This is a genomic window from Vibrio sp. QJM3NY_39, from assembly GCF_057785895.1.
The window spans coordinates 173,015-230,685 of the sequence record NZ_CM173505.1 but is presented as its reverse complement, the minus strand read 5'-3'; the positions used below and the strand labels follow the sequence as shown (position 1 = coordinate 230,685).

Here is a 57,671-nt window from a genome sequence, read left to right as displayed (position 1 = left end):
GCTTCAGGACCCACGATAGTCAGTTCGATTTTCTTCTCTTGAGCAAACGCGACTAAACCTGCGATGTCTTCAACACCGATGTTTACGTTCTCAAGTTTAGGCTCTAGCGCAGTACCTGCGTTGCCTGGAGCAATGAATACTGTTTCAACGTTTGGGTTTTGTGCCGCTTTCCAACCAAGTGCATGCTCACGACCGCCGGCACCGATAATAAGTACATTCATGTTTTAAAATCCTTATAGCTGCTTCAGAGCCTTTATTTCTGTGTCAAACATGCTCACTTATGTTCATAAGCTCCGCGTGTTTTCCTTGAACTAAAGTCGCTGACTTGCTCTACGTATTTCAAATATCGGAATATTTAAAAAACAAAATTATAAGTTTTGCTCAAAGTAGTTGGTGATGTGGCTAGGCAGCAATTGAGCCCATCCCCGGGAGCATAGTCCGCTATGCTCCCGGGGTGGGCGAAAGCAGCTAACGACGCCACAGTGCCAAATACGAAGAGGAAATTAATGGCGGAAGTGACGCATGCCCGTAAAGATCATCGCCATGCCGTGTTCGTCTGCTGCAGCGATAACTTCGTCATCACGCATAGAGCCGCCCGGTTGGATAACACACTTGATGCCAGCTTCTGCTGCCGCGTCGATACCGTCACGGAATGGGAAGAATGCATCTGATGCCATCACACAACCTTCAACCTGTAGACCTTCGTCTGCCGCTTTGATGCCTGCGATTTTCGCAGAGTAAACGCGGCTCATTTGGCCAGCGCCAACACCAACCGTCATGTCACCTTTCGAGTAAACGATAGCGTTAGACTTAACGTACTTCGCTACTTTCCAGCAGAATAGAGCATCTTTTAGCTCTTCAGCCGTTGGTTGACGCTTAGAAACTACTTTTAGGTCATCCTCAGAAACCATGCCTTGGTCGCGGTCTTGAACTAGCAAGCCGCCGTTAACACGCTTCACGTCAAAGCCAGTCGTCTTCGTTGTCCACTCGCCACACTCAAGTAGGCGAAGGTTTTTCTTAGCTGCGACGATTTCTACTGCTTCAGCAGAAACAGATGGTGCAATGATAACTTCAACGAATTGACGCTCAGTGATAGCCGTCGCTGTTGCCGCGTCTAGTTCACGGTTGAAAGCGATGATGCCGCCAAATGCAGACGTTGGGTCTGTTTTGAATGCACGGTCGTAAGCTTCTAGGATGTCTTCACCTAGTGCAACACCACATGGGTTAGCGTGCTTAACAATCACACATGCTGGCTGATCGAACTCTTTCACACATTCAAGTGCTGCGTCAGTGTCAGCGATGTTGTTGTAAGAAAGGGCTTTACCTTGAATTTGGCGAGCAGTCGATACTGATGCTTCTTCAGGGTTCGCTTCAACGTAGAATGCTGCTGCTTGGTGGCTGTTCTCACCGTAGCGCATGTCTTGCTTCTTCTCGAACTGTTGGTTGAACGTGCGAGGGAATTTACTCTCTTCATCGCCTTCCTTGTTCGCGCCGTAGCTAGGAACCATAGTGCCGAAGTAGTTAGCGATCATGCCGTCGTAAGAAGCGGTGTGCTCAAATGCCGCGATAGCGAGGTCGAAGCGAGTCTCTAGGGTTAGAGATTGCTCGTTAGCGTCCATTTCAGTGACAACGCGCTCGTAGTCGTGTGCGTTTACAACGATCGTTACGTCTTTGTGGTTTTTCGCTGCAGAGCGAACCATTGTAGGGCCACCGATGTCGATGTTCTCAACAGCGTCAGCAAGGGTACAACCTTCTTTAGCAACGGTTTCTGCGAATGGGTATAGGTTTACAACAACCATATCGATAGGGTTGATACCGTGAGTTTCCATCACGTCATCATCTTGGCCACGACGGCCTAGAACACCACCATGAACTTTAGGGTGCAGAGTCTTAACACGGCCATCCATCATTTCTGGGAAACCAGTGTAGTCAGATACTTCTGTAACAGAGATGCCTTTTTCAGCAAGCAGGCGAGCAGTGCCACCGGTAGATAGGATATCTACACCACGGTTAGCAAGAGCTTGTGCAAATTCAACGATACCAGTTTTGTCTGATACGCTGATGAGAGCGCGGCGAATTGGACGAGCGTTATTCATGCTTCCATCTTCCTCAAATTCATGGGGTTAAAATAAAGATATTTGCCAAAAAAGAACTTGTTTCTATCTTCTTAGCGTGGATTATCTTAGATACCAGTAAGAGATAAAATATTGGCCAGTTTTGGTAAAGACCTTTTGGGTTAGTCTTATGATTAAGCTATAAGATAACCAACTCCAAATTTGATGGCGCAGATTCTAACTAATTTATTACAAAAAAGCTCGCGCAATCGTTTGGCATCTCAAAATTAATTATGAAAAGTGCCATTTCAGCCTGAAAAGTAACGATAAGGTTAATTGTGGAATGGACGGAACAGTAGGAAAAAACATGTTTCAGATAGGTGAATTAGCGAAACGATGTGGTGTGACAGCCGATACCTTACGATTTTATGAGAAGAATAACCTGATCGCGCCAGCCAGTCGCAGTGAGTCGGGTTATCGTCTATATGATGAAAATAACCAGAAACAGGTGACGTTTATTCTCAAATCTAAAGCGTTGGGACTGAGTCTGGACGAGATTAAAGAATTGCTTGAGATTCGTCTCGAAGCCACACAGCACAGTTGCGCCGAAGTGAAATCAATTACCTCAGCAAAACTAGAGATGATCGATGAGAAGATTTCCGAGTTAACCAAGATTCGCACGGCGCTTAAAAAGATTAATGATGCGTGTTGTGGCCACGTAGACGACGATGCAAGCCATTGTTCTATTCTGGCAGCCTTGGATTCAGCAAACGTTGATAAAGAGCGCTGCTGTCGCACTGGAGAGTAATCAGCCACCTATTACGGTTCGACAAGCCAAAAAAAAGCCAAACTCAAAAAATGAGCTTGGCTTTCCATTCAATAAATTACGAAAGAACGATTAGTTCATGCCGTATTTTTTAAGTTTCTTGCGAAGAGTACCGCGGTTAATACCCATCATGGTTGCTGCGCGAGTTTGGTTACCGCGAGTGTACTGCATGATAGTGTCTAGTAGTGGCTGTTCAACTTCAGCTAATACTAATTCGTATAACTCGCTGACTTCTTGACCGTTTAATTGAGCAAGGTAATTTTTCAATGATGCTTTAACTGAGTCACGTAGTGGTTTCTGCGTGATTTGGTCTTGTGATGTAACTGTAGTTACTGTCAATGCTTCTGAAGTCAGATTTTGTTCGAACATATTCGGTCTAGCTCTTCTCGTAATTATGGTGCAACGTTATCAAAAAAACCTTCTAGCGCTTCAAGCTGCAGATCACCTGCTTCGAATGCGTTGAAGGTACGGCGAAACTCACTCGCTTGTTCATGTTCTTTTAGGTACCAACCCACATGCTTACGAGCAATTCGGGGGCCTAAAAACTCGCCATAAAACTTATGTAGAGCGTTCACATGACCAAGCATGATGTCTTTCACTTCCGAAATCGGGAGCGGGTCCATCGTGGTGCCGTTTTCCAAATAGTGTAGGATTTCGTTAAAAATCCAAGGACGTCCTTGGGCAGGTCGACCTATCATTAAAGCATCAGCACCGGTGTACTCCAGCACAAACTTCGCTTTTTCCGGACTATCGATATCACCGTTAGCGATAACCGGAATAGATACTGCTTGTTTCGCTGCTTTAATGTGTTTGTATTCTGCCTCACCTTTGTACATACAAGCGCGAGTTCTCCCATGAAGGGCAAGAGCTTGTATGCCGCAGTCTTCGGCTATTTTCGCGATTTGGACACAGTTTCTGTTATCTGTATCCCAGCCTGTGCGCGTTTTCAACGTTACTGGAACGTCGACAGCATTTACCACCGCTTTCAGAATGTCTTCAATGAGTTCTGGATGCTGCAGTAGGGCTGAGCCCGCAAGCTTCTTATTCACTTTTTTGGCTGGACACCCCATGTTGATATCGATGATTTGCGCACCGTTATCGACATTAAATTGAGCAGCCTCGGCCATAAGCTGTGGATCTGCACCAGCGATTTGTACTGAACGAATGCCCGATTCGCCTTCATGTACCATACGCTGCTGAGACTTTGACGTTTTCCAAACTTTAGGATTGGAGGACATCATTTCACTGACTGCCATCCCCGCACCGTAACGAAGACACAACTCACGGAATGGTCTATCCGTTACGCCAGCCATAGGAGCGACGATTAGATTGTTCTTAAGTTGATAATTTCCGATTTTCAAAAATGTCATCACAGTTCTGTACCAGCAAGGGCGCGCATTTTACGCATTTTTTCGCTGCGTGAAAAGACTAATATTTGAGCATTTACAATTTGTTTTTGTAATTTGTTTAAATTTCAGTCAATTAGCGCTCAAAGTCTTACCTAGCCTTGCTTCTGACCTGAGATTCGACACCATTCTTGTTGTTCAATGATCGGATCAATGTGAAGCTCATCACGATAATAAGTCGCAACATCTTCCGCTTGTGTATCTAAAACACCCGACATCGCAAGTACACCATTTGGCTTAATTAGGCCTTTGATGATGCCTGAAAGGTCGCGTAATGGACCTGCAAGGATGTTGGCAACAACAACGTCAGCAAGCAAACCTTCCGGTTGATCTTGTGGTAGGAACACCTCTAGCTGCTCAGCAACACCATTGCGTTGTGCGTTGTCTTTTGAAGCAAGCAGAGCTTGAGGATCAATGTCGATCCCGATAACTTTTTCCGCGCCTAGTTTGATCGCAGCGATCGCTAAGATGCCTGAGCCACAACCGAAGTCGATCACGGTTTTGCCTGTCAGGTCTAAGCCTTCAAGCCACTCAAGACACAATGCTGTTGTTGGGTGAGTACCCGTACCAAATGCAAGACCGGGATCCAGCATTACGTTTACAGCGTCAGGTTCAGGGATATCGCGCCAGCTAGGGCAGATCCATAAACGCTCACCAAACTTCATTGGGTGGAAGTTGTCCATCCATTCACGTTCCCAATCCTTGTCTTCAATTTGCTCTACTTTATGAGCAAAGTCTGCAGGGAACATGTTGCTTGCTTTAATCTGCGCTAGAACGACACCAGTATCAGTCTCAGCGTCGTAAAGCGCGAGAATGTCAGTATCACCCCAAAGGCGAGTTTCACCCGGCAGAGGCTCAAATACAGGGGTATCTTGTGCATCCAGGAAAGTTACGGAAAGAGCACCAGTCTCTTCCATTAACATGTCGCCGATTTGTTCGGCATTTTCATTGGTCGCATTAAGCTTGATTTGAATCCAAGGCATGGCTGCATCTTCTATATGAGAAAAATTGGATGGGGAGTCTAGCAGAAAATATGAGCAAATTCATCAAAACCCCACGTATTATCATGGGGATTTTAGCTTGCTTTTTCCGGAGCACTAAAAACAAAAATGCTCACCGAAGTGAGCATTTATTAGTGTTCTATAGAGAACTCATTACGGAAGGCTAGCTTCTATTGTAGACCAAGCTTCTTCTCAAGATAGTGGATGTTTGCACCACCGTGTTGGAAGTTTTCGTCGTTCATAATAGCCAATTGAAGTTCAGTATTAACGTTAATACCTTCAACAATCATCTCACCCAATGCGTTCTTCATACGAGCGATAGCGACATCACGGTTCTCACCGTAAGTGATCAGCTTACCAATCATTGAATCGTAGTGTGGTGGTACTGTGTAGCCAGTATAGATGTGAGATTCCCAACGAACACCCATGCCACCTGGAGCATGGAAGCGCGTGATCTTACCTGGAGATGGTAGGAAACGCACTGGGTCTTCCGCGTTGATACGACATTCGATTGAGTGGCCGCGCAGCTTAATATCATCCTGTGTGAATGATAGAGGCTGACCAGCAGCAATGCGAAGTTGCTCTTTCACTAGGTCGATACCCGTTACCATTTCAGTAATCGTGTGCTCAACCTGGATACGAGTGTTCATTTCGATGAAGTAGAACTCACCGTTCTCGTATAGGAACTCAAATGTACCTGCGCCGCGGTAACCAATCTCAAGACATGCGCGAGTACAACGGTCACCGATGTACTTACGCATCTCTTCAGTGATACCTGGTGCTGGTGCTTCTTCCACAACTTTCTGGTGACGACGCTGCATTGAACAGTCACGCTCACCTAGGTGGATAGCATTGCCTTGGCCATCTGCAAGCACTTGTACTTCAATGTGACGTGGGTTTTCTAGGAATTTTTCCATGTAAACCATGTCGTTATTGAAACATGCTTTTGCTTCAGCACGCGTCATTGCGATAGCTTCTGTTAGTTCTTTTTCAGTACGAACAACACGCATACCACGACCGCCGCCGCCGCCAGATGCCTTGATGATTACAGGGAAACCAATGCGCTTAGCGTGCGCTTTGTTTTTCACTTCATCATCATCAAGAGGGCCGTCAGAACCCGGTACACAAGGTACGCCAGCTTTCTTCATTGACGTGATAGCTGACACTTTGTCACCCATCATGCGAATGGTTTCAGCTTTAGGGCCAACGAAGATAAAACCACTGCGCTCTACCTGTTCTGCAAAATCTGCATTTTCAGATAGGAAGCCGTAGCCAGGGTGGATAGCGACTGCACCCGTTACTTCAGCAGCGCTGATGATGCGAGGGATGTTCAGGTAGCTATCGATACCACGAGCTGGACCGATACAAATGGTTTCGTCAGCAAGCAGTACGTGCTTAAGATCGCGGTCAGCTGTTGAGTGAACCGCTACCGTTTTGATGCCAAGCTCTTTACATGCTCGCAGAATACGCAGTGCAATTTCACCACGGTTCGCGATTACTAATTTATCTAACATAATGAGTGCTCTCTATTATTCGATAATTACTAGAGCTTGGTCGAATTCTACTGGTTGACCGTCTTCAACTAGGATAGCCGTTACAACACCAGATTTATCAGCTTCGATTTGGTTCATCATTTTCATTGCTTCAACGATACATAGCGTTTCGCCAGCAGTTACAGATTGACCAACCTTAACGAATGGCTTTGCATCTGGGCTTGGAGCGCCGTAGAAAGTACCAACCATTGGAGAAAGAACTTGGTGACCAGCTGGAACTGCAGGAGCTGCTGCTTCTGCTGCTACAGGTGCCGCCGCAGGTGCTGCCGCTACAGGAGCTGGAGCCGCTGTATATTGAATAGGCGCTGCAGATACAGGGCTGTTACGACTGATTCGTACTGACTCTTCACCTTCAGAGATTTCTAGCTCAGAAATACCAGACTCTTCAACCAATTCGATTAGCTTTTTGATTTTGCGAATATCCATTGTTTCTTTCTCTTTATCTGTTGATTGAACTTACTCTTTGACTGAGTAGGTTAGTAATAGTTCGTTGTTTTTATTTACTTTGCGTTGAGCTTGTTGAGCGCAGCCGTCAAAGCAAATTGATAACCTTGGGCACCTAAGCCACAAATCACACCTTCTGCTTTATCAGATAGGTAAGAGTGGTGACGGAATGGTTCACGTGCGTGAACATTCGATAGGTGAACCTCAATAAATGGGATAGCAACACCAAGTAGTGCATCACGCAACGCCACACTGGTATGTGTGAAGGCCGCTGGGTTGATAATAATGAAATCAACATTTTGATAAGCACTATGGATAGCTTCAATCAGTTCATACTCACGATTTGATTGTAAGTGAGACAGCTCAACATCTTGTGTTTTCGCTTGCTCGGTCAGTGAGCTAATAATCTGGTCAAGTGTTTGAGAACCGTAGTGTGCAGGCTCTCTAAGGCCTAACAGGTTAAGGTTTGGGCCATTTAAAACTAGAATGCGAAACTTTGTAGACATTGTGGGGCTATCTTCCTTTATCGTGTTTACGAATGTGAATGTTGCCATTTTATTGAAAATTTGGGGTTAATTTCCAGTAAGAAAAACCCAAATTTAAAAATTAGAACCAGATTATAGCTAATTCAGCGCAAATCGCAGCAATTTACTGGTCTAATCTCCTATAAGTACAGCATGGAATTGTTATCAACTTAACAAAAAACCACGATTGCTTTAATTTTATCGAAGATATTTGAGATCAAGATCGGCCATAAAAAAACCGCCACATAGGTGACGGTTTCATTATGGTCTGTTTTAAACAGTGATTAGCTAATGTGATGGGTTGCTTATGCCAGTTCAGCTTTCTCTGCAATCAGTTTATCAACCACACTTGGGTCGGCCAGCGTCGAGGTATCACCTAGGTTTCCAGTATCGCCGGTGGCAATTTTACGCAGGATACGACGCATGATCTTACCCGAACGAGTTTTTGGCAGAGAGTCTGTCCAATGCAGGACATCTGGCGTTGCGATAGGACCAATCTCTTTACGTACCCAGTCTTTCACTTCTTTATGAAGCTCTGCAGTTGGGAACTCACCATCATTCAACGTGATGTAAGCGTAAATGGCTTGGCCTTTAATATCATGAGGAATACCGACAATCGCGGCCTCAGCAATCTTATCAAACGCCACTAGAGCCGATTCAATCTCAGCGGTACCCATACGGTGACCTGATACGTTAAGCACGTCATCCACACGACCCGTAATCCAGTAGTAACCGTCTTCATCACGACGAGCACCATCACTCGTAAAGTACATACCTTTAAAGGTTGAGAAGTAAGTCTGTTCAAAACGGTCATGATCGCCATGTACGGTACGCATTTGGCCTGGCCAAGAGTCAAGAATCACAAGGTTGCCGTCTGTTGCACCCTCAATGATGTTACCCATGTTATCAACCAGCGCGGGCTGTACACCGAAGAATGGGCGAGTCGCTGACCCCGGTTTTAGGTCTGTTGCGCCCGGCAGTGGTGAGATTAAGATACCGCCCGTTTCTGTTTGCCACCATGTATCGACAATCGGAGACTGCTCATTACCAATCGTTTTGTAGTACCACTCCCACGCTTCAGGGTTGATAGGTTCACCTACCGAGCCCATGACTCTTAGGCTGTCACGAGAAGTCCCTTCAACCGCTTCATTACCTTTTGCCATCAAAGCGCGAATCGCCGTTGGTGCAGTATAAAGAATATTAACTTGATGCTTATCGACCACTTCACTCATGCGGCTTGTGTTCGGGTAATTTGGCACGCCTTCGAATAGGATTGTTTTTGCGCCATTGGCAAGCGGTCCGTAAACAAGGTAAGTGTGACCAGTAATCCAGCCCACATCTGCTGTACACCAGAAGGTTTCGCCTTCTTGGTAGTCGAATACGTATTTGAAGGTCATGGCTGCATAAACAAGGTAGCCACCTGTGGTGTGCATAACACCTTTCGGTTTACCTGTAGAGCCTGACGTATAAAGGATGAATAGTGGGTCTTCTGCGTTCATCTCTTCTGGTGGGCAATCTGCAGATACATTTGCGATAGCATCATGCCACCACACATCGCGGTGTTCGTGCCAAGCAACATCACCGCCGGTGCGTTTGAATACGACAACTTTCTCGATGTTTTTCACTTCAGGGTTCGTTAGTGCTTCATCCACATTCTTCTTCAGTGGAACTGCACGGCCGCCACGCACGCCTTCATCGGCAGTGATCACGACTTTAGAATTTGAATCGATAATACGACCAGACAGTGCTTCTGGTGAGAAACCACCAAATACGACTGTGTGAACCGCACCGATACGGGTACATGCCAGCATCGCAACTGCAGCTTCTGGAACCATTGGCATGTATAAACAAACCACATCACCTTTGCGTACGCCTTGCTCTTTTAGAGCATTTGAAAACAGGCACACTTCTTTGTGTAGTTCATTAAAAGTTAGTGTTTTGTCATCAGCCGGGTCATCGCCTTCCCAGATGATAGCGACTTCGTCACCGCGCTCAGCAAGGTGGCGGTCGATACAGTTAGCCGAAACGTTAAGCGTGCCATCTTCAAACCAGCGAATATCAATGTGGCCAGGGTCGAAAGAGGTGTTTTTTACCTGTGTGAAAGGCTTAATCCAATCAACGATTTTTCCGTGTTCACCCCAAAAGCCTTCAGGGTCAGAAACAGATTGCTGGTACATGGCTAGGTAAGTGTCATTATCCGCGTGTGTGGTTGATTTAATATTTTCTTTTACCGGATAAACGTGGGCTTCACTCATTGCATCTCTCCTTGTGCCTACATTCCTAATGAACTGGCAACTTCCTTTGTGTTCAGTTTCTAGGTCTATTACAGAACCGTCGTTGTGCTATCACTCTCGGCTAGGACGGCGATTTCCACAATTAGACTTTAGGATGAGACGCCGCTTTTCACTTAAAAAATAGCGAGTTAAGTTCATTTTTGAGAGATTGCTCTCTATGTGGAAAGGCAGTAGTTGAATTAGGTATACGAAGAGTTGAAGCGCGGTAAGTCGCCGTGCTTTAGGCGAACAAAAATCAGCGCAGCGGAGATAGCATCTTGTAATGCATCATGTTTATTGACCGGGATAGGTAAATCAAGCTGACGACAGATGGCATCGATACTGAGGTCAAAATAGGCATTGGGTAGCTGCCTTTCGAGTTTGTCTTGGTAGAGCTGGCTCACTTCGACTAATCGGTTAGGCAGTGGAAATCCAAGCTGTTTTAAACAGGCACGGTCGAGAATCTTTTTATCATAGCGGATGTGATAGCCGACTAAAGGACGATTTCCGATGAAGTTCAGTAGCTCAATTAAGGCTTGTTTCTCTTCTATACCGTGCTTTAGATCTTGATGGCGAATGCGGTGGATTTTGATGGAATTGCAATCGAGTGACTGAGGTGCTCTGAGTCGAACTTCAAAAGGTTGGCTGGTAATGATTCGGTTACCGATGATCTTTGTCGCGGCAATAGTGACTAATTCCGCCTGATTAGGGTCGAGGCTGGTGGTTTCACAATCGAGCGATACATATTCATTATGCGTAGGCGTAGCAAACAGAGGCTGATAAGGAGAGCCTTTGAGCTTGTGATGCCAGTAATAACGAACCAATCTATTCATCGTTCAGCCGCCTAATCTCTTATCTGATAGTGGTAACCTAGCCATTGCTTGAATTTCTTCACCACATGTAGGCTATGACGAAGTAGATCTCTGTCTGCTCGCTCCATCAGTTTGACGTTGATCTTGTTGCTGCTGTGCTGCTGAGAAAGCCTTTGGGCTAAGCGCCACTTAAAGAATTGTTTGAGAGCTTCACTGAGATTGTCTGCGGTGCTTTGCTCTAATACCTTCTTGCTGACCAGCTGCTCAATGCGTTCGAAGGTATTGTTGACCGTGACACCATGCTCAAGACAAAGTGCTCTCACACCATGCACGATAGGGAAAATGCCGCCTTGTTTGATATCGAGCCCTGATTTGGATTTTTTTACATTGCCAAATAGGGTGAGGGGAACCGAGAAGTTCAGAGCAGGGCGGCAGAATTCAGTCAGAATCAATTCTTGTCCGAGCATCAAATCACTCAGGTGCTGCTTGACCGGTTTTAAGAGTTCTCTGTTACCCGCAACGGCGTGTGCATCCGCCATGATAGCAATATCCATCACAGTGTCTGGCGTGGCTTTTTTTACCCAACGGGTGAGCGTTTGTTTCCACTCTTTTTCTGAATGTACCCATTTCGGGTTGTTGACCATCACATTGCCCGGGCACAGTGGATAGCCCAATTGCTGCAGTGTGTGGGTGAGATCGTTCATGGCACTTTGGCATTGATGCCACTCCAAGCCATCTTGAATTATTAGCGCGTTGTCTTGATCGGTTTTGAGAATTTGTTCTCCACGGCCTTCGGAACCCAACACGATTAGGCAGCAATGATTATGCAGTGCAGGTGGGATCACCAACTCAAAAGCCTTCTCTATGATCTGTTCATTAACAGCAGAAATCAGCTCCATGATAAAGCGTGTGCGAATCCCGTTACTGAGCAAGCTCTCGACCAGTTGACGCTGTTTGTTAGAGGCCATTGACAACTCTTCAATGCTGGTGGCTCGCGCAATACGCAAAGTAAGAACGTGAGAGTGAGTGGAGAATGCACTGAGGATCTGTGTCATATCCACCATGCCAACCGCATTTAGACCATCACAAACCATCAACCTTTTTACCCGATTTCTGGTCATGGTAATCATGGCGTTAAATAAGAAGTCGCCTTGATTTACGTGCATCACCGGAAACGTCGCGATCTTGCCGACGGGCGCATCCAGTGGGAAATTATCGAGCATCACAGCATGCAATAAATTGGTTCGAGTGACGATTCCATACGGTAAGGAACATGATGATCCAAAAGCTTTTGGATCATCATGTTCCAAATGAACGAGAGCTGAGTCCAACCCTCGTTCTTTAAGGGTTTGAGTGACTTGGTTGATAGGTTGGTTCGGTTCAAGTATCAGTGGTGGGTGATAGATAGAGTCATCCACTTTGGTCAATATGAACTCGGCTAGATTCTGCTGTTGTTGGGCGGCTTCGATCAGTGCTTTACGTGTTGATAGGTTACTATCAAAGTAGGCGGCGAATTGGCCATTGGCGTGGTAAAGCTCGAGAAAAATATCAGTGGGCAGCAGATAACTTAATGTATCTTCGAGCGCGATATATTGGTGTTTGGCGTGAGGTTCAAATTGGCTTCGGACATCAAAAATATCGTCATTGGCATAGTGTGCGTAAATCTCGCCATCACTGCTCGCACGCTCTTCAACCGCGCCTTTGATCAAAATGTGCAGATGTCGGCTCGGCCTATCGGCTTCCAGTATTACTTCTTGAGAGCGGTAATACACCACGTCTAATGACGAGCGCAGCTTCAACTGTTCGGTGTCGGACAGGCTATCGAAGGGTGGGTGCTGCATATTAAATTTGTCAGGCATAAGCATCACAAGAAGAAATGGGAGTCTTTAATCAGTCTGACAAAATACCAGCGAAGCTCCAGACGACTTTAGTCTAAATGAGAGTATGGGTATCGATGAACCTGAGATATCTCGTTGAAATGCGATATCCAAGTAAATTGAATATAGGAATAGCATCCCAGTAATAATTCCCTTTTTCATCGTATGCGAGATAGGCATAATTGGTGCTGCCTTTTTCCGCACACTTTATAGGTTATTTATGTTTAGCCCTTCACCCTATGGCTGGATCTCTCAGTATTTTCTTGGTTTCTTTTTTGCGTATGGCGTGTACTTGCCATTTTGGGCGTTGTGGTTTGAAGACCAAGGCGTGTCTGCTGGTGATATTGGTGTATTGATTGGTATCGGCTTTGCGACGCGTTGTGTGGCCAACCTAGTGATTACGCCACGTATCCATAAAGTTGAACACTTGATGCCAGCTTTACGCTGTTTGAGTTTCGCCGCGCTGTTGTTTGTAGGCTTCCACTTTTTCACGGGTGGCAGTTTTATACTGATGTTGCTGGCAACGGTACTGTTTAACCTGTGTTGTGGGCCGATCATTCCTCTTTCTGACGCAATGGCTAACCATTACAGTCGTCTTAAGATGCTCGACTACGGCCGAACTCGCCTTTGGGGTTCGGTTGCTTTTATCGCGGGTTCAACCGTGGTTGGTTATCTAGTGGCTGAATTCGGCACTGACATGATTTTGTATACTGCGCTTGCCGGTGTGTTGTTGTCGTTGATTCTTGCGATGAGAAATCCCAATGTGATGCCAGTAACACAATCTGAGCAACAAGCGGTGCGACCAAAACTAGGTGAGTTACTGCGCGAGTCGTCAGTGGTGAAATTTTTAGCCTTGATGGCACTGTTGCAAGGTAGCCATGCGGCTTACTACAGCTTTAGTGCAATTTATTGGAAAGAAGCCGGTCACTCAGAAGCGATCATCGGTTATTTGTGGAGCCTTGGTGTTGTCGCTGAGGTGGCCGTATTTGCGTTAAGTAAGCGCTTATTCTCTGGTTGGTCACTGCGTACTCTGTTCGTGGTAGCGGCAATTGGGGTGATGGCTCGTTGGGGTATTACCGCGTCTACCACAGCGATTTTCGCACTGGTTACGGTGCAGCTGCTGCATGGTGTGACGTTTGCTATGGCACACATCGCAGCGATTCAATACATCCAATCTGAAGAACAGAACAAGATGGTTGCGCTACAAGCTCTCTATAATGCGATTCCATTGGGTGCCTTTATTGCACTAATGACCACCTTAAGTGGTTGGGGATATGAGCTTTGGGGTGCCAATATTTTCTGGGGTATGGCCGCAATGGGAGCACTTGCCTTGTTTATTAAGGTCGATGAAAGAAGCTCCGTGGTTGAGGTTAATCAAACAGCCTCAGCTCAATCTGATGCTCAGAATTAAAGCCTAAAGCACAGAATTTAAGCGATGCGATTGAGTTAAACGCACTTCCCTAGTTAAATGAAACCTCTCCCTTATGGAGAGGTTTTTTTATGGATGAAAAAGGGTTTTTAATGCAAGGATGGATAGTAATTCCAGTCTCTTTAGCCTATTTGGGCGTGTTGTTTTTGATCGCTTGGTATGGAGACAGGCAAGTTCGTTGGCTATCACGCTGGCGTCCATGGATATATAGCCTTTCTATTGCGGTGTATTGTACCTCTTGGACCTTCTATGGAACGGTCGGGCAGGCCAGTAACAATCCTTGGTCATTCTTACCCATCTACCTCGCCCCTATTTTAGTTTTCACGTTGGGGTGGCGGATCTTAGCTCGGCTGATCCTCATCGCGAAGCGTGAACACATCACCTCTATTGCCGACTTTATCGCGGCTCGTTATGGAAAATCTCAAGGCTTAGCGGTGGCGGTGACCATTATCGCTGTGGTTGGCATTCTTCCTTATATCGCGCTGCAATTACGCGGTATTACCATGGGCTTAGATATTGTTGCGCCAAACCTAGCCACTGATTTTGGTTATCAGGACTATCACGTCTCTTGGTTTGTTGTCGGTGCATTGGCCATTTTTACCATGCTGTTTGGCACGCGACACATCGATAACACTGAACACCACCGCGGCATGATGATGGCTGTAGCGTTTGAATCCATCGTTAAGCTTGCGGCATTTTTGATTGTTGGCTTGTTCATCATGTACCTGGCGGTGAGCAGTGACAAAATTGACTTGCTTGATGTGGCGGCTTCCACCTACGAATCGCCGAATATTCCGACCTTAATTATTCATACCGTTTTAACCATGTTGGCGATTGTCTGTCTGCCGCGCCAATTCCACACCATGGTGGTTGAGAACGAACGTCCTCAAGATTTGCATACTGCTCGCTGGCTGTTTCCGCTTTACCTGATTTTGATGGGACTGTTCGTGCTGCCAATTGCTTGGGCAGGACAAGGGTTGCTCACTGACATGCCAGCTGATACTTATGTTATCAGTGTGCCAATGGCGGAAGGTGCGAATCACATTGCTTTGTTAGCTTTCCTCGGAGGTACTTCGGCAGCGAGTGGCATGGTGATTGTATCGACCATCGCATTAGCGATCATGGTATCGAATGATTTAGTGATGCCATTGCTGCTGCGCCGTATGCGTCTAACCCAAAGAACACATCGACATTTTTCTGGCCTGTTACTGGTGATTCGACGCGGGTTAATTTTGCTGCTGTTACTTGGTGCTTGGTTGTTTTATCAGGCCCTCGATACTATCCATTCATTGTCGGCGATTGGTTTTCTTTCTTTTGCTGCGATTGCTCAGTTCGCTCCTGCATTAATTGGTGGATTGTACTGGCGTCCCGGAAACCGAAAGGGTGTCTATGTCGGGTTGCTTGTCGGTTCGGTGATCTGGCTGATTACCCTGATGAGTCAAACCAGCATGTTGGCAGGTGATAGCGAAAGCAACCTATTGTTATGGATAATCACGCCACCCGAATTGCTCAGTAGCTGGGATATCAGTAGCTCAAACTGGGGTATTGTATTGAGTATTACGCTCAATACTTTGTGTTATACCGTGGTCTCGATGACGACCAGACCAAGCCTAAGTGAGCGCTTACAATCGGCAGCATTTGTTGGTACACCACTGCCTGAAAATGAGAACATCAGCCTCTATCAGAGCCGTGTGACAGTCGCAGAATTAGAGATGTTGGCATCGCGTTTTGTGGGTCGCAAGCGAGCGAAAAGCGCCTTACACAGCTATTGGCAGCAACACGGCCAGCCGTTACTTCCTAATCAACAAGCGCCCGCAAGCCTGATTAGACACGCAGAGCGTGTGCTTGCTGGGGTGTTCGGTGCTTCGTCTGCTAAGTTAGTACTCACTTCTGCTTTACAAGGCAGAAACATGCAGCTTGAAGAGGTTGCGACTATCGTTGATGAAGCCTCTGAGCTGTACGACTTCAGTCGTGGTTTACTGCAAGGTGCGATTGAACATATTGGCCAAGGTATTGCAGTAATCGACAAGCAAATGAGGCTGGTGGCGTGGAATCAACGTTACTTAGAACTGTTTGAGTTCCCTGCTGGCTTGATTCAGGTTGGTCGACCCATTTCAGATGTGATTCGTCATAATGCTGAGCAAGGTTTGTGTGGTCCTGGCGACCCGGAAGATCACGTTCGCCGCCGTGTTTATCACCTTGAACAAGGCACCCGACATACTTCTTCTCGTATTCGTCCTGATGGTCGAGTGATTGAAGTGCAAGGTAACCCGATGCCAAGTGGTGGTTTTGTGATGAGCTTTACCGACATCACGGTATTCCGACAAGCAGAGCAAGCGCTAAAAGATGCCAATGAAAGCTTGGAATCGAGAGTGCATGAGCGTACTCAAGAGCTCGAAAAACTGAATCATCGCTTGGTAAAGGCGACGCAAATCTCTGACCAAGAATCACAATCCAAGAGTCGTTTTCTTGCGGCTGTGAGTCACGATTTGATGCAGCCATTGAATGCTGCCCGCTTGTTTGCTTCTTCGCTATCTGAGGTCGCCAAAGAACAAGAGGTCAAACAGCTTTCATCCCACATCGAGAGTGCCCTTGGTGCGGCTGAAGATCTGATTGGTGATTTGTTGGATATCTCGCGCTTGGAATCCGGTAAGTTAGAAACCAACATTCATGCGATTGCCGTGCATGATGTACTAACCAATTTGAATGCGGAATTTAGCGCTTTAGCGATACAACAAAAAATCCAGTTTCAAATGATCCCATCGTCATTGTTCATTCATTCTGACCCTAAATTATTAAGACGAGTGATTCAGAACTTTTTAACTAATGCGTTTCGCTATAACCCTGAAGGAAAAGTGGTCCTCGGTGCGAGACGAGTGAATGGTCAGGTGCGAATCGATGTGTGGGATAACGGAACCGGTATCGATGAAGACAAGCAACAAGAGATCTTTGAAGAATTTACTCGTGGTAGCCAAGTGCGTGCTGATCAGGGGTTAGGGCTAGGATTAGCCATCTCCAAAGGTATTGCCCATGTGCTTGGTCATCAAATATCGATGCGTTCATGGCCGGGTCAAGGCAGTGTCTTTTCCATCACCTTAGCGAGAGCTGAAAAGGTGGCTCCGGTTGTACAAGCTTCGACGCCAATGGCGACCAGTGATATCGAGCACTTGAAAATATTGTGTGTCGATAATGAACGAGAGATTTTAGTCGGTATGGAGAACTTGATTGGTCGTTGGGGCTGTGAGGTTAAGACAGCCGTTGATCTAGTTGAAAGTTTGAAGTGCCTAGATGATGGTTGGCAGCCGGATGTGATTTTCTCTGATTATCGTTTGGATAATGGTCGAACTGGACTCGAAGTCCTGCAGCAGTGTCGTTTACGTCTTGGGGACTCTTTTGAAGGGGTCATCATCAGTGCTGATCGAACCGATGACATGCTGGCAGCGATAAAAGCCAATAGCTTCAGCTTTATCGCTAAACCCGTCAAGCCGCTAAAACTCAGAGCGGTCTTAAATCGGGTGAGCTAATTAATGAACGGATGTAGAAAAGGCCTCGGATGAGGCCTTTTTTGTTTCAGTAAGGATTGTTAATGCCTATTCGCTTTTTAACTAACTAACTAGATAGATAACTAGCTAACCAGCAATACCACCCTGTGTCAGTGTGGTCGGATTGAGCAGTTTGCTGAGTTCGTCTCGGCTAAGATCGGTTTCTCTTTCTGCCACATCAAGAATCGGCAAGCCTTCTTTGTAGGCCTTCTTGGCAATATCTGCTGCTTTTAGGTAACCAATCACAGGGTTGAGCGCCGTCACCAGAATTGGGTTCTTTGAAAGCGCTAAGTCGAGATTGTCTTGGCGCACGGTGAAGGTGGCAATCGCTTTATCAGCCAGTGCGACTGAGCTGTTGGCTAATAGTTCTATGCTTTCTAATACGTTATGAGCAATCACAGGCAGCATTACATTCAATTGGAAGTTGCCCGATTGGCCTGCAATCGTAATGGTGGTGTCATTACCAATCACTTGCGCCGCCGCCATGGCTGCAGCCTCTGGAATCACAGGGTTGACCTTTCCTGGCATGATAGACGAGCCCGGTTGCAGTGCTTGTAACTCAATCTCCCCTAAGCCGGCCAGCGGTCCGGAGTTCATCCAACGAAGATCGTTTGAGATCTTCATGATCGCAACTGCTGCAGTTTTAAGCTGACCAGAAAACGCAACGATCGCGTCTTGACTGCTGAGGTTAAAAAAGAAGTTTTCACTCGAGGTAAAACTGATCTTTGTCGATTGAGACAGGTTACTCGCAAACTTATCGGCAAAGCGTGGGTCGGCATTGATGCCCGTACCTACCGCTGTGCCACCTTGAGCAAGCGCCTTGATTGCTGGCAAACTGCTTTCAATGGCTTGCTTGGCGTGTTCAATCTGGAACTTCCAACCACCAAGCTCTTGAGCAAAGGTAATCGGCATCGCATCCATTAGGTGAGTACGACCTGTTTTTACTACCTCAGCAAGCTCTTGCTGTTTAACGGTAAGTGCTGCAGAAAGGTGAGTTAATGCAGGCAACAATTTGTTTTCTGTCATCAAAGCAACGCTCACTTGGATCGCCGTTGGCACGACATCGTTACTGCTTTGACCCATGTTGACGTGATCATTGGGGTTCACGTCGCCTTGTAAGCTTCTTGAAGCGAGCGTGGCAATGACTTCGTTGGCATTCATGTTGGAGCTAGTACCTGAGCCCGTTTGGTAAACATCAATAGGGAATTGCTCGAGGTGTTTACCCTCAATGATCTCTTGGCTTGCTTCGGCAATTGCGTTGGCAATATCACCTTCTAATAAGCCTAATTGAGCGTTGGTATCGGCGGCGGCTTGCTTAATTAACGCCAGTGCTTGAATAAAGCGGGTTGGCATCTTGTGCGAACTAAACGCAAAGTTATCCGCGGCACGTTGAGTTTGTGCCTGGTATAGCGCATCGGCAGGAACTTTAACTTCGCCCATGCTGTCTTTCTCAATCCGAAATTCTTGGGTCATGTTCTATCCTTGTTAGCCAAGTGGGGCTTGGACTTGTTGTAGTGTCTGGCTGATATTCAAAAAACGCGCTTGGCCGTGCGGTTGCTGGCGGTAGTGGCGTTTTAAATAAAATAGTGGAGAGTGAATAGAGTCTAGGCAGATATGGCGAAAGGTGAAACTGTGGTTAGGAGACTCAATTGCTTCAATTAAATGAAAGAAAACTTGGCGTAGGTACAGTTCACACAACAGGATATTTTCTTGAGCGGCATGCTTTTCATAGTAAGCCGAAAGCGTCAGTGCGCATTCGATATAGTCTCGAATCACAAACGGTTCGTTACCTTGAACTTGCTCTAATGAAGTAAAGCGATCCTGTGCTTTGTAAAATCTCGAATAGAGAACCTGCTGCTCTTTCATCATCATTTGCATCTCTTTAATGGATGTTAATGATAATTATTATCAAATGAGGATTTAAAAACAACCCTTTCTTTAGTCTTTTTATAAAATGGCAGGAAAAAAGAAAAGCCGATACATAAAGTATCGGCTTTCTTGAGTCAGTACCTAATCCCTACAATGTAAGTACTGATTCATTTTCTAAGTACTTCTTATCCTAGTCACTAAGTCGCGAGCTTCTTAGTGGTCGTGAGCTTCACCAGCACCTTTAGGATAACGGATAGACTCAACCATCTCTTGTACATCTTCAGGAACTTCAGCGGTCACTTTGTTCACTGCAATTGATACTACAAAGTTTAGACACATACCTAGCGTACCGATGCCTTCTGGGCTGATACCAAACCACCAATTTTCCGGTGTGCTTGCTGCTGGGTTAATGAACTTGAAGTAGATGATGTAGCTTGCTGTGAAGGCAATACCTGACAACATACCTGCAATAGCGCCTTCCTTGTTCATCTTCTTGTAGAAGATACCTAGGATGATGGCAGGGAAGAAGGATGCTGCGGCTAAGCCGAAGGCAAACGCTACTACCTGAGCTACGAAACCTGGTGGATTAATACCTAAGTAACCAGCACCGACAATCGCGACCATGGCTGCCAAACGAGCGGCTAACAGCTCCTGCTTGTCGGTCATGTTTGGTCTAAATCCTTTCTTCAACAAGTCATGTGAAATCGACGTTGAGATTACCAATAGTAGACCTGCGGCTGTTGATAGTGCGGCTGCTAGGCCACCGGCTGCGAGTAGTGCTACAACCCAGTTAGGTAGTTTTGCTAGCTCTGGAGAAGCCAGTACGATGATGTCACGGTTAATCTTCATCTCGTTGCGTTCATCGCCCGAGTAGAACATTTTGCCATCGCCGTTCTTATCTTCCCAACCTACTAGGCCCGTGCTTTCCCAGTTTTTATACCAGCTTGGTGCGTCTGCTGCTGCGACACCTTGCATGTCAGGACCGTTAATCGTTTCAATCATGTTTACACGAGCGAACGCTGCAACGCCGGGTGCTGTTGTGTATAGCAATGAGATGAACAGTAGTGCCCAACCCGCTGAGATACGAGCATCACGTACTTTTGGTACTGTGAAGAAACGAATGATTACATGTGGAAGACCCGCAGTACCGACCATCAGAGCCGCACAGATGAAGAATACATCCACCATGCTCTTGTTACCTTCGGTATAGGCGGTAAATCCGAGCTCTTCGGTTAGGCCATCCAGTTTATCAAGAAGATAAACATCCGTGCCAGATAGCGTTGAACCCATACCAACTTGTGGAAGTGGGTTACCCGTCATCATGATTGAGGTAAAGATTGCTGGAACAAGAAAGGCGAAAATGAGGACACAGAATTGAGCTACCTGCGTATAAGTGATGCCTTTCATGCCACCCAGTACTGCGTAGAAGAACACAATACCCATACCAATGATGATGCCTAGGTTAATATCAACTTCTAGGAAACGAGAGAATACAACGCCAACACCACGCATCTGGCCTGCAACGTACGTAAATGATACGAAGATTGCACAGAATACCGCTACCATACGTGCTGTTTTCGAGTAGTAACGCTCACCGATGAAATCAGGAACCGTAAACTGACCGAACTTACGTAGGTAAGGTGCTAAACATAGCGCAAGTAGTACATAACCACCTGTCCAACCCATTAGGTAAACCGCACCGTCGTAACCAACGAATGAGATGATACCTGCCATTGAGATGAATGATGCTGCCGACATCCAGTCAGCGGCTGTTGCCATGCCGTTTGCTACTGGGTGTACGCCGCCGCCAGCAACGTAGAATTCACTAGTTGTTCCAGCGCGAGCCCAGATTGCGATGCCGATATATACTGCGAAAGTAATACCGACGAGAATAAACGTCCAAGTTTGAATATCCATGTTCTAGCCTCTAGTCTTCCTGTACGTTGTATTTTTTGTCCAGCTTATTCATGCGAACAACGTAAATAAATATCAACGCCACGAAGGTATAAATTGAACCTTGTTGAGCGAACCAAAAACCTAGCTTAAATCCGCCAAATTGAATGGTATTGAGGACATCCACAAATAAGATGCCAGCGCCGTAAGACACCACAAACCATATTGCGAGTAGTGTTCCCATTATTCCCAAGTTTTCCTTCCAGTAGGCTTGAGCATGTTCCGTAGATTCGAACGCCATTGCCTTCTCCTTTATTCCGTTTTCGTAGAAACCGTTTTTGTGAAACCGTTTTGTAAAATAGCGTGTTAACGTAATGTTACGATTTAGAATGTAGCAAGGATAAGTCAAGGGATCTGTGCAACTTTAGTCGGGATGGTATTAGCGCTAATGTACTGAAATATGGGAGCTAGGAGACATAACCATAGAAAAATGTGATGTTGCAGTATTGTTAAATTAGCCAAAGGTCTAACAAAAAGGGATGAATTAGACTGCGAGTCATAAAATTTAACAACTAAATGACCGAGAAACGGTATTTAGCTCTGCTTATGACACGAAGCGAAACATAAGTTTGTTATAGTAACTAAGGCACTTTCACCGACCGTGCCTTGCTAAACGGCAGAAGAACAACAGGCTTAAAGCTCGGATTTTATTCTTTGGGGGAACGAATTGGACGCAATAACCATTAACCACTTATTCTTGACTGGTGCCGTACTCATCGCCATCAGCGTGCTTTTCTCACAAGTGTCCTCTCGATTGGGCGTTCCTATTCTTTTGATCTTTTTGTTCGTTGGTATGTTAGCGGGTGAAGATGGACCCGGTAATATTCATTTCGATGATTACTCACTGACTTACTTGGTGAGTAACCTTGCGCTTGCTGTGATTCTGTTGGATGGCGGTATGCGAACCAAGGTGGCGAGCTTCAAGGTCGCTTTCTGGCCTTCGCTCTCGCTGGCGACGATAGGTGTCGCATGTACAGCAACCTTAACCGGATTAATGGCGGCTTGGCTGTTTGACTTGTCATTAATGCAGGGCATCTTGGTCGGGGCGATTGTTGGTTCAACCGATGCGGCAGCGGTATTCTCTTTGCTGAAAGGGCAAAGTCTCAATGAGCGTGTGGGTTCAACTCTAGAGATCGAATCAGGCACTAACGACCCAATGGCAGTCTTCCTGACGGTGACCTTAATTGCGCTGTTAGGTAACCCTGACGCTGAGATGGGAATGAACTTCCTACTGCAAAGTTTTGCGATGCAGTTTGGTATCGGTACTCTTGTTGGTATCGGCGGCGGCTGGGTTCTATGGAGCTTAATCAATCGAGTACAGCTGGCTGATGGCCTTTATTCCATTCTGGTACTCAGTGGGGGCGTGGCTCTGTTTGCGTTCTCTAACATGCTTGGTGGTAGTGGCATCTTATCGATTTACCTAGTCGGTCTGTTCATTGGTAATCGTCCAACTCGCTCTCGACACTCTATTCTTAATGTTCTTGATGGCATGACGTGGCTAAGCCAGATCGTGATGTTCTTGGTGCTGGGGCTATTGGTTACGCCATCGACATTGATGGACATTGCACTTCCTGCGTTAGCACTGGCTTTCGGTATGATTTTGTTTGCTCGTCCAGTGTCGGTTTGGTTGGGTTTGCTGCCGTTCAGAAGCTTTACCACCAAGGAGCGCTGGTTTGTCTCTTGGGTCGGTTTACGTGGTGCAGTGCCGATCATTTTGGCGGTTTTCCCGATGATGGCTGGCCTGCCAAATGCTCAGCTGTATTTCAATATCGCCTTCTTCGTGGTTATGGTTTCGCTGATTGTTCAGGGCGGCAGTTTAATGAAAGTCGCGAGACTCGCTAAAGTGACCTTACCACCAACGCCGACACCGATTTCTCGTACCGGCATTGAGATTTACCCGACCAGTGAGTGGGAGATGTTTGTCTACAAGCTGAAAGAGGAAAAGTGGTGTGTCGGTGAACCGCTCAAGCGTTTATCGATGCCTGAAGGGACGCGCATCACCGCACTGTTTCGACAAGATGCCTTGCTTCACCCATCGGGCAGTACCATATTAGAGGCGAACGATATTCTCTGTGTACTTGGTCAAGATAAAGATCTAAATAGCCTAAGTGAGCTGTTCAGTGAGGCACCTTTGGCAGAAGAAGCCGCTCGATTCTTTGGTGACTTCTTCTTAGATGTTGGGTTATCGGTCGCTGCGGTAAGCGATTGTTATGGTATTGAACTTGGCTCGGAAGAAGAGCGAGAAATGACGCTAAAGCAATTGGTTGATCAAGAGCTTGGGGCACACCCGGTATTAGGCGATAGCTTTGAGTGGCATGACATCACTTGGGTGGTGGCAGATATAGATGATCATAAAGTCGTCAAGCTGGGTTTATGTTTGCCTAAGACGACTTTAGAAGAGGATGTAAACGAAGCTTAATTGTGGATTTCTTGTAGCAAGATAACTGCTTGAGTTCGGTTTTTCACATCCAGTTTACGGAAGATGGCTGTCATATGTGCCTTGATGGTCGCTTCCGAAACATTCAATTCATACGCGATTTGCTTGTTCAGCAGACCGTCCGATAGCATTCCTAACACCTTGTATTGTTGAGGCGTCAATGTGGAAAGCTTTTCCGCAAGGTCGCTACAGGCTGCATTGTTGGTGATCAGTCCTTCAGGGAAGAACGGGTCGCCATTCAGCACTTGATTGAGTGCGCTGACCAATTCACGCATATCACTCGACTTAGGAATAAAGCCAAAGGCACCGTGGCTCTTTACTTGAGTGACAACGCTGGCATCCTCACTGGCAGAGATCACTACAATCGGTAAATCTGGATATTCAGCACGCAGTTGAATTAAGCCAGACATCCCATTAGCACCCGGCATCTTAAGGTCGAGAAGCAACAGGTCTGGTTCATCTTCTTTCTTTAGCAGAGTCAGTAAGGCATCGAGGGAATCAGCCTCAAGCAGGTTCGCACCACTGATCGCCATATGAACTGACTGAAACAGGGCGTTGCGAAAAAGAGGATGGTCATCAGCAATGATGATGGTATAGGTCGAGTCCATGACGTTCATACTTTTAACAATTTAGTTAATATTTATTATCATCCTGATTGAGTATGTGGACAATATCTATGCATTAAAAGTCTGAACCATATCGACTTTTATCCCCAGAATAAGAAAGCGTTACTCTGAATAGCAAAAAAGCCGCACTGCCATCTCGTTACTGAGGGGCGGTGCGGCTTTCGTTTAGGCGGATATTCCGGTGAATATTACCGTTATAGCTGGTGGTCTTGCATGTGTTTTAAGAATACATCTGCAGGCATAAAACCAGTGACACGAGCATTTGGAACATGGTTACCCTCGCCATCCCAGAACTCTATGGTTGGTAAGCCAAGTACCTGTAATTGTTTAAGCAGTTCAATGTCTTGAGGCATGTTTCTCGTTACATCAGCCTGAAGCAGGACGAAATCAGAAAGCTTGTTCTCAACATCAGCTTGATGGAAGGTGTACTTCTCAAACTCTTTACAGGCCACACACCAATCGGCGTAGAAATCGAGCATCACTGGCTTGCCGAGTTTCTTGGCTTCGATGAGCTGGATTTCTAACTCTTCAACCGTGTTGACGCGTGCAAATTGGATTTGCTGTTCAACCACCACGCTTTTTTCCGCAAACCAGTAATTCAACGCAGGTTGCGCAGAAGCGAATAGGCCGAGCATCGCGATGATACCAACAGCGCTCTGTTTCCAGCCGCCGAATGGCAGTGCATTCTTGCTGTGGTAAAGCCAACCAAAGGCGATGAAACCAAGGCCAGACCAAAGCACCGTTGCCCACAACTCAGGGATGATACGCTCTAGTAGGAAGATTGGCGCTGCTAGCAAGATAAAACCGAATACGATTTTTACCTTGTCCATCCAGCTGCCTGCTTTTGGCAGTAGCTTATTACCAAATACCGCAACTAAGATCAGCGGGATACCCATACCCATCGCTAACGCATACAGAGCAATCGCACCCGTTAATAGGTCACCACTTTGAGCGACATACAGCAGCGCACCTGACAGTGGTGCGGTGGTACAAGGTGAACACACCAAGCCCGAGATAGCGCCCATCGCGAACACGCCCAAGGTATTACCACCTTGTTGTTTGTTGCTTTGATTGTTGAGCCAGGTTTGGATACTGCTTGGTAGTTGTAGGTTATAAACGCCGAACATCGACATCGCCAACGTCACGAACAAAACACTCAGTGCGATCAGTACGTAAGGGTGTTGCATGGCCGCTTGGAACTGCATGCCTGCTGAAGCAACCACTAAACCTAATAAGGTGTAAGTCAGCGCCATGCCTTGCACGTAGATGAACGACAACATCAGCGCACGACCTTGGCTGAGCTTGCCGCCACCTAAAACGATACCCGTTAGAATCGGATACATAGGCAGTACACACGGCGTAAAGGCTAAACCAACACCGAGTGCTAAGAATAATAGAGGGGTCCACCAACTGTCACCGAGCTTATCGGCTAAGCCTGCTTCTTTTGAAACTGGGGCATTTGGCTGTTGAGTCGTGTTACTTACAACGTCTGCTTTCGGAGACGTTGGTTGCGTAGAAACATCGGTCTCGTTGCTAGCAGAAGATGAAGCTTGTGAGTCACTACCTTGCGAATTAGGAGAACCTGTTGCTGTAAACGGTTCAATGTCGATTACTCGAATTTCTGGTGGGTAGCAAAAACCAGCATCGGCACAACCTTGATACTTAACGATCAGCTGTGAGCCATCTTGGTAACTCTGTAGCGGAACTTGCACGAATAACGGCTGGGTATAAATACTCACCTCACCAAAGAATTCATCTTGGTGTGGTTGGCCATCTTCCATTTCAACATTGCCGATAGCGAGATTTTGGCCAGTGAACGAGAGGCTATGTTGATAGAGGTAGTAGCCCTCTTTTACTTGCCAATCGAGAAGGACCTTGCCGTCTTGCTGGTAGTAATTGAAAGGGAAAGCTTGGTCTACAGGGACAAAACCGTTGTTATTGCCTCCGAAGCTTGGCTCGGCGTTGTCGTTTCCAAAAAGCGCCCACGCAGGCTGGGTGAACAGGGAAACACAAACAAAAAGTAATGTGGCAAGTCGTCGCATACTATTTAGTCATCAAAATGGAGTTGAAGGTATCTTAACTCAATCAGACCGTAATAGTTTGTGATTAGTTTCATCGACCAGCAAATATCCGCTAGGGCGGGTGAGCCACTTTCTTAGGCAGTCGAGAGAGGGTTAGCTGCGCAATTGCAGTGAACAGCCCTTGCCAATAAGACATTTAGGCAACACCTAAGCGTGCTCTGACTACTTGTTCACAAGCATCGATATTCATCGTGTCTTTCGGGATAATTAGCACGGTGTCATTGCCGCCAACCGTACCGATAATCTCGGTATGTGGGTCGATATCGACTAATCTTGCGACCAACTGTGCGCAACCAGGGTTTGTTTTTACGATCACCATCGCTTGGTTGTGAGTAATTAATTCGATTTGTGATGAGATTGAGGCATCGACACGCACAGGCGCGCTTTCAACCGTGATGCAGTAAACCTTTTTACCACAGGCATTCTGAATTTTGACAACGCCAAGCTGTGACAAAATGCGAGAGACGGTCGATTGACTGATACCTGTATAGCCAATGTCGACGAGTTTCTCGCGCAGTTGGTTCTGGGTCGAGAAGCTTTGCTGTTGTAGTAAGCGTTTGCACGCGGCAGTCAGTGTTTTATCTTCAGCTGAATACAAGCAACCGTGCTCAGTGATTTGGTTCATGAACAACTCCTTAAGGTCAACGTGTTGATATCGCTTGTCCATAGCGCAGAACGCACTCCCAAAGCCGTAGAGTACGATTGTTAATTAGGGCTTACCGATGAACCCCGAAATAAGAGGGAGGGTATGCGAGATGTATGATCATCTATGCATTGAGTCTACCACTAAAGGATAGTTATCTTTTTGAAGGCGATCACCAAACAAAATTCTGGTTAATTGCTTTTATTGTGGAGTTTTATTCTTTGGTTAAGTGGATATTTATTCCGCGTTGGGAATAAATATCCATAAGTTATGAAGGGTTTTTGTTGCGGAGGTAATAGTGCTAAGGGTTAGCGAATTTCACTCATGATCTCGCGAGAGAATACTTTTTCACAGTAGTGACATTTTAGCTGTACGTTTTCGTGTTTTAGCTGCACTTTAAAGCTACTTTCGACAGGTTCACCGTGTGAAATACAGTTGCTATTTGGGCAGGCGAACACACTGTTGATTTGTTCTGGCAGCACAAGTGTGAGCTTGTTGACCACTTTGTACTCTTCAATCTGATTCACTGTCGCTTGTGGAGCGTACAGAGCCAATTGGTTAGCTTGTTCCTTGGTCAGAAAGATGTTCTCAATCTTGATTAGGTCTTTATTGCCGAGCGCTGATGATGGCAGGTTTAACCCCATCGTGATGCGTTGCTCTGTTTTATGCAGCTTGAACAGTTTGAGAATTTTAATCCCAAGATGAGCAGGGATGTGGTCAATGACGCTGCCGTTACGGATCGCTTCTACTTGTAGCTGAGTTTGTTTAACCATGACTGTATCTCCTGCTTATAAAGTGTCGTTTAGAACTAGGGCTAATAAAGCTTCACGTGCATACACACCGTTTTCGGCTTGTTCGAAGTAGTAAGCGTGTGGCGTTTTATCGACGTCAGTTGTGATTTCGTCGACGCGTGGCAGTGGGTGAAGTACCTTCATGTTTTGACGAGCGTCTTTCAGCGTATCGGCCGTCAGAATGTAAGCCGATTTCATGTGTGCGTATTCCGACGCATCAAAGCGCTCTTTCTGTACGCGAGTCATGTACAGCACATCCAGTTCAGGCACCACTTCTTCAATGCTGCTGTGGGTGCTGTATTGGATACCCATCTCTTCTAGTTCTTCACAGATGTAATCTGGCATCGCTAACACTTCTGGCGCGATAAAGAAGAAACGCACGTTATTGAATTTTGATAATGCTTGCGTCAATGAGTGCACGGTACGGCCATATTTTAGGTCGCCAACGAATGCCACATTGAGGTTATCGAGCGTGCCTTGCGTTTCGTAAATCGAGAACAGATCCAACAAGGTCTGCGTTGGGTGTTGGTTCGCACCGTCGCCACCATTCACAATTGGCACACCGTTAGAAAATTCAGAGGCTAAACGTGCTGCGCCTTCTTGCGGGTGACGCATCACAAAGGCATCAACGTAAGAAGAAATGACCTGCACCGAATCGGCAAGTGTTTCGCCTTTCTTAGCCAGTGATGTGTTTCCGCCATTATCAAAGCCGATGACGGTGCCGCCAAGGCGTTGAACTGCGGTTTCAAATGAAAGGCGAGTTCGAGTTGAAGGTTCAAAGAAGCAACTCGCGACAACCTTATTTTTCAGCAGCTCTGGATTTGGCTCTGCTTTGAGTCTTGCGGCAGTATCGACGATAAGCTCCAGTTCATCACGAGAGAGTTCTGGAATGGAGATGATGTGCTTGTTAAATAACGAATGCGCCATAACGGGTCTTCCTTTTTCTATGCATACAGTCAAATTGCGGACAAAAAAAAGCCCCCTAAAAATAGGAGGCTTCGAAACGATCAATAGAGCAAAATAAAAATGACACCAACGCCATTCTAAGGCGTATTGGTTGACAATCATGTGCGACAAAATTGCGGTTCATTTTTTGCTCTCTTAAGACAAATTGCGGAGGATTATACTCAGATAAAAAGTCCATGCAATACTTTCTGTAAAGTATTCATTTAATGGATTTTTATGCGAAATAACGTCCGTTTTAAGCTTCCGTTTAAGCCTTTGTTGGAACTGAGAATCTCAGGCTTTTTTAGGTAATAATCTATTCAACTACATGAAAAAAAATGCGAGCTTTATCCAAGGTCAAAATCCCAAGAACGCCACCCGCATTTCCCTGTCATTGCACCTAACTTATTAACGTCTTGCGAACAAGTGAGTGCTTAACTTCTTAATTGCTTAGCTGCCTAATGTCGCAACCATTACTGCTTTGATGGTATGCATGCGGTTTTCTGCTTCATCGAACACTATAGAGTATTCAGACTCGACCACTTCATCGGTCACTTCTACGCCATCTTTAAGCTGCGGATATTCAGCAGCAAGCTGTTTGCCTACTGTGGTATCTTCGCCGTGGAAAGCCGGTAGGCAGTGCATGAATTTCACATGTGGGTTGCCTGTCGCTTTGATCATGTCCATGTTGACTTGGTAAGGCATCATTAGGTTAATGCGCTCAGCCCATGCTTCTTTCGCTTCGCCCATGGATACCCAAACGTCGGTGTATAGGAAGTCACAACCTTGCACGCCTTCTTGAACATCTTCTGTTAGCGTAATTTTGCCGCCAGTGTGTTCTGCGATTTCACGACATTGAGCCAATAGCTCTTCTTGTGGCCAGAATTGTTTTGGAGCAACAAGGCGAATGTCCATGCCCATTTTCGCCGCGCCAACCATTAGAGAGTTGCCCATGTTGTTGCGAGCATCACCTAGGTAAGCAAAGCTGATTTCATGCAGTTGTTTACCACGGCCGTATTCCGTCATAGTTAGGAAGTCAGCAAGGATCTGTGTTGGGTGGAATTCGTCAGTCAGACCATTCCATACCGGTACACCTGCGTAAGCGCCTAGCTCTTCAACGATTTCTTGACCGAAGCCGCGGTATTCAATGCCATCGTACATACGGCCAAGAACGCGAGCGGTATCTTTCATTGATTCTTTGTGGCCAATTTGAGAGCCAGATGGGCCTAAGTAAGACACTCGAGCACCTTGGTCGAATGCGGCAACTTCAAATGCACAGCGAGTACGAGTGGAGGTTTTCTCAAAGATAAGCGCAATGTTTTTGCCAGTCAGTGTTGGCTGTTCGTAACCGTTGTACTTCGCTTTTTTTAGCTCCATAGAAAGATCTAACAAGTGTTGAATTTCGCGTGGAGTGAAATCTAGTAGTTTTAGGAAGTTACGATTGCGTAGGTTAAAAGCCATGATGTATTCCTTCTTAGATTTAGGCGCTTTCTTGTTACAGGGAAAGAAAATTCAAGAAAGCGCGATTCAATTTTTTAGTTAAATTTGTTCGGTTCTGTTTGTTTCGTTTAATTCTGTTTTCGCAAGCTTTAAGTTTTTCAAGATGATAAAGCTCGCTAGTGCGTTAACCTTTGGTGATATTGGTGCCCGCTTGGCCTTGCAGGATTTGCAAACCATCTTCGAGTGCACCGATACCCACTACTTTGCCGCCTTGCTGAATGAATTCGCACGATGCTTCAATTTTTGGCCCCATCGAGCCTGCATCAAATGTGAACTTCGCCAATTCGCTTGGTGTGGTGCTGCGCAGTGCGTGTTGAGTTGGCTTGCCCCAATCAAGGTACACAGCCTCAGCATCGGTCAAAATAAGCAGCGCATCCGCATCCAGTTGTTTCGCCAAGAAAGCCGCTGACATGTCTTTGTCGATAACCGCTTCAACACCCACTAATTTGCCATTCTCTTTTTTCACTGGGATGCCACCACCGCCAGTACAAATTACTAGGTGACCCGCATCGATAAGCTGTGTGATCGCTTCGTGCTCAACAATGCCGGTAGGGCGTGGGCTTGGTACCACGCGACGGAAATGTTGGCCGTCAGGTTTTACTATCCAGTGGAATTTCTCCGCTAATTCACGCGCTTCTGCTTCTTCGTAGATAGGACCAATCGGCTTTGTTGGATCCGCAAATGCTGGATCGTTTGGATCAACCGTCATTTGAGTCAACATGCACGAGATGTTGCGGTCAGGCAGGTAGTTCTTGAACTCTTGCATCAGCATGTAGCCGATCATGCCTTGAGTTTCACTGCCCAATACATCCAGCGGATACGGGTTTACTTTTTTGTATTCCAAACCTTGCAGAGCAAGTAAACCAACTTGTGGGCCATTACCGTGTACTAGAACCACGTTGTACACTTTCGCGATTTCAGAGATGGTTTTAACCGCGGTTTCAATATTACGGCGTTGAACATCGGCTTCTAACGGCTCACCGCGACGAAGTAGGGCGTTACCGCCGAGTGCAACAACAACAGTTTGCTTAGTCATAATTGTGTTCTCTCATTTTGGCCAAGTTGAGATTATTTAAGATCGTTCAACTTGGCCGTTTTCGTCTTAGTGATTAGATACCATCACGCTCAATTGGGCAGCTCATGCAGCGTGCGCCACCGCGACCGCGACCAAGTTCGTCTCCTGGAATTGGAAGAACTGTGATGCCTGCTTTGTCGTATTTTTCGTTGGTGTAGGTGTTGCCCTCGTAGCCAATAACGACGCCAGGTTTAACCGTTAGAACGTTGTTTGCATCGTTCCACTGTTCACGTTCTGCATGGAAGTTGTCGCCACCGGTTGTGATTAGGTTTAGCTTGTCTACGCCAAGAGCTTTTTCGATAGCTGTTACGAAGTAGCCTTCTTCTTTCACTTTTACAGCGCCAGACTCATCGCCAGTTAGGTTCCAGCACTGCACGTCTTTACTTACCACTTCAGGGTAAACAGAGAACGTATCTTCGTTCATGTGAGTCATTACGGTGTCTAAGTGCATGCAAGAGCGGTGTTTTGGTAGCTGCATTGCGATAACTTGTGTCGCTTGACCGTGTTTGAATAGGCTAGATGCTAAGTGTTCAACACCTTGTGCTGTTGTACGTTCAGACATACCGATAAGAACCGCGCCACGACCAAGTACAAGAACGTCACCACCTTCAATCGTAGAGTTGTCGTAATTGATTTTTTCTTCATCGCCGAAGTATTTAATGAAGTCTTGGCCTGCGAATGTTGGGTGCCAGCGGTAAATAGCGCGAACGTGGTTTGTTTCACGTTGACGAGCTGGTTTCGCCATTGGGTTGATAGATACACCGCCGTATACCCAGCAAGATGTGTCGCGAGTAAATAGGTGGTTTGGTAGAGGCTCGATAATGAAGTCGGTTGGTGCGTGCATGCCTTGCATCATTGAAGATGATTTCATTGGCATCTCAGCGTAAGACAAACCGCCCGTTAGAATTTTTGCTAGCTCTAGGTTTGGTAAGTCGCCCAAGTAGCAGCGCACATCATTGGCGAATGTTTTACCCAAGCGGTAATCAGATACTTGGCAGCTTAGTAGCCAATCTTTCGCTTCTGACACCGCTAGTGTGTCGGCTAGCAAGTCAGTAAGAAGAAGAACCTCAACACCTTGATCACGTAGCGTTTGAGTAAATGCGTCATGCTCTTTACCTGCACGCTCAACAGCCAGTACGTCATCAAACAGCAAATCGTGACAGTTAGAGGGTGTTAGGTGAGTCAGTGCGCGTCTTGGACGGTGAACTAGAACGCGGCGTAATTGACCTATTTCAGAACCTACATAGAACTTACTCATGATCGTCTCTCTCTTATATATTTGAATTACTTTTATCGCTAAGAGTAATTATTTATTTTCAGTTGAGAAGAATGAATTGTTTTATTCATATCTCTTGTCTGGAATTAATATTACGCCTGCTAGTCAGGTATTCTTAGAGATCTATCACAAATCGTTTTTTATCCCGAAGCCCTTTAAAATCAAGGGTTTTAACAAACTTTATGCACTTTCAACTATTGCTGGCCTTTTCTAAATAGTTAACTCCTTGGGAATATTATGCATGCTTTTTTCATTCGCCTAGTTAGAATCCAATTTGTGAGGGATTATATGCAAAATGGTTTTATTGATAAGAATGAGCTTAGATTGGAAGTATGCAATGTTAGTATTTATATATTTAATTTTGCACGTAGAATTAATTATTATTTAACAATTTAAATGCGAATAAAGCTATTGTGGTCACACTTTATAATTGGGCTTTTTAAGGCGGTTTTCTATAAAAATCACTACTATTTCCTCTTTGGTTATTACGGAGTGAATTACTTTAAATATAATTAACGCTAATAAATGACTAAATATTTTTATAAATATAAGAGCGAAGAATAGTTGGCGTTTTATTAGCCTTAATGTTGATATTTAAACGTTGGCTTACTCTTTGTCGCAAGTGGTTTTTGCTTGTTTAAGCTTTGCTACTGAGATAGGTCATAGAGAGGCGTTAAATGAAGCGTGTGCACCTCGGCAGGTTGTTTTGGTGATTGGGTTGGAGTTGGATTAGATAGCAATAAAAAAAGCCGCTATGGAAGCGGCTTTGGATGAGAACGGAGTGAAGTGCTTTAAGTTAGATAAGCGCACCAATACTTAGTACAACGATGCAGAACACCATTAAGATACCGACTAATGGCATTACCCATTTAACCCAGCGAACATAAGGGACGCGGGCAATCGCCAAGCCACCCATTACTACCGCAGAGGTCGGGGTGATTAGATTCACCAAGCCAGATGCCGATTGGTAAGCGGTGATCACAAGGTCACGACCTACGCCAGCAAAGTCGGCCAGTGGTGCCATGATTGGCATGGTGAGTACGGCTAAACCAGACGTTGATGGTACTAAGAACGACAGTAAAATCTCTAAGAAGAACATCACGTTAATAAAGATAACTGAAGAAAGCCCCGTTACCATTTGTTCTGCAGAGAACAGAATCGTATCGGTGATCATACCGCGGTCCATCACGACCACGATACCACGCGCGATACCAATGATAAGCGCTACACCAAGTAGGTCGCGGGCACCATCAATGAAGCTAGTGGTAAACTCTTCTTCGCTCATGCGAGCCACAATACCGACGATGATGGTCGCCGCTAAGAACATCGCGGAGATCTCAGCCATCCACCAGCCAGCAACCGATACACCGTAAATCATCACAGCGAAAGAGCCACCGAAAATAGTGAGGATTAATTTACGCGTTGTGGTGAAATCAAGTTTTTCGTCGCTCGCGTTACCAAGGAAGTGCGCTTTGTTCTCTTCGTATTTGTCGTAGACAATCGAAGTTGTTGGGTCAGCTTGAACCATTCTTGCGTAACGCATGACGTAGGCAACACAAATTATCCAACCAATAACGAGCATGGCAATACGCAGCACGATACCGTCAGTAAATGGGATACCAGAGGCGTTGGCAGCGATCACGGTTGCGAATGGGTTAATCGTTGACCCTAGCACCCCAATCCCTGCGCCAAGCAGTACGGTCGCAGCGGCAACAAGAGGGTCAAAGCGAGCGGCCATCATTACAGGTACTAGCAGCGTATAGAATGGCAGTGATTCTTCCGCCATGCCGTAGACGGTACCGCCAGCAGCAAACAATGCCATCAGTATCGGTATCATCAACTCTTCTCGCCCTTCTAGGCGGGCGGTGACGCGTTCGATACCGGCATCGATGGCGCCAGTTTTGGTTACTAGCCCTAAGAAGCCACCAATGATTAAGATGAACAGCGAAACATCGATTGCTGCAGCTTCATAGCTATTGTGGTCGTAGAAACCGTCAATAGGTGCGAGTAGTACGTCAATCACGCCTTGAGGGTTACCTTCTACGGCTTGATAGGTTCCGGTTACGGGAACTTCTCGACCTAGCTCTTCATTCATTGCTCGGTCGTATTGGCCTGCTGGAACAACCCAGGTAAGCAGGGCTACGAATGCAATTAGAATAAATAGAATGGTGTAGGCAGAAGGGAATTTAAAGTTGGCAAAGAAGCCGCCCTTTTTTTTCTCGCTTGGTATCGTCTGAGTCGTCATGGCTATCTCCTTACATCATCCTAAATAGAATTGACGTGAATTAGCGACTAATGTTTATAGATTGTAAATACAGTGATATTTATAAAGCATTCAACGATATAAAATTATTGCCCTTATAGAGCGGTCATCTATATGACGTTGCCGACTTTAAATATAAGTATCTTTATATTTATATATCCAAATGAATTTAGATTTAATTTAACTGCGGTTATTTTATTCCTTACGTCGCCATTTAAGTTTGGTATTGTTCACAAAAATAGTGACCAATGAATAGGCTGAAAAACGTTAGAAAAAGAGCAAGGTTTTTTGGTTAGTTAGCTTGGATTAATATTCGATGTGAATTAGAGAGAAACAAGGGATGGTTGCGTTGGCAGGCATTGTTAATGAGTGGCGTGAATATTATTGGAATTTTATTCAAACTTTATTTTTGTTCGGGTTTTTAGGTTTATAATGTTTATTTGATACGTATCAAATAAACACATTGTGCAGAAAAGAAAAAAGGAAGCCGAAGCTTCCTTTTAGGTTTGGTTTTCCAGCGAGTGTTAGATAAACAGACCGCCGAATGCGAAGCCGAGTGCTACCGCTGTACTGATTGTTGCCACACCAGGAATGAAGAATGGGTGGTTAAATACGTACTTACCAATACGAGTTGAACCTGTGTCATCCATCTCAACCGCTGCCAGTAGCGTAGGGTAAGTTGGAAGTACGAACAGTGCACTTACCGCAGCAAAAGAAGCTACGGCTGTTAGTGGTGCTACGCCAATCGCTAGAGCTGCAGGCATCAGTGCAACCGTTGTTGCGCCTTGAGAGTAAAGCAGCATAGAAGCGAAGAACAGAACAAGAGCCAGCATCCAAGGGTAGTCAGCCAGTAGAGCACCAGCAACGTCTTTGATTTCAGCAACGTGTGCATTCACAAACGTTGAACCTAACCAAGCCACACCCAGTACACAAACACACGCTGTCATACCTGAACGGAATGTTGGAGCCGAAGAAATCTTCGCTGCATCAATCTTAGTGAACATCACGATTGCCGCTGCTGCTGCCAGCATCACAGACATGATCGCTTCATTACGGCCCAGTGCTGGGTTTTCAATTAGGCCAACAGAGCTAGAGATAGCGGCTGCGTAGCAAACAACAAAACCAATCGCCGCAAGGAAGATGTAAGTCGCTTTCTTCGCTGTTGGTAGAATTTCGCGTTTCTCTTCTGTTGCTAGCTTGATTAGACCTTTCTCTAGACGCTCTTGGTAAACAGGATCGTCTTTCAGTTCGCTGCCCATGTAGTTCGCGACAACCGCACCAACCATACAAGCGATGAAGGTTGTTGGAATACAAACCATCAATAGCGTTAGGTAATCGACACCAAAGGGTGCAAGCATCGCTGCGAAAGCCACAACGGCTGCCGAAATAGGCGAAGCTGTGATCGCAATTTGAGAGGCTACAACTGCGATAGACAGTGGACGAGAAGGACGAACACCTTGGCCTTTTGCTACTTCTGCAATAACAGGCAGCGTAGAGAATGCTGTGTGACCAGTACCCGCCATTAGTGTCATTACAAAGGTCACAATCGGCGCGTAAAAGGTGATGCGTTCAGGGTGTTTACGCAAGAAGTTTTCTGCAATTTGTACCAACCAGTCCATACCGCCAGCAACCTGCATTGCTGCAATTGCGGTGATAACCGACATGATGATCAAAATTACATCGACCGGGATAAAAGATTGGCTTGTTGGAACACCAAGAATTAATGAAAGGGCAATAACACCAGCACCACCGGCAAAACCAATACCGATACCGCCAATTCTGGCCCCCAAAAAGATAAAGAGCAGGACGACAAATAGTTCTACTGCAATCATAAGTAACACCTCATTTTAGATTTTATTATGTGAACATTCGCCACTGGAATGTTCACATAATAGTTCTATGGTTTAGGTTTAATTAAGCAAAAACGCAACTAACGGAAATCCACAAGATCAGCAGGGTTAACCGTATTGGAGCCTAAAAAAGGGCTCCGTTTGGAGCCCTTTCTCGCTACCGTTATTCGTAGCGTTTAGCTTTATACTGAGGATGCATCAGATTTTCAACAGAGAAAATGTCATCAAGTTCTTCTTCGCTCAATAAACCGCGCTCTAGAACTACATCACGAACACTCTTACCTGTTTCCGCACAAATCTTACCAACGATGTCACCTTCGTGGTGGCCAATGTATGGGTTTAGGTAAGTTACGATACCGATAGAGTTAAATACGTGAGATTCACATACTTCTTTGTTCACAGTAATGCCGTCTACACACTTGTCGCGTAGGTTCACACATGCATTTGTTAGGATATCTAAAGACTCAAACATGCTTTGTGCGATAACAGGTTCCATTACGTTCAATTGAAGTTGACCGCCTTCTGCTGCGAAAGAAACCGTGTTGTCGTTACCTAGAACTTTAAAGCAAACTTGGTTTACTACTTCAGGTACAACTGGGTTTACTTTAGCAGGCATGATTGAAGAACCCGCTTGCAGTTCCGGTAGGTTTAGCTCGTTGAAGCCAGTACGTGGGCCTGAAGAAAGAAGACGTAAGTCGTTACAGATCTTAGACAGTTTAACCGCTAGACGTTTAAGTGCACCGTGCGTCATTACGTATGCGCCACAGTCAGACGTTGCTTCGATAAGATCTTCAGCCGCTACACACTCTAAGCCAGTTACTTCTGCTAGGTGCTTAACTGCTAGGCCTTGGTAACCCGGTGCTGCGTTCAGACCAGTACCGATAGCTGTTGCGCCTAGGTTAACTTCAAGAAGAAGCTTTGAAGTGTATTCTAGGTTTTTGATTTCTTCATTGATGGTTACAGCCCAAGCGTGGAACTCTTGGCCAACCGTCATAGGCACAGCATCTTGAAGTTGAGTACGACCCATCTTCAAAATTGTGTTGAATTCTTGGCTCTTAAGCTCAAATGCACCTTTTAGGTATTCGATAGCGTCAATCAGTTTACGAACGCTGTTGTACACAGAGATACGGAAACCAGTTGGGTAAGCACAGTTAGTTGATTGGCTGCGGTTAACATGGTCATTCGGGTTGATGAACTCATATTGGCCTTTTTCTTTGCCCATAAGTTCAAGTGCCACGTTTGCCACAACTTCGTTAGCATTCATGTTTACAGAAGTACCAGCACCACCTTGGAAAACGTCCGATGGGAACTGATCCATGCACTTACCGGTGTCGAGAATGAGGTCACAAGCTTCGATGATGTATTTAGCCACTTCGCTTGGAATTACACCTAACTCTTTGTTTGCTAAAGCCGCTGCTTTCTTTGTCATCACCATACCGCGAACGAATTCAGGTACATCTGAGATCGTTACATTTGAGATGTTGAAGTTTTCAACTGCGCGTAGAGTGTGGATGCCGTAGTAAGCATCAGCCGGAACATGACGTTGACCTAATAGATCTTCTTCGAGACGAGTAGCTTGAGGAGCTTCAACTTGAGCTTCTGATTGAGTAGCCATAACAGGATCCTTAGAGAATTATTCTGATTATATAGTTAGTTATTAGCCTATTCTGTGTGCAAATACTCCGTTCGCTAGAATATTGGGCTGATAAATCCGTCCTGACTTATGTGGCACATGATACTGTACTTAGCGCATAAAAATATTAAGTTGATCACCTTTTTCGTTTTTGTTTCGTCAATATTTAGCAAACTTATTCCGGGTCAATAAACACGCTTATTTACAGGATAAATTTGAGATTGGTAGGGCTTTCAGCGTAAACTGGACGTAACAAAGGAGGGCGTGTGTTTCCTATCTTATTATTACTCTTTATCTTCGTACCCATCATTGAGATTGGGCTATTTATTCAAGTTGGTGGCTTCTTAGGATTGTGGCCAACTATCGCGTTGGTTTTGATCACTGCATTTGTGGGTGCATCGCTGGTTCGTAGCCAAGGCATTCAGACACTTATGTCTGTTCAAGGTCGGTTGCAACAAGGCGAAATGCCAGCACAACAGATTCTTGAAGGCGTGATGCTTGCGGTTGCAGGCGTATTGCTGCTGACTCCGGGCTTTATGACGGACGCACTCGGTATGTTGGTATTGTTACCAGCACCAAGAGCGATGATTGCCAAGAAAATGATGGAAAAAATGGTGGTGACCAATATGTCTGGTGGTTTTCATGCGGGTGGACAAGCTGGTTTTGGCCAGAGCCCATTTGGACAAGACCCATTCAATTCAGGTCCATCTGACCAATCAAAAGACGGCAACACCTTTGAGGGTGAGTTTGAGAAGAAAGACGACGACAACGATCGTAACCGCTTAAATTAATGGTTTGTCTCTTTATATAGAGAGACAAACAGAAAAGGCTCTTACCGTTATCCTTCGCAAGAAAGTGATAATGGTAAGAGCCTTTTTTATGGTTCATCGCGGATTAGCGGGAACTAAAAACAAAAACGGTAGTAAGTGATATGGTTTAGTCGCCAAACAAAAATCATACACAAACTACCGTTTCTATGCCGAATCATACTTTCCTATCTTCATTCTGGGAAGGCTTTCAAATAGTAAAGTCTCTCCAGACAGCATCACTTATTACCCTGACTCTTAAACCTAGCTCTGAGGCTAAATGCCTTTGTGGTCTTGAGGCCGAGGCTATCCATGAGTATCAATGGCGTCACGTAAAGGATGCCATGTTGCTCGGTGTGCCTGTTGAACTTTCCGTTCAAACTCGAAGGATTAAGTGTCGTGACTGCGGCATAAAAACAGAACCTCTCTCTTGGTTAGAGCCTTATGCTCGTATAACAAAGCGCCTAAAAAGCTATATAGAACAACTGCTACCCCTGCTTCCCATTAAGCATATATCCCAAATTACGGGCGTTCATTGGCACACCATTAAAGAAATAGATAAACGCCGACTTCGACAAGTGGTGCCGCCAGTGAAATGGGGTGAGCTAAAGCAGCTCGTGATGGATGAGTTCGCCATCTTTAAAGGGCATCGATATGCCACCGTCATCGCTGATGCGAAGACTCATCAAGTCATTTGGGTTGGATTAGGCCGCAGCCGCAAGGACATACGGCCGTTCTTCGAGCAGCTAGGCGAGAATGGGGTAAATATCGAAGCAGTAGCGATGGACATGAATACGGCTTTTGACCTTGAAGTTCAAGCGCACTGCCCGAACGCAAAAATCGTTTACGACTTATTCCATGTTGTTGCTAAGTTCGGTCGCGAGGTGATGGATAGAGTCAGAGTCGACCAAGCCAACAAACTCAAGCAAGATAAAAAAGCGAGGCAATGGGTGAAGCGCTCACGGTGGGTACTGCTGAAAAATAGAGGCAACTTAAATACACGTCAAGATAGCTATCTTACTGAAATATTGAATATCAATAAGGACTTAATGACCACTTATATACTCGGAGCCCAACTCAAAGAGCTTTGGTATTGTGAATCCGAAGGGCACGCGAAGGGGCTCTGGGACACGTGGTGGGAACAAGTGCAAGAGAGTGGAATTAAGCCATTGAAAGAGTTCGCACGAAAACTGAGTCCTTATCTTCACGGCATTATCGCATCGGCAAGTTATCCGTTGAACACCTGCACACTGGAAGGGATAAACAACAAGATAAAGTTAATCAAGCGAATGGGGTATGGGTATCGAGATACAGACTACTTCTTCTTGAAGATAAAAGCGGCTTTCCCCGGAAAGCCGCGATGAACCTTTTTTATTGCATGTTACCTGCTATTTACGATTGCTAGTAGGAACAGATAACAGGCCGTGTGAACAGTTATTTACTGAGATTAATTTACTGAGATTGGGTTATATCGCGCCTTCAAAACCCATTTGTCGCCATGCTTCGAACGCAATAATGGCCACTGCGTTAGACAGGTTCAAGCTGCGTGCTTCTGGCATCATTGGAATACGAATACGTTGCTCCATTGGCATACTTTCGATGAATTCAGCAGGCAGACCGCGAGACTCTGGGCCAAACATCAGTACATCACCTTGTTGGAATTTCGCATCAACGTGGTGGCCAGTGGTCTTGGTCGTACAAGCAAAGATACGGTAGTCACCCTCACGTTCATTCTCTAGATACTCAAGGAAGGCTTCTAGATTCTTGTGACGCTTTACTCGTGCGAGGTCGTGATAATCTAAACCCGCACGACGAACTTTCTTCTCTTCGAAATCAAAACCAAGCGGCTCGATAAGGTGCAGGTTTGCGCCGCAGTTAGCTGATAGGCGGATGATGTTACCCGTATTGGGCGCGATTTCTGGTTCATATAGAGCGATATCAAACATGTTGGTTCACAAGAATAATCAAAGATAGCCAGAGTATACGGTGGCAAGCTGAGTGAGTACAGTTCGCCACCCTCAGCTTAGGCCTGGTTCGCTAGTGCCTGCGCGTAGTTTTCAGATACCGCATTCCAATTCACTACGTTCCACCATGCATTGATGTAATCAGGACGACGGTTTTGGTAGCTGATGTAGTAGGCGTGTTCCCAAACATCGAGTGCAAGAATGGGCTCGCCATTACTGGCAACCGTATCCATCCACGGGTTGTCTTGGTTCGAAGTCGAGATGATCTTCAGTTGTCCTTCTTCAACCACTAGCCAAGCGAAGCCTGAACCAAAGGTATTGATTGCCGCTTGAGCGAATTGATCTTGGAATGTCTCGAAATCTCCGAAAGTACTTTTGATAGCCTTGCCAAGCTCGCCCGTGGGTTCACCCCCACCGTCTTGCGACATGCAGTTCCAATACAAGATGTGATTGTAGTAACCGCCACCATTGTTACGAACCGCTGGGCTGTGCTGAGAAATGTTAGCGAAGATCTCGGTCAGAGACTGTTGCTCTAGTTCGCTGCCAGAAACAGCCGCAACAAACTTATCGTAGTAGGTTCTATGGTGCTTACTGTAATGCACTTCCATCGTCTTAGCATCAATGTAAGGTTCTAGAGCATCGTAAGCGTAGGGTAAAGCAGGGAAAGTGTGTGACATGGTAAATCCTCCTTAATTAGAGGATTTACCATAATGATAATGACAATTATTATCAACTGTGATCTTTGTGGGGGTATTATACCGGTAAGATTGGCAGGGTGATTTCGAGTTGTAATCCACCGAGCTGGCTACGGCTTGCAGTGATGGTTCCGCTGTGTTGGCGAATCGCACTTTCTGTAATGGTGAGGCCAAGCCCAGTGCCACCTGAATTACGATCGCGTGCCGTTGAAACTCGGTAGAAAGGTCTGAAGATAGAATCCAGTTCATCCTCCGGTACACCATCACCGTTGTCATTGACGCAAATCGTCAGCTGATCTTGGACAACATGGAATTGCACATCGACTTGGTCTTTACCGTAGTAGATAGCATTGCGCGTAATATTGTCTAAGGCACTCATCAGCAGTTTAGGATTACCTGAAATAGAACGTTCTGGGATCTCTGAAAACGTCAGTAATTTACCCATCTGTTCAGCTTCAAACTCTGCATCTTTTAAGATCTCTTCCCATAAGCTCGAGATAGGTTGCACCTCACGAGTGATGTGGCTGTCGACCTGCATACGAGATAGCGTCAGTAGCTCACTGATCATTTGTTCCAAACGCTGCGCTTCGGTATCAATACGTTCTAATTCTTGGCTCTCACCTTGCTTACGAATTGCCAGTGCATTGGCCATGCGTAGACGAGTCAATGGCGAGCGCAGTTCGTGTGAGATATCAGAAAGTAGTCGCTGCTGCCCAGAAATCATCTGGTTTACCGCTTCCACCATTTGGTTAAAGCTTTCACCCGCTTGTCTGAATTCTGATGTGCCTTTTTCAAGTGTTGGATCAACCTCAAATTGCCCTTTTGCTACACGCTGCGCTGCGCGTTCAAGCCTACGTGCGGGTTGACTCAATGCCCAAGCTAGCCATAGCAATAGCGGGGTACTTGCTAGCATTACCGCAAGCAACAGCTGTAAAGGTCTATCAAATAGTCGTAGCAAAAATGGCGGTGGTTGGTTCCATTTTACTCCGGCATACATCAGTAATTCTTCACCAGCGAGTGTGATAGGTACTGGCCCTGCCACCATGTAGTGTCCGTATAGTTTCTGTTTTGGTACTTCAGGGTTATCAATAGAGGTAACAAAGTTGCGAATCGCCTTAAGTTTATAGTCCGAATGTCTTTTCGACGTAAGGACAGCACCTTCAAGGTCGGTTAAATAGATGCGAGCTCGAGAATCCTTGCGGCTACGTGGTGCCTCAAGTTGGAAAACAATTTTGCCTAGATTAGGTTCTTTGGCGTAGCGTTTCTCTGTGATTTTAGCGATACGCTCCAATTTATTTAGATGATCCGCGGGCACATCACGTGCTACACGTGGATCTAAATGAGGAAGTGATAGCACCGACAAAAGCACCAGTAACATGGTGAACCAAAAGATAGCAAAGATACGTCCATATAAGCTGGTGATTTTAGGGATACGCATTAATCTTCCTCTACCAATAAGTAGCCACGGCCTCGTAAGGTTTTGATGCGAGACTTACCATCGCTGCGTTCTGGAATCTTCTTGCGCAAATTGGAGATGTGCATGTCTATCGCGCGGTCAAACGCCGCCAGCCTTTTTCCTAAAACATCCAAGCTCAGTGCTTCTTTGGTGATCACTTGTCCCGGGTTTTGGATGAGATGGCTCAGCAAAGCGAATTCTGTGGTGGTGAGATCGATAATCTGTCCATTACAGTAAGCCTCTTGTTTGCCAGGGAATACTTCGATGTCTTGGTATTGAATGGTGTCGCTGGCTGATTTAGGCGCGGTGTTAGTCTGTGTTCGACGTAAGATGGCACGAATACGAGCGAGCAGTTCTCGGTCACTGAACGGCTTTGGCAAGTAATCATCTGCACCAAGTTCAAGGCCAATAACACGGTCGATCTCTTCGCCTTTGGCAGTCAGCATCAATACCGGTGTTTCCCAGTTCTCTCTCAATTTCTTTAGCGTTTCCATACCGTTAAGGCGCGGCATCATCACATCCAAAAGAATCAGATCAACCTCATCATTGATAGCGTCAAGCCCCGCATAGCCATCATTGGCTTCGGAAACAGTGAAGCCCTCAAAGCTCAGAATGTCTTTAAGTAAACTGGTTAACTCGGTGTCGTCATCAATAAGAAGAATGTTCGCCATTGGGAAGCCTTAATTGGTTATTTCACTTTAATAATACTGCTAATTATTCGTCAACTTTCACTCTTTACGATTCTTTACGCTTTCTAAACGTCGCTTTACGAGGGAAAGACTAATCTATATCTAAGCGCTGAGAAACAAACGCAACACATGACTTATTATACCGAATTGAGGCAACAATTATGAAAATGACTAAGAAACTTGTACTAGCAGCTGCGGCACTTCCACTAATGTTAGGTACAGCAAGCGCATTCGCATATGGCGGCGGCGATAAAGGCGACCACAAAGGCATGCACGGTAAATGTGGCGGCTTCGATAAGAAAGTGATGCGTCAACTAGACCTGACGGATGCTCAAAAAACAGAACTAAAAGAGATGCGCGAAGCGAACCGCGCTGAGATGAAAGCAAAACACTCAGGCAACAAAGCAGATAAAATGGCGCAAATGAAAGCGCATCACGAGAAAGTTCAAGATCTAGTTCTAGCTGATACTTTTGATGAAGCTGCAGCAAACGACCTAGCAAGCCAAATGGTTGAGAAGCAAACAGAGCGTCGCGTAGCAATGCTTAAGAAGCAACACCAAATGATGAGCGTACTAACACCTGAGCAAAAGACTCAGCTGAAAGAAATCCAACAAGAGCGCATGGCGAAGTGTGCTGACAAAATGGAAAAACGCATGAACAAAGACAAGTAATTCATGGCTTGAGAAAGCTGAATTGATTGAAAGTGTTTAGAAAGAAGCGGCCTAGTGCCGCTTTTTTGATCTTTAAAAATGAATGTATTACATCATGGCTGTCATATTCAATCGGTTGTTTGCGGGTTATACTTTGTGCTATCAGTCACTTTATAGCCAATTTATGAAACAAGAATACGCACGTTTAGTTACGCTCGCCGCTTGGGCTGCCACCATCATTGCCTCCATATTATTGGTTGTGAAGGTTGCTGCGTGGTGGGTGACAGGTTCAGTCAGTTTATTAGCTTCTGTGGTCGATTCGCTGTTGGATATCGCCGCTTCTGTCGTCAATCTGGTGGTGGTTCGCTACTCTCTTCAGCCTGCCGATAAAGAACATACCTTTGGTCATGGTAAGGCTGAGTCTCTTGCTGCATTAGCGCAGGCAATGTTTATTTCCGGTTCCGCTTGTTTCCTTATTCTTAATGGTATTGAGCGTTTCTTCCGACCGCATGAGCTGAACTCTCCTGAAATTGGTATTTATGTCAGCTTGTTCGCGATCGTAATGACCTTTGGTTTGGTTCGATTCCAAAAACATGTTGTCAGCAAAACGGGCAGCCAAGCGATAGCCGCCGATTCACTGCATTATCAATCCGACCTTTATATGAATGCAGCGATCATGCTCGCGCTAGCACTGAGCTGGTTTGGCATTGGTCAAGCGGACTCGGTATTCGCGATTGGTATCGGTATCTACATTCTTTACAGTGCCTACCAAATGGCAACAGAAGCCATTCAATCTTTGCTTGATAGAAAGCTGCCAGATGAAGAATTAAAACAGATAAAAGAGACATCGCTGAGTGTGGAAGGTGTGCTTGGCGTACATCAACTAAGAACGCGTCGTTCAGGGCCTGTTCGGTTCATTCAATTGCATTTAGAACTCGAAGATAATATCCCACTTATTGAAGCGCACCGCATTTCTGACGAAGTAGAAGACAAGCTTATCTCCGTTTTTCCTGATGCTGATGTATTAATTCATCAAGACCCGTATTCGGTCGTATTTGGACCCGAGAAGCAGCAGAAATTTCACTCATGGTAAGCGGGCTAAAAAAAGGGTAGGCAAATGGTAAGTAGGTGGCTTTTGAACTAAAGTGAGTAAAAATTACTAATTCTTAGGTGATTCAAAAATCACCTTAGTAACAATTAATGTTGATTCTGATGTGAATCAACAAAGTTACTGAGTAAAACTGTAATACTCTTACAGAAGTAGAAATGTTACATAATTTTACGCGATTTAAGTGCTATTCCTGTTGAGGAAATGTAACATAACGCACAAATATAGATTTAAAATCTTGTTGATATACAATCAGCAAGAATAAGAATTGAATAATAGATTCCCAAAAATCGAGGGTGAGCATGATTAAGAAGATCGGTGTTTTGACCAGTGGTGGTGACGCTCCAGGCATGAACGCAGCAGTTCGTGGTGTAGTTCGTACTGCGCTATCAGTTGGCATTGAAGTTTACGGTATTTACGATGGCTACCAAGGCCTTGTTGAAGACCGTATCGAAAAGCTTGACCGTTCAAGCGTATCTGACGTGATCAACCGTGGTGGTACTTTCTTAGGTTCTGCACGTTTCCCTGAGTTCAAAGACGTTGCTGTTCGTGAGAAAGGCATCGAGAACCTTAAGAAGCACGGTATCGAAGCACTAGTTGTTATCGGTGGTGACGGTTCTTACATGGGTGCTAAGAAACTGACTGAGATGGGTTACCCATGTATCGGTCTTCCAGGCACAATCGATAACGATATCGCGGGTACAGACTACACAATCGGCTACCTAACAGCGCTTAACACTGTTATCGATTCAATCGACCGTCTACGTGACACGTCTTCTTCTCACCAACGTATTTCTATTGTTGAAATCATGGGCCGTCACTGTGGTGACCTTACGCTTATGTCAGCAATTGCGGGTGGCTGTGAGTACATCATCACACCTGAGACTGGCCTAGATAAAGATCAGCTTATCAGCAATATCCAAGATGGTATTGCGAAAGGTAAGAAGCACGCAATCATCGCTCTAACTGAGTTAATGATGGATGCGAATGAACTAGCGAAAGAGATCGAAGCTTCAACAGGTCGTGAAACTCGTGCAACGGTTCTTGGTCACATCCAACGTGGTGGTCGCCCGACTGCATTTGACCGTGTACTGGCTTCTCGCATGGGTAACTACGCTGTTCACCTTCTTCAAGAAGGCCACGGTGGTCGTTGTGTTGGTATCGAGAAAGAAGCGCTTGTTCACCACGACATCATCGACTGTATCGAGAACATGCAGAACCCAGACCGTTCTGAGCTGTTCCGCGTTGCAGAAGAGTTGTTCTAAGCCACGCTTAGCGTTCGCTTAAAATATTAAAAACCGCTGATTTATCAGCGGTTTTTTTGTGCCTGTCGGCTTAGCTTTGAAACTAAATTACAGGTAATAGAAAACAATAGGCAATAAAAAAGGTTCATCGCGGCTTTCCGGGGAAAGCCGCTTTTATCTTCAAGAAGAAGTAGTCTGTATCTCGATACCCATACCCCATTCGCTTGATTAACTTTATCTTGTTGTTTATCCCTTCCAGTGTGCAGGTGTTCAACGGATAACTTGCCGATGCGATAATGCCGTGAAGATAAGGACTCAGTTTTCGTGCGAACTCTTTCAATGGCTTAATTCCACTCTCTTGCACTTGTTCCCACCACGTGTCCCAGAGCCCCTTCGCGTGCCCTTCGGATTCACAATACCAAAGCTCTTTGAGTTGGGCTCCGAGTATATAAGTGGTCATTAAGTCCTTATTGATATTCAATATTTCAGTAAGATAGCTATCTTGACGTGTATTTAAGTTGCCTCTATTTTTCAGCAGTACCCACCGTGAGCGCTTCACCCATTGCCTCGCTTTTTTATCTTGCTTGAGTTTGTTGGCTTGGTCGACTCTGACTCTATCCATCACCTCGCGACCGAACTTAGCAACAACATGGAATAAGTCGTAAACGATTTTTGCGTTCGGGCAGTGCGCTTGAACTTCAAGGTCAAAAGCCGTATTCATGTCCATCGCTACTGCTTCGATATTTACCCCATTCTCGCCTAGCTGCTCGAAGAACGGCCGTATGTCCTTGCGGCTGCGGCCTAATCCAACCCAAATGACTTGATGAGTCTTCGCATCAGCGATGACGGTGGCATATCGATGCCCTTTAAAGATGGCGAACTCATCCATCACGAGCTGCTTTAGCTCACCCCATTTCACTGGCGGCACCACTTGTCGAAGTCGGCGTTTATCTATTTCTTTAATGGTGTGCCAATGAACGCCCGTAATTTGGGATATATGCTTAATGGGAAGCAGGGGTAGCAGTTGTTCTATATAGCTTTTTAGGCGCTTTGTTATACGAGCATAAGGCTCTAACCAAGAGAGAGATTCTGTTTTTATGCCGCAGTCACGACACTTAATCCTTCGAGTTTGAACGGAAAGTTCAACAGGCACACCGAGCAACATGGCATCCTTTACGTGACGCCATTGATACTCATGGATAGCCTCGGCCTCAAGACCACAAAGGCATTTAGCCTCAGAGCTAGGTTTAAGAGTCAGGGTAATAAGTGATGCTGTCTGGAGAGACTTTACTATTTGAAAGCCTTCCCAGAATGAAGATAGGAAAGTATGATTCGGCATAGAAACGGTAGTTTGTGTATGATTTTTGTTTGGCGACTAAACCATATCACTTACTACCGTTTTTGTTTTTAGTTCCCGCTAATCCGCGATGAACCATAAAAAAGCGCTGCCGATTTCTCGACAGCGCTTTTTCTAAAAACACATACTTAATTACTTATGGTATGGCTTAGATAGGTCATGAACTGCGTCCACAAATACACCAGCATTCTCTGGTGGCACATCTAGGTGAATACCATGGCCAAGGTTAAATACGTGGCCAGTACCGCCGTCACCAAAACCTTCAAGGATAGTGCCGACTTCTTCACGGATACGCTCAGGCTGTGCGTAAAGTACTGATGGGTCCATGTTGCCCTGTAGAGCCACTTTATCGCCAATACGTGCTTTTGCATCAGCAATATTGATTGTCCAGTCTAGGCCAACTGCATCACAGCCAGTTGCTGCGATAGATTCTAGCCACATGCCACCGTTCTTAGTGAACAGAGTAACCGGTACACGACGACCTTCGTTTTCACGGATTAGGCCATCTACAATTTTGTGCATGTACTGCAGTGAGAACAGGTTGTAGTCACGCGGAGTAAGTACACCACCCCATGTGTCGAATACCATTACCGATTGTGCACCCGCTTTAATTTGCGCGTTCAGGTATTCAATAACAGTGTCAGCCAGCTTATCGAGAAGTAAGTGCAGCGTTTGTGGCTCTGCGTACATCATCTTCTTGATCTTAGTAAATGCCTTCGAACTGCTGCCTTCAACCATGTAAGTTGCCAGTGTCCAAGGGCTACCAGAGAAACCAATCAATGGCACTTCGCCTTTCAGGTCTTTACGGATCTGACGAACGGCATTCATTACGTATTGAAGCTCACCTTCTGGATCAGGTAGGCCAATCTTCTCTACGTCAGCTTTACATGTGATAGGACGTTCAAACTTAGGACCTTCACCTGTTTCAAAGTACAAGCCTAAGCCCATTGCATCAGGGATAGTTAAGATGTCAGAGAACAAGATTGCCGCATCAAGCGGGAAACGGCGCAAAGGTTGAAGTGTTACTTCAGATGCAAGCTCCGCGTTTTTGCACAAAGACATGAAGTCGCCTGCTTCTGCACGCGTTGCTTTGTACTCTGGAAGGTATCGGCCAGCTTGGCGCATCATCCATACCGGTGTGTAATCAACAGGCTGTTTTAAAAGTGCGCGTAAATAGCGATCGTTTTTTAATTCGGTCATTCCGTTAAATTCCAATTCAATCTTGTCTAGTTTTGATGGCAAGTATTCTAACACTGATTTAGGGGTAAAAGCTGTGTGCTTTGCAACCTAGATCAAGTTATTAACTTTTAAATCAATGCTTAATTTGCACCCAATTACGAGAGCATGTTAAAAATTTGTTCGCTAGCGAAAATTACAATTATAACATCTGAGTAGTCACTACTCAGCATCTCATAACGACATCTTACTTACCCCCTCCACTTGTGGAGGGTTTTTTTTAGCTTTTGACCACCCATAGGCCAAATACTATTGGGATCTATTTAATGCTCAATAACTTGATTCTCTAAACCTTTCGTCATCACATCATTAACTGTTTTTTCAATCAACTGTCTCGCAATGGTTCCCACAGGGGCAACATCAGGCAACCTTGTCACATCAAACCATTGAGCATCCGACAGTTCACTGTAATCCGGTTTGAGCGTACCACCAGCGTAGTCAGCGAAAAAGCCCATCATCATGCTGGATGGAAAAGCCCATGGCTGACTGCCAAAGTAACGGATATTACTGACATCGATGCCTGTCTCTTCTTTGATTTCTCTTGCCACACACTGCTCTAAGGTCTCTCCAACCTCTAGGAAGCCCGCTATCACGGTATACATACCTGTTTTATGTCTTGGGTGCTGTGCAAGCAATATCTTGTTGTCGTTTCGTACAGCGACAATGATGCACGGGAAGATACGAGGGTAATGAAGCGTTCGGCAATCTCCGCATTGCATCGCCACCTGATTATGATTGAGGTGATTACGACCGCCACACTGAGGACAAAAACGCATACTTTGCGTCATGTGCCCATACTGGATAGCTTTGCTTGCTGTCAGAAAACTCGATTCAGGCCAGTGTAATAACTCACGTAGGTTTATCATGGTCAACTCACCCTCAACATCACAGTCGTTGAGCCAATACACCTTACGACCTTGATGCTGACCAATACAGATTGCATGCTCGACACTCAGCCCTAGCTCCTCTGCTGAGCCATAAGGAAACTGATCATTATTAACCCAAATATCACTACCTGAAACGACGCACCAATAAGCTTGCTCTGTCATTTTGTTATCACTTTTTTTAACATCCCTATGCCTCATTGCTTGCAGTTCGTTCATTTTACTGGCAATCTAATTTCATACTAGAGTTGTAGCAGAGAATATTTCAAGCTATTACTTTTAGTAGTTACCAATAAACGGACCTTGCTTAGGCAATTACCATGATCACAAGGTTGTGATCAGATCATGAGGACATGGTCATGCTAAATAAATTCAAACAAATACAAGAACAATGGGGTGGCTCTAATGAGGTCATCGATCATTGGCTCGAAACTCGACAGTCTCTAATCGTTGAGTATTGTAAGCTTGCCGCTCTACAGCCTTCATCGTCGAAAGCAACGGCAATCACCGAACTGCCTTCTCCAGAAGAACTCCAAAAATTCAGCCAACACCTTGTTGATTACATCTCCGAAGGTCATTTCAAAATCTATGACATGGTGATGGACAAATGGCAGTCTACTGGCTTCAAAGCAACAGACGAAATCAACCAGTCTTATGGTCATATCGTCCTTACCACGGACCCTCTGCTCAACTTCACCGATAAGTACGCCGCCATTGAAGCTAGTGATACATTAGAAAGCTTTGATAGTGAGCTGTCACTTATAGGTGAGATTCTTGAGGCTAGGTTTGCGGTTGAAGACCAGCTGATACAACAAATTGCCGACAGCCTAGCGGTTCCACCAGGAGCTTAATGGCTTAACACCTTCTAAGCTTGCCTCTGTGCAAGCTTTTTGTTTTGTCTGTAGCGTTACCTAACACATCCAACTCTTTTACCAGAGCCTATTGGTTCCTCCCTACTCTGATGTTTTGCGATAACCCGACGTAACACTTCTCACCAGTTTCATCCTCAGCGCCTCCCTGTAAACACGTAAACTACCTTAGAGAAAGTACTATCGACTAAGTCCACCAGCCAAGCAATCGACAAGCAAGCATACCTATCAACTTCGAATCGATAAGCCTCTCGTTAAACACTTATACGCCAGATACAAAAAAGGCACCCGAAGGTGCCTTTTCTTATCTCTTAGAGACTACTCGTAGAGCTTACTCTTCTGAAGAGAAACCAGCGTTTAGAAGTGCTGCTAGATTGTCAGTAGCTTGTTCAGCTGAAGGACCTTCTTGCTCTTCTTCACGTTGCTTTTGACGCTCTTGGTGGTATGCGAAACCAGTACCAGCTGGGATCAGACGACCAACAATTACATTCTCTTTCAGACCGCGAAGGTCATCACGCTTACCAGAAACCGCAGCTTCTGTTAGTACGCGAGTCGTTTCTTGGAACGATGCAGCTGAGATGAATGACTCAGTTGCAAGAGATGCTTTAGTAATACCTAGTAGATCACGTTCGAAACGTACTAGTTCTTTACCTTCAGCTTCTAGCTTACGGTTAGCAATCTTAACATTGTGGTACTCAACTTGTTCGCCAGGTAGGAACGGAGAGTCACCAGAATGAGTGATTGTACACTTACGTAGCATTTGACGAACGATAGTCTCAATGTGCTTATCGTTAATCTTTACGCCTTGTAAGCGGTAAACTTCTTGAACTTCGTTCGCGATGTACTGAGTTACTGCGTGGATACCACGTAGACGCAGGATATCGTGTGGAGTTTCAGGACCGTCGGCGATTACATCACCACGTTCAATCTTCTCACCTTCGAACACGTTCAATTGACGATGCTTAGGAATCATCTCTTCGTAAGCGTCACCGCCTTCACGAGTGATTACTAGACGACGCTTACCTTTCGTTTCTTTACCGAAAGACACAGTACCTGTGTGCTCAGCAAGGATCGCAGGCTCTTTAGGCTTACGAGCTTCGAATAGGTCAGCTACGCGTGGTAGACCACCGGTGATATCTTTGTTTCCGCTCGATTTTTGAGGGATACGAGATAGTGTGTCACCAATGCCAACTTCAGCGCCATCTTCGATGTTTACAATCGCTTTGCCAGGTAGGAAGTAGTGAGCTGGCATATCAGTACCAGGGATCATTACGTCGTTACCTTGCTCATCAACAAGTTTGATAGCTGGACGCATATCTTTACCTGCTGCTGGGCGAGCTGCTGCGTCTGTAACTTCACTTGAAGAAAGACCCGTTAGATCGTCAGTGTTACGAGAAACTGTAATACCATCGATCATATCTACGAATTGGATACGACCTGCCACTTCAGTGATGATTGGCATGGTATGCGCTTCCCAGTTAGCTACAACTTCACCAGCAGTAACTGCTGCGTTGTCGCCTTTGGTTAGCATCGAACCGTAAGGAAGTTTGTGCTTCTCTTTCGTACGGCCGAATTCATCAATAATCGTCATCTCAGATGCACGAGAAGTGATAACCAGTTTCTTATCTTTGTTAATTACGAACTTAGCATTGTGAAGCTTCACAGTACCAGTTGTCTTAGCTTGGATGCTGTTCTCTGCTGCTGCAGTAGATGCCGCACCACCGATGTGGAACGTACGCATCGTTAGCTGTGTACCCGGTTCACCGATAGATTGTGCAGCGATAACACCAACTGCTTCACCTTGGTTCACTAGGTGACCACGTGCTAGGTCACGACCGTAACACTGTGCACAACAACCGAAGTCTGCATCACAGGTAACAACAGAGCGCACTTTCATGCTATCTACTGAGTTGTCTTCCATGATTTGACACCACTTCTCATCAATCAGAGTATTACGTGGAATCAGTACATCTTCAGTACCAGGCTTAAGAACATCTTCAGCAACAACACGACCAAGAGCAAGCTCAGAAAGTGCAACTTTAACGTCACCACCTTCGATGTGAGGCATCATGTCGATACCTTCATGCGTGCCACAGTCATGTTCGTGTACTACAACGTCTTGAGCAACGTCTACTAGACGACGAGTTAGGTAACCCGAGTTTGCTGTTTTCAGTGCTGTATCCGCAAGACCCTTACGAGCACCGTGCGTTGAGATAAAGTACTGAAGGACGTTTAGACCTTCTTTAAAGTTCGCAGTGATCGGCGTTTCGATGATTGAACCATCTGGACGCGCCATCAGACCACGCATACCTGCTAGCTGACGAATCTGAGCAGCAGAACCACGTGCGCCCGAGTCGGCCATCATGTAGATGCTGTTGAACGATTCTTGCTGTTCTTCTTCGCCGTCACGGTTAATAACTGTTTCAGAAGATAGGTTATCCATCATTGCTTTCGCAACGCGGTCATTCGTAGATGCCCAGATATCGATAACTTTGTTGTAACGCTCACCCGCAGTAACAAGACCAGATTGGAATTGCTCTTGGATTTCGCGAACTTCTTCTTCAGCAGATTCAATCTCGTCGTATTTCGCTTGAGGAACAACCATATCGTTGATACCTACAGAAACACCAGAAAGAGCCGCGTATGCGAAACCTGCGTACATAATTTGGTCAGCAAATACTACTGTATCTTTTAGACCAAGCTTACGGTAACACTCGTTAAGAAGAGTAGAAATCTGCTTCTTACCTAACTTTTGGTTAACGATGCTGTACGGAAGGCCTTTAGGAACGATCTGCCATAGCATTGCACGACCTACAGTCGTATCTACTAGGCCAGTATTCGTTGTGCTATTGCCGTCTTCGTCTACTACTGTTTCAGTGATACGTACTTTAACGCGAGCGTGTAGCTCAGCAGTCTTAGTACGGTATGCCTTTTCAGCCTCAGCAGGGCCAGCAAGGTACATACCTTCACCTTTCACGTTGATCTTGTCACGTGTCATGTAGTAAAGACCCAATACAACGTCCTGAGAAGGTACGATGATCGGATCACCTGATGCTGGCGACAGAATATTATTCGTCGACATCATTAGGGTACGAGCTTCAAGCTGTGCTTCTAGAGTTAGAGGCACGTGTACAGCCATTTGGTCACCATCGAAGTCGGCGTTGTATGCCGCACACACTAGTGGGTGAAGCTGAATCGCTTTACCTTCGATTAGTACTGGTTCAAACGCTTGGATACCTAGACGGTGAAGTGTAGGTGCACGGTTAAGCAGTACTGGGTGTTCACGGATAACTTCGTCTAGGATATCCCAAACGATCGCTTCTTCGCGCTCTACCATTTTCTTAGCAGCTTTGATTGTCGTAGCCATGCCACGAGTCTCTAGCTTGCTGTAGATGAACGGCTTAAATAGCTCAAGTGCCATCTTCTTAGGAAGACCACACTGATGTAGACGAAGGTATGGACCTACTGTGATTACAGAACGGCCAGAGTAGTCTACACGTTTACCTAGAAGGTTCTGACGGAAACGACCTTGTTTACCCTTGATCATATCAGCAAGAGATTTCAGAGGACGCTTGTTAGAACCCGTGATCGCACGACCGCGACGACCGTTATCTAGAAGGGCATCAACAGACTCTTGCAACATACGCTTTTCGTTACGTACGATGATGTCTGGAGCCGCTAGCTCTAGAAGACGCTTCAAACGGTTGTTACGGTTGATCACACGACGGTAAAGGTCGTTCAGATCTGAAGTCGCAAAACGACCGCCATCTAGAGGTACTAGAGGACGAAGATCTGGCGGTAGCACTGGAAGTACAGTTAGGATCATCCACTCAGGCTTGTTGCCTGACGAGATGAACGCTTCAACTAGCTTCAAACGCTTAGTAACTTTCTTACGCTTAGTTTCAGAGTTAGTTGTTTCCAACTCTTCGCGCATTTCTTCCACTTCTTGATGAAGGTCCATTGTTGAAAGCAGATCTTTGATCGCTTCAGCACCCATCTTAGCCGTGAATTCGTCACCCCACTCTTCTAGGCGATCCAGATACTCTTCTTCAGTAAGCATCTGAGATTTTTCTAGATCAGTCATACCCGGTTCAGTTACTACGTACATTTCGAAGTAAAGAACACGTTCGATATCACGCAGAGGGATATCCATTAGTAGACCGATACGAGACGGTAATGATTTTAGGAACCAGATGTGAGCAACTGGTGAAGCAAGCTCGATGTGGCCCATACGGTCACGACGAACTTTAGTTTGTGTAACTTCAACGCCACACTTCTCACAGATAACACCACGGTGCTTCAGGCGCTTGTATTTGCCACAAAGACATTCGTAGTCTTTAACTGGACCAAAAATACGTGCACAGAACAGACCATCACGTTCAGGTTTGAACGTACGATAGTTAATTGTTTCTGGCTTTTTAACTTCACCAAAAGACCACGAACGGATCGTGTCTGGTGAAGATAGACCGATTTTGATTGCATCAAATTCTTCGGTCTTATGCTGTGCTTTTAGAAAGTTTAATAAGTCTTTCACGTTCAGCTCCTGTAAGGAGTTAAAGGAGCTCACCGACTAAAGTGAGCCCCCTTTACCAAGTAATCCAATCTTCTTTATAAAAAAGAGGGATTACTCTTCGTCTTCTAGCTCGATGTTGATACCTAGCGAGCGAATCTCTTTCAACAGTACGTTGAACGACTCTGGCATGCCAGGTTCCATGCTATGGTTGCCATCTACGATGTTCTTATACATCTTAGTACGGCCGTTAACGTCATCCGACTTAACTGTTAGCATTTCTTGTAGAGTATATGCAGCACCGTATGCTTCTAGTGCCCATACTTCCATCTCACCGAAACGCTGACCACCGAACTGAGCTTTACCACCAAGTGGTTGCTGAGTTACTAGGCTGTAAGAACCAGTTGAACGAGCATGCATCTTGTCATCAACCAAGTGGTTCAGTTTCAGCATGTACATGTAACCAACAGTTACAGGACGCTCAAACGAATCACCAGTACGACCATCAAACAGTTTAAGCTGACCAGATTCTGGCAGATCACCCAGTTTAAGTAGTTCTTTGATTAGAGACTCAGAAGCACCGTCGAACACAGGAGTAGCAATCGGTAGACCGCCACGTAGGTTCTTAATCAGTGTACGAACTTGATCATCAGACAGTTCAGCAATATCAACTTTCTGACGAGTATCACCAAGATCATAAACCTTCTGCAGGAACTCACGGAACTTATGCAGTTCTTGTTGTTCCTTAACCATTTGGTTGATCTTGTCACCGATACCTTTCGCAGCCAAACCTAAGTGAACTTCTAGGATCTGACCGATGTTCATACGCGATGGTACACCCAGCGGGTTAAGTACGATGTCTACAGGCTGACCTTTCTCATCGTATGGCATGTCTTCAACAGGGTTAATCTTAGAGATTACACCTTTGTTACCGTGACGACCGGCCATCTTATCACCAGGCTGGATACGACGTTTAACCGCTAGGTAAACTTTAACAATCTTAAGAACGCCAGGCGCTAGATCATCACCTTGAGTGATTTTACGACGCTTAGTTTCAAACTTCTTATCGAAGTCTGCTTTTAGCTCATCCCACTGCTCAGCAAGTTGCTCAAGCTGTGTTTGTAGCGCATCGTCTTCTAGAACTTGCTCTAGCCATTGCTTACGACCGATAGTATCAAGCTTAGCTTCAGAGTAACCACCAGACAGAAGTACAGCTTTAACACGGTTAAGAAGACCACCCTCAAGAATTTGGAACTCTTCAGTTAGATCTTTCTTAGCTTCTTTAAGCTGCATCTGTTCGATTTCAAGTGCACGTTTGTCTTTCTCTACGCCATCGCGAGTGAAGACTTGTACATCGATGATAGTACCCGAAACAGAGTTTGGTACACGTAGAGAAGTATCTTTAACATCAGATGCTTTCTCACCGAAGATAGCGCGTAGTAGCTTCTCTTCAGGAGTCAGTTGAGTTTCACCTTTAGGGGTTACTTTACCAACTAGGATGTCGCCACCCTTAACTTCAG

At 45.6% G+C, this 57,671-nt stretch carries 45 protein-coding genes (2 of these 45 running past the window's edge); 10 read left to right on the top strand and 35 right to left on the bottom strand.

Annotated elements, in window-relative coordinates:
- A protein-coding gene (gene purD, locus AC3CHU_RS01035) for a phosphoribosylamine--glycine ligase (protein ID WP_488524951.1) crosses the window boundary here: on the bottom strand, positions 1 to 221 show its start. It extends 1,069 nt beyond the left edge of the window; the window shows 221 of its 1,290 coding nt (coding positions 1-221); it begins with the start codon at positions 219 to 221; its stop codon lies off the left edge, out of view.
- A gap of 282 nt (positions 222 to 503) precedes the next feature.
- The gene (purH, locus tag AC3CHU_RS01030) at positions 504 to 2,096 is read right to left on the bottom strand and encodes a bifunctional phosphoribosylaminoimidazolecarboxamide formyltransferase/IMP cyclohydrolase (RefSeq protein WP_488524950.1); all 1,593 of its coding nucleotides are present in this window, start codon (positions 2,094 to 2,096) and stop codon (positions 504 to 506) included.
- Positions 2,097 to 2,421: 325 nt separating this feature from the next.
- Between purH and zntR the strand changes: the two genes are divergently transcribed.
- A complete protein-coding gene (gene zntR, locus AC3CHU_RS01025; protein WP_171308893.1) occupies positions 2,422 to 2,862 on the top strand; it encodes a Zn(2+)-responsive transcriptional regulator in 441 nt (146 codons plus the stop codon).
- Positions 2,863 to 2,952: 90 nt separating this feature from the next.
- Here the strand turns inward: zntR and fis are convergent, their stop codons facing one another.
- From fis to AC3CHU_RS00980, 9 genes are all read right to left on the bottom strand, one after another.
- A complete protein-coding gene (gene fis, locus AC3CHU_RS01020; protein WP_004729744.1) occupies positions 2,953 to 3,249 on the bottom strand; it encodes a DNA-binding transcriptional regulator Fis in 297 nt (98 codons plus the stop codon).
- Positions 3,250 to 3,272: 23 nt separating this feature from the next.
- Positions 3,273 to 4,241, bottom strand: a complete 969-nt coding sequence (gene dusB, locus AC3CHU_RS01015) for a tRNA dihydrouridine synthase DusB (RefSeq protein ID WP_237291044.1) — start codon at positions 4,239 to 4,241, stop codon at positions 3,273 to 3,275.
- 140 nt (positions 4,242 to 4,381) lie between these two features.
- On the bottom strand, positions 4,382 to 5,269 hold the full coding sequence (gene prmA, locus AC3CHU_RS01010; protein WP_114634090.1) for a 50S ribosomal protein L11 methyltransferase: 888 nt from the start codon (positions 5,267 to 5,269) through the stop codon (positions 4,382 to 4,384).
- A gap of 188 nt (positions 5,270 to 5,457) precedes the next feature.
- On the bottom strand, positions 5,458 to 6,801 hold the full coding sequence (gene accC / locus AC3CHU_RS01005; RefSeq protein WP_065207430.1) for an acetyl-CoA carboxylase biotin carboxylase subunit: 1,344 nt from the start codon (positions 6,799 to 6,801) through the stop codon (positions 5,458 to 5,460).
- Between the two features lie 15 nt (positions 6,802 to 6,816).
- Positions 6,817 to 7,266, bottom strand: a complete 450-nt coding sequence (accB, locus tag AC3CHU_RS01000) for an acetyl-CoA carboxylase biotin carboxyl carrier protein (protein WP_488524949.1) — start codon at positions 7,264 to 7,266, stop codon at positions 6,817 to 6,819.
- A gap of 74 nt (positions 7,267 to 7,340) precedes the next feature.
- The gene (gene aroQ, locus AC3CHU_RS00995) at positions 7,341 to 7,790 is read right to left on the bottom strand and encodes a type II 3-dehydroquinate dehydratase (RefSeq protein ID WP_004729735.1); all 450 of its coding nucleotides are present in this window, start codon (positions 7,788 to 7,790) and stop codon (positions 7,341 to 7,343) included.
- A 323-nt stretch (positions 7,791 to 8,113) separates the two neighbouring features.
- Positions 8,114 to 10,063 carry an acetate--CoA ligase gene (gene acs, locus AC3CHU_RS00990; protein ID WP_004729734.1) on the bottom strand — a complete coding sequence of 650 codons (1,950 nt, stop codon included), beginning with the start codon at positions 10,061 to 10,063 and terminating at the stop codon, positions 8,114 to 8,116.
- A gap of 218 nt (positions 10,064 to 10,281) precedes the next feature.
- The gene (locus AC3CHU_RS00985; RefSeq protein ID WP_004729733.1) at positions 10,282 to 10,914 is read right to left on the bottom strand and encodes a 3'-5' exonuclease; all 633 of its coding nucleotides are present in this window, start codon (positions 10,912 to 10,914) and stop codon (positions 10,282 to 10,284) included.
- Positions 10,915 to 10,925: 11 nt separating this feature from the next.
- On the bottom strand, positions 10,926 to 12,758 hold the full coding sequence (locus AC3CHU_RS00980; protein ID WP_488525464.1) for a DUF294 nucleotidyltransferase-like domain-containing protein: 1,833 nt from the start codon (positions 12,756 to 12,758) through the stop codon (positions 10,926 to 10,928).
- 232 nt (positions 12,759 to 12,990) lie between these two features.
- On the opposite strand from AC3CHU_RS00980, the gene AC3CHU_RS00975 reads away from it, so the two are divergent.
- Positions 12,991 to 14,181 (top strand): 3-phenylpropionate MFS transporter, encoded by a 1,191-nt coding sequence (locus tag AC3CHU_RS00975; RefSeq protein WP_114634087.1) that lies wholly within the window; start codon positions 12,991 to 12,993, stop codon positions 14,179 to 14,181.
- A 110-nt stretch (positions 14,182 to 14,291) separates the two neighbouring features.
- Positions 14,292 to 17,723, top strand: coding sequence for a hybrid sensor histidine kinase/response regulator (locus AC3CHU_RS00970; protein WP_488524948.1), 3,432 nt, complete (start codon positions 14,292 to 14,294; stop codon positions 17,721 to 17,723).
- A gap of 105 nt (positions 17,724 to 17,828) precedes the next feature.
- Here AC3CHU_RS00970 and AC3CHU_RS00965 read toward each other — a convergent pair whose 3' ends face one another.
- The 4 genes from AC3CHU_RS00965 to AC3CHU_RS00950 form a co-directional block, all read right to left on the bottom strand.
- Positions 17,829 to 19,214 carry a class II fumarate hydratase gene (locus tag AC3CHU_RS00965; RefSeq protein WP_488524947.1) on the bottom strand — a complete coding sequence of 462 codons (1,386 nt, stop codon included), beginning with the start codon at positions 19,212 to 19,214 and terminating at the stop codon, positions 17,829 to 17,831.
- Positions 19,215 to 19,226: 12 nt separating this feature from the next.
- Positions 19,227 to 19,613 (bottom strand): hypothetical protein, encoded by a 387-nt coding sequence (locus tag AC3CHU_RS00960; protein ID WP_081009021.1) that lies wholly within the window; start codon positions 19,611 to 19,613, stop codon positions 19,227 to 19,229.
- Between the two features lie 210 nt (positions 19,614 to 19,823).
- Positions 19,824 to 21,527: a sodium:solute symporter family protein gene (locus tag AC3CHU_RS00955; RefSeq protein ID WP_054548240.1), complete on the bottom strand. Its 1,704-nt coding sequence runs from the start codon at positions 21,525 to 21,527 to the stop codon at positions 19,824 to 19,826.
- 10 nt (positions 21,528 to 21,537) lie between these two features.
- Positions 21,538 to 21,804, bottom strand: a complete 267-nt coding sequence (locus AC3CHU_RS00950) for a DUF4212 domain-containing protein (RefSeq protein ID WP_004729726.1) — start codon at positions 21,802 to 21,804, stop codon at positions 21,538 to 21,540.
- A 426-nt stretch (positions 21,805 to 22,230) separates the two neighbouring features.
- Here AC3CHU_RS00950 and AC3CHU_RS00945 point away from each other — a divergent pair, with 426 nt between their 5' ends.
- Positions 22,231 to 23,982, top strand: a complete 1,752-nt coding sequence (locus AC3CHU_RS00945; RefSeq protein ID WP_054548239.1) for a potassium/proton antiporter — start codon at positions 22,231 to 22,233, stop codon at positions 23,980 to 23,982.
- On the opposite strand, the gene AC3CHU_RS00940 is transcribed toward AC3CHU_RS00945, so the two are convergent.
- The 11 genes from AC3CHU_RS00940 to aspA form a co-directional block, all read right to left on the bottom strand.
- Complete coding sequence (locus AC3CHU_RS00940; RefSeq protein WP_004729724.1) at positions 23,979 to 24,608, bottom strand: response regulator transcription factor; 630 nt, start codon at positions 24,606 to 24,608, stop codon at positions 23,979 to 23,981. The genes AC3CHU_RS00945 and AC3CHU_RS00940 overlap by 4 nt on opposite strands.
- 212 nt (positions 24,609 to 24,820) lie before the next feature.
- Positions 24,821 to 26,668 carry a protein-disulfide reductase DsbD gene (locus AC3CHU_RS00935; protein WP_488524946.1) on the bottom strand — a complete coding sequence of 616 codons (1,848 nt, stop codon included), beginning with the start codon at positions 26,666 to 26,668 and terminating at the stop codon, positions 24,821 to 24,823.
- 175 nt (positions 26,669 to 26,843) lie between these two features.
- A complete protein-coding gene (locus tag AC3CHU_RS00930; protein ID WP_004729722.1) occupies positions 26,844 to 27,332 on the bottom strand; it encodes an arginine repressor in 489 nt (162 codons plus the stop codon).
- A gap of 326 nt (positions 27,333 to 27,658) precedes the next feature.
- Positions 27,659 to 28,123 carry an aspartate carbamoyltransferase regulatory subunit gene (pyrI, locus tag AC3CHU_RS00925; RefSeq protein ID WP_004729721.1) on the bottom strand — a complete coding sequence of 155 codons (465 nt, stop codon included), beginning with the start codon at positions 28,121 to 28,123 and terminating at the stop codon, positions 27,659 to 27,661.
- A 15-nt stretch (positions 28,124 to 28,138) separates the two neighbouring features.
- Positions 28,139 to 29,068, bottom strand: a complete 930-nt coding sequence (gene pyrB, locus AC3CHU_RS00920) for an aspartate carbamoyltransferase (RefSeq protein WP_004729720.1) — start codon at positions 29,066 to 29,068, stop codon at positions 28,139 to 28,141.
- Positions 29,069 to 29,536: 468 nt separating this feature from the next.
- Positions 29,537 to 30,547 carry an ornithine carbamoyltransferase gene (locus AC3CHU_RS00915; protein WP_004729719.1) on the bottom strand — a complete coding sequence of 337 codons (1,011 nt, stop codon included), beginning with the start codon at positions 30,545 to 30,547 and terminating at the stop codon, positions 29,537 to 29,539.
- A 163-nt stretch (positions 30,548 to 30,710) separates the two neighbouring features.
- Entirely contained in the window at positions 30,711 to 31,622 is a 912-nt protein-coding gene (gene arcC / locus AC3CHU_RS00910; RefSeq protein WP_004729718.1) for a carbamate kinase, read from the bottom strand.
- Between the two features lie 73 nt (positions 31,623 to 31,695).
- Positions 31,696 to 32,919: an arginine deiminase gene (gene arcA / locus AC3CHU_RS00905; protein ID WP_017088985.1), complete on the bottom strand. Its 1,224-nt coding sequence runs from the start codon at positions 32,917 to 32,919 to the stop codon at positions 31,696 to 31,698.
- A gap of 814 nt (positions 32,920 to 33,733) precedes the next feature.
- Positions 33,734 to 35,182 (bottom strand): YfcC family protein, encoded by a 1,449-nt coding sequence (locus tag AC3CHU_RS00900; protein WP_017077582.1) that lies wholly within the window; start codon positions 35,180 to 35,182, stop codon positions 33,734 to 33,736.
- Positions 35,183 to 35,724: 542 nt separating this feature from the next.
- Positions 35,725 to 37,032, bottom strand: coding sequence for an anaerobic C4-dicarboxylate transporter (locus AC3CHU_RS00895; RefSeq protein ID WP_114634080.1), 1,308 nt, complete (start codon positions 37,030 to 37,032; stop codon positions 35,725 to 35,727).
- A gap of 181 nt (positions 37,033 to 37,213) precedes the next feature.
- Positions 37,214 to 38,665: an aspartate ammonia-lyase gene (gene aspA, locus AC3CHU_RS00890; RefSeq protein WP_004729713.1), complete on the bottom strand. Its 1,452-nt coding sequence runs from the start codon at positions 38,663 to 38,665 to the stop codon at positions 37,214 to 37,216.
- A gap of 284 nt (positions 38,666 to 38,949) precedes the next feature.
- Here aspA and AC3CHU_RS00885 point away from each other — a divergent pair, with 284 nt between their 5' ends.
- Both AC3CHU_RS00885 and AC3CHU_RS00880 read left to right on the top strand, forming a co-directional pair.
- The gene (locus tag AC3CHU_RS00885; protein WP_004729712.1) at positions 38,950 to 39,474 is read left to right on the top strand and encodes an FxsA family protein; all 525 of its coding nucleotides are present in this window, start codon (positions 38,950 to 38,952) and stop codon (positions 39,472 to 39,474) included.
- 185 nt (positions 39,475 to 39,659) lie between these two features.
- On the top strand, positions 39,660 to 40,853 hold the full coding sequence (locus tag AC3CHU_RS00880; RefSeq protein ID WP_488524945.1) for an ISL3 family transposase: 1,194 nt from the start codon (positions 39,660 to 39,662) through the stop codon (positions 40,851 to 40,853).
- Between the two features lie 102 nt (positions 40,854 to 40,955).
- Here the strand turns inward: AC3CHU_RS00880 and AC3CHU_RS00875 are convergent, their stop codons facing one another.
- From AC3CHU_RS00875 to AC3CHU_RS00860, 4 genes are all read right to left on the bottom strand, one after another.
- Positions 40,956 to 41,435: a tRNA (cytidine(34)-2'-O)-methyltransferase gene (locus AC3CHU_RS00875; RefSeq protein ID WP_065207422.1), complete on the bottom strand. Its 480-nt coding sequence runs from the start codon at positions 41,433 to 41,435 to the stop codon at positions 40,956 to 40,958.
- 77 nt (positions 41,436 to 41,512) lie between these two features.
- Positions 41,513 to 42,130 carry a superoxide dismutase gene (locus AC3CHU_RS00870; protein ID WP_488524944.1) on the bottom strand — a complete coding sequence of 206 codons (618 nt, stop codon included), beginning with the start codon at positions 42,128 to 42,130 and terminating at the stop codon, positions 41,513 to 41,515.
- Positions 42,131 to 42,206: 76 nt separating this feature from the next.
- Positions 42,207 to 43,586 (bottom strand): envelope stress sensor histidine kinase CpxA, encoded by a 1,380-nt coding sequence (gene cpxA, locus AC3CHU_RS00865; protein WP_054548232.1) that lies wholly within the window; start codon positions 43,584 to 43,586, stop codon positions 42,207 to 42,209.
- Positions 43,586 to 44,275, bottom strand: coding sequence for a response regulator (locus tag AC3CHU_RS00860; RefSeq protein ID WP_114634079.1), 690 nt, complete (start codon positions 44,273 to 44,275; stop codon positions 43,586 to 43,588). Before AC3CHU_RS00860 ends, cpxA begins: the two co-directional genes overlap by 1 nt.
- Positions 44,276 to 44,454: 179 nt before the next feature.
- Between AC3CHU_RS00860 and AC3CHU_RS00855 the strand changes: the two genes are divergently transcribed.
- The 3 genes from AC3CHU_RS00855 to pfkA all read left to right on the top strand — a co-directional run bounded on the left by AC3CHU_RS00855 (position 44,455) and on the right by pfkA (position 47,316).
- Positions 44,455 to 44,964, top strand: a complete 510-nt coding sequence (locus AC3CHU_RS00855; protein ID WP_065207420.1) for a CpxP family protein — start codon at positions 44,455 to 44,457, stop codon at positions 44,962 to 44,964.
- A gap of 163 nt (positions 44,965 to 45,127) precedes the next feature.
- Positions 45,128 to 46,036: a CDF family cation-efflux transporter FieF gene (gene fieF / locus AC3CHU_RS00850; RefSeq protein WP_026012358.1), complete on the top strand. Its 909-nt coding sequence runs from the start codon at positions 45,128 to 45,130 to the stop codon at positions 46,034 to 46,036.
- Positions 46,037 to 46,353: 317 nt separating this feature from the next.
- Positions 46,354 to 47,316: a 6-phosphofructokinase gene (gene pfkA / locus AC3CHU_RS00845; RefSeq protein ID WP_004729705.1), complete on the top strand. Its 963-nt coding sequence runs from the start codon at positions 46,354 to 46,356 to the stop codon at positions 47,314 to 47,316.
- Positions 47,317 to 47,440: 124 nt separating this feature from the next.
- Here the strand turns inward: pfkA and AC3CHU_RS00840 are convergent, their stop codons facing one another.
- The 3 genes from AC3CHU_RS00840 to nudC all read right to left on the bottom strand — a co-directional run bounded on the left by AC3CHU_RS00840 (position 47,441) and on the right by nudC (position 50,973).
- Positions 47,441 to 48,634, bottom strand: a complete 1,194-nt coding sequence (locus AC3CHU_RS00840; protein WP_488524348.1) for an ISL3 family transposase — start codon at positions 48,632 to 48,634, stop codon at positions 47,441 to 47,443.
- A 150-nt stretch (positions 48,635 to 48,784) separates the two neighbouring features.
- The gene (gene hemE, locus AC3CHU_RS00835; protein WP_004729761.1) at positions 48,785 to 49,852 is read right to left on the bottom strand and encodes a uroporphyrinogen decarboxylase; all 1,068 of its coding nucleotides are present in this window, start codon (positions 49,850 to 49,852) and stop codon (positions 48,785 to 48,787) included.
- Between the two features lie 299 nt (positions 49,853 to 50,151).
- A complete protein-coding gene (gene nudC, locus AC3CHU_RS00830; protein WP_488525463.1) occupies positions 50,152 to 50,973 on the bottom strand; it encodes an NAD(+) diphosphatase in 822 nt (273 codons plus the stop codon).
- Between the two features lie 152 nt (positions 50,974 to 51,125).
- On the opposite strand from nudC, the gene AC3CHU_RS00825 reads away from it, so the two are divergent.
- A complete protein-coding gene (locus AC3CHU_RS00825) occupies positions 51,126 to 51,623 on the top strand; it encodes an Rsd/AlgQ family anti-sigma factor (protein ID WP_054548255.1) in 498 nt (165 codons plus the stop codon).
- Positions 51,624 to 51,972: 349 nt separating this feature from the next.
- Here AC3CHU_RS00825 and rpoC read toward each other — a convergent pair whose 3' ends face one another.
- Positions 51,973 to 56,175 carry a DNA-directed RNA polymerase subunit beta' gene (rpoC, locus tag AC3CHU_RS00820; protein WP_029222058.1) on the bottom strand — a complete coding sequence of 1,401 codons (4,203 nt, stop codon included), beginning with the start codon at positions 56,173 to 56,175 and terminating at the stop codon, positions 51,973 to 51,975.
- A gap of 90 nt (positions 56,176 to 56,265) precedes the next feature.
- Positions 56,266 to 57,671, bottom strand: partial view of a DNA-directed RNA polymerase subunit beta gene (gene rpoB, locus AC3CHU_RS00815; protein WP_029222057.1) — the end only. 2,623 nt of this gene lie beyond the right edge of the window; 1,406 of the gene's 4,029 nt are visible here — the last part of the coding sequence; its start codon lies off the right edge, out of view; it ends in the stop codon at positions 56,266 to 56,268.

What these genes read in the sequence shown, in the direction of transcription:
- purH (WP_488524950.1), bottom strand. Translation starts at nt 2,096, where the DNA reads ATGAATAACGCTCGTCCAATTCGCCGCGCTCTCATCAGCGTATCAGAC.
- zntR (WP_171308893.1), top strand. Translation starts at nt 2,422, where the DNA reads ATGTTTCAGATAGGTGAATTAGCGAAACGATGTGGTGTGACAGCCGAT.
- fis (WP_004729744.1), bottom strand. Translation starts at nt 3,249, where the DNA reads ATGTTCGAACAAAATCTGACTTCAGAAGCATTGACAGTAACTACAGTT.
- prmA (WP_114634090.1), bottom strand. Translation starts at nt 5,269, where the DNA reads ATGCCTTGGATTCAAATCAAGCTTAATGCGACCAATGAAAATGCCGAA.
- accC (WP_065207430.1), bottom strand. Translation starts at nt 6,801, where the DNA reads ATGTTAGATAAATTAGTAATCGCGAACCGTGGTGAAATTGCACTGCGT.
- accB (WP_488524949.1), bottom strand. Translation starts at nt 7,266, where the DNA reads ATGGATATTCGCAAAATCAAAAAGCTAATCGAATTGGTTGAAGAGTCT.
- aroQ (WP_004729735.1), bottom strand. Translation starts at nt 7,790, where the DNA reads ATGTCTACAAAGTTTCGCATTCTAGTTTTAAATGGCCCAAACCTTAAC.
- acs (WP_004729734.1), bottom strand. Translation starts at nt 10,063, where the DNA reads ATGAGTGAAGCCCACGTTTATCCGGTAAAAGAAAATATTAAATCAACC.
- AC3CHU_RS00985 (WP_004729733.1), bottom strand. Translation starts at nt 10,914, where the DNA reads ATGAATAGATTGGTTCGTTATTACTGGCATCACAAGCTCAAAGGCTCT.
- AC3CHU_RS00980 (WP_488525464.1), bottom strand. Translation starts at nt 12,758, where the DNA reads ATGCTTATGCCTGACAAATTTAATATGCAGCACCCACCCTTCGATAGC.
- AC3CHU_RS00975 (WP_114634087.1), top strand. Translation starts at nt 12,991, where the DNA reads ATGTTTAGCCCTTCACCCTATGGCTGGATCTCTCAGTATTTTCTTGGT.
- AC3CHU_RS00970 (WP_488524948.1), top strand. Translation starts at nt 14,292, where the DNA reads ATGCAAGGATGGATAGTAATTCCAGTCTCTTTAGCCTATTTGGGCGTG.
- AC3CHU_RS00965 (WP_488524947.1), bottom strand. Translation starts at nt 19,214, where the DNA reads ATGACCCAAGAATTTCGGATTGAGAAAGACAGCATGGGCGAAGTTAAA.
- AC3CHU_RS00960 (WP_081009021.1), bottom strand. Translation starts at nt 19,613, where the DNA reads ATGATGATGAAAGAGCAGCAGGTTCTCTATTCGAGATTTTACAAAGCA.
- AC3CHU_RS00955 (WP_054548240.1), bottom strand. Translation starts at nt 21,527, where the DNA reads ATGGATATTCAAACTTGGACGTTTATTCTCGTCGGTATTACTTTCGCA.
- AC3CHU_RS00950 (WP_004729726.1), bottom strand. Translation starts at nt 21,804, where the DNA reads ATGGCGTTCGAATCTACGGAACATGCTCAAGCCTACTGGAAGGAAAAC.
- AC3CHU_RS00940 (WP_004729724.1), bottom strand. Translation starts at nt 24,608, where the DNA reads ATGGACTCGACCTATACCATCATCATTGCTGATGACCATCCTCTTTTT.
- AC3CHU_RS00935 (WP_488524946.1), bottom strand. Translation starts at nt 26,668, where the DNA reads ATGCGACGACTTGCCACATTACTTTTTGTTTGTGTTTCCCTGTTCACC.
- AC3CHU_RS00930 (WP_004729722.1), bottom strand. Translation starts at nt 27,332, where the DNA reads ATGAACCAAATCACTGAGCACGGTTGCTTGTATTCAGCTGAAGATAAA.
- pyrI (WP_004729721.1), bottom strand. Translation starts at nt 28,123, where the DNA reads ATGGTTAAACAAACTCAGCTACAAGTAGAAGCGATCCGTAACGGCAGC.
- pyrB (WP_004729720.1), bottom strand. Translation starts at nt 29,068, where the DNA reads ATGGCGCATTCGTTATTTAACAAGCACATCATCTCCATTCCAGAACTC.
- AC3CHU_RS00915 (WP_004729719.1), bottom strand. Translation starts at nt 30,547, where the DNA reads ATGGCTTTTAACCTACGCAATCGTAACTTCCTAAAACTACTAGATTTC.
- arcC (WP_004729718.1), bottom strand. Translation starts at nt 31,622, where the DNA reads ATGACTAAGCAAACTGTTGTTGTTGCACTCGGCGGTAACGCCCTACTT.
- arcA (WP_017088985.1), bottom strand. Translation starts at nt 32,919, where the DNA reads ATGAGTAAGTTCTATGTAGGTTCTGAAATAGGTCAATTACGCCGCGTT.
- AC3CHU_RS00900 (WP_017077582.1), bottom strand. Translation starts at nt 35,182, where the DNA reads ATGACGACTCAGACGATACCAAGCGAGAAAAAAAAGGGCGGCTTCTTT.
- AC3CHU_RS00895 (WP_114634080.1), bottom strand. Translation starts at nt 37,032, where the DNA reads ATGATTGCAGTAGAACTATTTGTCGTCCTGCTCTTTATCTTTTTGGGG.
- aspA (WP_004729713.1), bottom strand. Translation starts at nt 38,665, where the DNA reads ATGGCTACTCAATCAGAAGCTCAAGTTGAAGCTCCTCAAGCTACTCGT.
- AC3CHU_RS00880 (WP_488524945.1), top strand. Translation starts at nt 39,660, where the DNA reads ATGCCGAATCATACTTTCCTATCTTCATTCTGGGAAGGCTTTCAAATA.
- AC3CHU_RS00875 (WP_065207422.1), bottom strand. Translation starts at nt 41,435, where the DNA reads ATGTTTGATATCGCTCTATATGAACCAGAAATCGCGCCCAATACGGGT.
- AC3CHU_RS00870 (WP_488524944.1), bottom strand. Translation starts at nt 42,130, where the DNA reads ATGTCACACACTTTCCCTGCTTTACCCTACGCTTACGATGCTCTAGAA.
- cpxA (WP_054548232.1), bottom strand. Translation starts at nt 43,586, where the DNA reads ATGCGTATCCCTAAAATCACCAGCTTATATGGACGTATCTTTGCTATC.
- AC3CHU_RS00860 (WP_114634079.1), bottom strand. Translation starts at nt 44,275, where the DNA reads ATGGCGAACATTCTTCTTATTGATGACGACACCGAGTTAACCAGTTTA.
- AC3CHU_RS00855 (WP_065207420.1), top strand. Translation starts at nt 44,455, where the DNA reads ATGAAAATGACTAAGAAACTTGTACTAGCAGCTGCGGCACTTCCACTA.
- fieF (WP_026012358.1), top strand. Translation starts at nt 45,128, where the DNA reads ATGAAACAAGAATACGCACGTTTAGTTACGCTCGCCGCTTGGGCTGCC.
- pfkA (WP_004729705.1), top strand. Translation starts at nt 46,354, where the DNA reads ATGATTAAGAAGATCGGTGTTTTGACCAGTGGTGGTGACGCTCCAGGC.
- AC3CHU_RS00840 (WP_488524348.1), bottom strand. Translation starts at nt 48,634, where the DNA reads ATGCCGAATCATACTTTCCTATCTTCATTCTGGGAAGGCTTTCAAATA.
- hemE (WP_004729761.1), bottom strand. Translation starts at nt 49,852, where the DNA reads ATGACCGAATTAAAAAACGATCGCTATTTACGCGCACTTTTAAAACAG.
- nudC (WP_488525463.1), bottom strand. Translation starts at nt 50,973, where the DNA reads ATGAGGCATAGGGATGTTAAAAAAAGTGATAACAAAATGACAGAGCAA.
- AC3CHU_RS00825 (WP_054548255.1), top strand. Translation starts at nt 51,126, where the DNA reads ATGGTCATGCTAAATAAATTCAAACAAATACAAGAACAATGGGGTGGC.